Genomic DNA, 57,671 nt, shown 5'->3' with positions numbered 1-57,671 from the left:
TGCCAAAGGTCTTGCCTATTTAATCTTAACTCCCGAGGAAGTAAAATCACCAATAGCCAAGTTTTTTAAAGAAGAAGAGTTAAAAGCGGTGATTTCAGCTTTACAGGGCGAACCCGGTGACATTTTATTCTTTGTAGCGGATAAACCGGAAGTGGCTGCTCAAGCTTTGGGTAATTTACGGTTGCATTTAGCTCAAAGACTTGGGCTAATTCCCGAAAAGGAGTTTAACTTCCTCTGGGTGATAGACTTCCCCCTTTTAGAATATGATAATGAAGAGAAGCGGTTTGTAGCGATGCACCATCCTTTTACGGCACCGATGGATGAAGATTTACCACTGATGGATGAAAAACCATTACTGGTTCGGGCGAAAGCTTATGATATGGTCTTAAACGGGGTGGAAATCGGAGGCGGGAGTATCCGGATTCACCGCCGGGATATCCAGGAAAAGATGTTTAAACTAATTGGCCTTTCGGAGGAAGAGGCCAAAGAAAAATTTGGCTTTATGTTAGAAGCGTTTGAATACGGCACACCTCCCCACGGTGGTATTGCCTTTGGCTTTGACCGGCTGGTAATGCTGATGGCCGGAAGAGATTCCATCCGGGATGTTATCGCTTTCCCCAAAACCCAAAGTGCTACCGACTTAATGGTGGGTGCGCCCGATGTTGTTGAACGCCGGCAGCTTAAGGAACTGCATATTAAAGTTGATTTGCCGGTTAAAGAGCAGCAGTAATCCAAAAATTAGAGCCTTGAGAGCAGTACGATTTTGTGTTATGATTTAACCAAGAAAACGTACCCTGCTTTGTGCGTAGTCCACCGGGAAGTTCGTATCCAACACTCATACAAAGGGAGTCCGGACTCTGATTGTGGCGTGCATGCCCCGCTTAGGGGAAGCCCAAAGCAATCAGGAGGACACCCACCTGGTAGAGAAGGGGTTCGGAACTTCGTGGATTACGGCAAAGCGGGGTTTTCTTGTGTCAATTTATGCTGCGAGGGGTTGCTATGCACCGGTTTTCCCGAACGGAAATTTTAATAGGTAGCGAAGGGCTTAAAGTTTTACATAGAAGCCGGGTGATGGTTTTTGGGCTGGGAGGGGTTGGTTCTCCAGCCGCTGAGGCTTTAGCCCGAACGGGGGTAGGCTCCATGGTTTTGGTGGATTTCGACCGGGTAAGCCTTACCAATATCAACCGTCAGCTTCCAGCGCTGGAGTCAACGGTGGGGCTCTTAAAGGCGGAGGTTTTGGCTAAGAGAATCCGGGAAATTAATCCTGAAGCGGAGGTAATAACCGTAACGGAAAAGTTAACACCGGAAAATACCGAGAAATTTTTCCGGTACAATCCTGACTATGTAGTAGATGCTATCGATACGTTAAAAAATAAAATTGCGTTAATTACCTACATGTATCGAAAATGTATACCTTTTATTTCGGTCATGGGAGCCGGTAATCGGTTTGACCCGACAAGATTTAAAGTTGCCGATATTTCCAGAACCCATACCTGTCCTCTAACAAGGCGGGTTCGGCAGGCACTTAAAAAAGAAGGGATTTATCGGGGAGTAAAAGTTGTATTTTCAGAAGAACCGCCGGTGCTGGAAAGAGGTACCAGTGATGAGCCGTTGCCGGCGGAGAAAAAGCACATTCCGGGAAGCGTTATGTTTGTAACTGCTACTGCTGGATTAATTGCTGCCGGGGAGGCGGTAAAAGACCTTTTGCTAAGGCATAAGATTTTGTAATAGACCTCAACTTTTTGCTTTAATTGACAATAAAATATTTAGAGGAGTATAATTTATAAGTGGGGTTCATATATACCGGGGGGAAAGGAGCGGTATAATGGGTATTATAACCTTAACCGATGAAAATTTTGAAACCGAAGCACTTAAAAGAGAAGGACTTATAATTGTTGATTTTTGGGCCGAATGGTGTGGTCCCTGCCGGATGATTGCACCGATTTTAGAAGAGATTGCTCAGGAATATGAAGGTAAATTAACCGTTGGGAAACTCGATGTCGATAGCAATCCGGAAACACCAAGACGTTACGGGATTATGAGTATTCCGACTCTTCTTTTTATTAAAAATGGGGAAGAAGTGGGAAGATCGGTAGGGTTTAAGCATAAAAACGAATTAATGAAGATTATCATAAAAAACCTGTAATGAACGGTTAAAGTGCGCTTTGTTTTAAAAAAGCGCATTTTTTTATTTTGCGGTCGGAAGGGGAGTTTTATGGATTTGTGGGATACTGCCAAAAATAGATTGAATAAGGAAGCTCCTTTAGCCTATCGCATGAGGCCGAGGAGTTTGGACGAGTTTGTAGGCCAGGAGCATATCTTGGGTGAAGGTAAGCTGTTAAGACGGGCAATTTTAAGTGACCGGCTTGGTTCTTTAATTTTTTACGGTCCCCCCGGAACGGGTAAAACTACCTTAGCAAAAATTATTGCTTCTACCACCAAAAGCGGCTTTGAAAGTATAAATGCGGTGACTTCGGGGGTTGGGGAAATAAGAGAAGTAATAAAAAAAGCGAAGGAGCGGGAAAAATATTATGGCGAAAGAACTGTTTTGTTTATTGATGAAATCCACCGCTTTAATAAAGCCCAGCAAGATGCGTTATTACCCGAAGTGGAAGCTGGAACCATAGTGTTAATTGGGGCAACCACCGAAAATCCGTATTTTGAAGTAAACGCCCCCCTTTTATCCCGTTCCCGGATTTTTGAGTTTAAACCATTAGAGCCGGAACATATCCGGGAAATTGTGAGAAGAGCCCTTGTGGATAAGGAACGGGGGCTTGGCGAGTATAAGGTGGAAATTACTGAAGAGGCCCTTGACCATTTAGTTACCATGGCGGCGGGAGATGCCCGGGCGGCGTTAAACGGTATTGAACTTGCGGTTTTAACTACCCCTCCCGATGAGGACGGAGTGCGGAAAATTACCGTTGAAATTATCGAGCAATCGATGCAGAAAAAAGCTATCGTTTACGATAAAGAAGGGGATAATCACTACGATACGATCTCAGCCTTTATTAAAAGTTTGCGCGGTTCTGACCCGGATGCGGCGGTGTATTACTTGGCCCGGATGCTGGAAGCCGGTGAAGATCCGCGATTTATTGCCCGAAGATTAATTGTCCATGCGGCGGAAGATGTGGGGCTTGCCGATCCCATGGCTTTAAATGTGGCGGTAGCGGCTTTTCACGCTTTAGAATTTGTGGGAATGCCCGAAGCAAGATTACCGCTGGCGGAAGCTGCTATTTATATTGCCTGTGCGCCAAAATCCAATGCGGTAATAAAGGCTATTGACAGGGCACTTTCGGTGGTAAGGAAAGGGGAAAATGGCCCAATTCCCCAGCATTTAAGGGATGCCCATTATGCCGGAGCTAAAGAATTGGGAAGAGGGAAAGGTTATAAGTACCCTCACGATTACCCGGGGCACTTTGTCCTTGAAGATTATCTACCGGAGAATTTAAAAGGTCAGCGTTTCTACGAGCCTTCCGATTCGGGTAAGGAAGCCCAGATAAAACAGCGGTTGATGGAATTGTGGGGAAAAGTAAAAAACTTTACTAAATAAATCGGAATTCTTGACATCTGTTTAAGTAAGTGCTAAGATGTTTTTGAAAGTAAAGTAATTTACTCGGAATTGGTGGTGAACCATGCGACTTTCAACCCGGGGACATTATGGCCTAAAGGCAATTTATGATTTAGCTTTACATTATGGGGAAGGGCCGGTTCCTATTTCAGAGATTGCGCGACGTCAGATGATTTCTGAGCCTTATTTAGAGCAGCTTTTTTCGGTACTGCGGAAAGCCGGCCTAATTAAAAGTGTGCGGGGGGCTCAGGGAGGTTACCTTTTAAATCGCCTTCCCGAAGAAATTACCGTGGGGGAAATTGTGAGAGTCCTGGAAGGGCCCATCGCACCGGTGGAATGCGTTTCCGAAAATGTGAAAGAAGCTTGTGACCAGGCGGATGCTTGCATTTCGCGCGTGGTTTGGGCCAAAGTGCGGGATGCTTTAAATAAAGTACTGGATTCCATAACTTTAAAAGACATGATTGAAGAAGCCAAAAAAAATCAAAACCAAAATTTAATGTATTATATTTAATCTCAGTTAGGGGGATTTATCTATGGAACGAATTTACCTGGATCACGGGGCTACTACTCCTTTAGCCCGGGAAGTATTGGAGGAAATGATGCCCTATTTAACCGAGAAGTTTGGCAATCCCTCCAGCATTCATGCTTTTGGACGGGAAGCACGAAAGGCTATCGAGGATGCCCGGGAGAAAGTCGCCAAGGCGATAAACGCTTCCGATCCCGGAGAAATAGTGTTTACCGGAGGGGGAACGGAAGCGGATAACTTAGCAATTAAGGGTATTGCCCGGGCTTATAAACATAAAGGAAATCACATCATAACTTCGGCAGTAGAACATCATGCGGTTCTGGATGCGTGTTTGGCTTTACAAAAGGAAGGATTTGAAGTAACCGTTTTACCGGTAGACGAATACGGAATGGTATCGGTGGAAGATGTAAAAAAAGCTATTACTGACAAAACAATTCTGATTACCATTATGCATGCCAATAACGAAGTTGGTACCATTCAACCGATTGCCGAAATAGGAGAAATTGCCAGGGAAAAGGGGATTTACTTTCATACCGATGCTGTCCAAACGGTTGGTAAGATACCGGTGGATGTAAAAGAGTTAAAAGTTGATTTATTATCCCTTTCGGCCCACAAAATCTACGGACCCAAAGGGGTAGGGGCTTTATACGTAAGAAAAGGATTAAAGCTTGAGCCCCTCGCCAATGGCGGAGGCCAGGAGAGAAAACGGCGCCCCGGAACCGAAAACGTAGCGGGCATTGTTGGCCTTGGAAAAGCAATTGAGCTTGCTGTTGCCGAAATGCCGGAGGAATCGGCAAGATTAACAAAATTACGGGACAAGCTCATTAAGGGAGTTTTGGATAAGATTCCCTATGTCCGGTTAAACGGGCATCCTACCAAGAGACTTCCCCATAATGCTAATTTCAGCGTGGAGTTTGTGGAAGGAGAGTCAATGCTTTTAATGCTGGATATGAAAGGAATTGCCGCTTCCAGCGGTTCCGCCTGTACCTCCGGGTCCCTGGATCCATCCCATGTTTTGCTGGCCATGGGAATTCCCCATGAAGTGGCCCATGGTTCGTTGAGGCTTACCTTAGGTAAAGCCAATACCGAAGAACAAATTGATTATGTGCTGGAGGTTCTTCCGGGAATTGTAGAAAGATTGCGGGAGATGTCCCCGCTTTATAACCAAAAAATTTTGGGGGGAGAATAATTATGATGTATAGCGAAAAAGTAATGGATCATTTCACCAATCCGCGGAATGTGGGGGAGATCCCCGATGCGGATGGGGTCGGGGAAGTAGGTAATCCTTCCTGCGGCGACATTATGCGGATTTACATTAAGGTAGATGGGGATAAAATAACTGACGTCAAGTTTAAGACCTTTGGCTGCGGGGCAGCTATCGCTACCAGTTCTATGGTGACCGAGATGGTTAAAGGAAAAACTATTGAAGAAGCGATGAAAATTACCAACAAAGCTGTAGCCGATGCCTTGGATGGGCTACCTCCGCAAAAAATGCACTGTTCCAATTTAGCTGCCGATGCCTTAAAAGTTGCAATTGAAGATTATTTAAAGAAAAAAGGGCAAAAATAAGAAAGCGGTAGATTACCGCTTTCTTTTCTTGGGAAGGAGTGGACGTTATAGGTAGAAAAAAAGTACTGGTGGCCATGAGCGGAGGAGTTGACAGCTCCGTTACCGCAGCTTTGTTGCTCGAGCAGGGGTATGAAGTAGTAGGGGTTACCATGCAAATCTGGGACCCCAAAATTGAGGTTGTCGGAGAAGAATACGTGGGCTGTTGCTCAATTTATGCGGTTAATGATGCCCGTCGGGTAGCAGACCGACTGGGGATACCTTATTATGTCTTGAATTTCCGGGAATTGTTTGAACGGAAAGTAATAGACTACTTTACCGAAGAATACCTGCGGGGGCGCACTCCTAATCCCTGTATTGCCTGTAATCGCTATATTAAATTTGATGCTTTGTTAAAAAAAGCCTTAAGCCTTGGGATGGATTACATGGCCACCGGTCATTATGCCCGGGTAGTTTACAAGAAAGATATAGGTAAATACGGACTATTTCGCGGTGTAGACCGGAAAAAAGATCAGACCTATGTTTTATACAATCTTACCCAGGAAATGTTAAAAAGGTTATTACTCCCGCTCGGGGAATATACTAAGGAACAGGTGCGGGAGCTTGCCCGGAAGTACAACTTAGTAACGGCAGATAAACCGGAAAGTCAGGAAATTTGCTTTGTACCGGATAACGACTACCGCAAGTTTCTCAAAGAGCGCCGGGGAGAAGATATTAAACCGGGTAATTTTGTGGATGTAAACGGGCGAGTTTTAGGTCAGCACCAGGGTTACCCCTACTACACTATTGGCCAGCGCAAAGGGCTGGGCCTGGCTTTAGGAAAACCGTATTATGTGGTTGATATTAGACCGGAAACCAACGAAGTGGTTGTCGGGGAAGCAGCGGAGATTTTCAGCCCGGGCTTGGTTGCTTCGGATTTAAACTTCCTCTGGTTTGATGAAATACCGGAAAGGTTTGAAGCCCAAGCTCAAATTCGGTATAATGCCAAACCGCAGCCGGCGGTGGTCGAGCGTATAGGGGAAAACCAGGTAAGGGTAACCTTTAATGAACCCCAGCGGGCAATTACTCCCGGACAGGCAGTGGTATTTTACCGGGGTGATGAACTTTTAGGCGGGGGAACAATAGAAAAGCGCTTATAGCGGGCAATATTTTTAGCCCGCTTTTTTCTTTAATAGCCGGTGTTTAAAATGCTATAATAGAAAAAAATAATTTAAGGAGATAACTATGGAATTTACCAGGATTGCTTTGGTGGTTTTTTTAACCTTAATTATCCATCTGATAGATACCTTGTCGTTTGCGGCCCGGATAGCGGGAATTAAAACTAAAAAATTAGCTTTAGCGGGTTCGGTTTTTAATATTATTGTCCTGGTGTCGAGAACTTCGAATATGATTCAAGCACCCCTTTTGGGTAGCATCGTGGAAATTGCTTTGCTTAAACATGATTTGGCCGGGTTGGAAATGGTTTTTCGCTGGGTACTCCTTGGAGCAACCGCCGGAACCTTGATTGGGGCAGTATTAATACCTACCTTTATAAATTTTTTTACTATAGCTTTAAATAAATTGGATGAAGTTGGTTCCGTTCCCAGGCTAATAATTGTGACTTTGCGGCAGCGGAAAACCCAGGCTATAAAGGAAAATATTCGGGGTGTTCCTCTTCAATCGGTAAAAAATCTTGCCCGGGAGCGAATGCCGTATAAAATCCTTTTATTAAACCTTATCATAACCGGTATTTATACCACCGGTGTTTTATCGGCAATGTATGCCGGAGTTTTAAACCCGGAGTACCGCTTAACTGCCAGTCAGCTCTCCGGTATTATCAACGGTTTTGCCACGATAGTTCTGGTTTTACTGGTTGACCCGTATTCGGCAATGGTAACCGATAGGGTATTAAATGGGTCTTTACCGATGGATTCGCTGAACCGGCTTGTGCTGGCTTTATTAATAAGCAAATTTTTAGGAACTCTTTTAAGCCAGGCCCTGTTAATTCCCGCCGCCTGGATTATCCTGTATTTCACCCGGCTGATTATTTAATTTTTCCTATAACATTTTTCTATATCTTTAAGCCGGCTAAAAAAGCCGGTTTAAATTTTTTGCCAAAAGTTGCAGGATAATGTTAAGTTATGGCGAAATGTATAAGTAAGGATTATAGCACAATAAATGTAATTTATTATAAGAGGAATTGAGTCCTTTATCCGAAAGGATGAAAAACATGACTGCTCTTAAAGATCAACTTATCCGGATGGTGAAAGAACTTTCCGAAGAAAAGCTTTCAGCGCTGGAGAGATATTTAACGGCCCTTGAAAGGGGGGTAAATCTGTTAGAAAAGCTTTATTTATATGAAAAGATTATTGATTCCTTACCCGATGCTACTTTAGCGATTGATAAATATGGGCGGGTGATTGTCTGGAACCAGGCGATGGAAGAAATGACCGGGGTCAAGAAAGAAGAGATTTTGGGAAAAGGCGACTACATATATGCCGAGCCGTTTTTTGGGAAAAGAAAGCCTATTTGCGTAGACCTGGTGCTTGGCAATTATGGTGAAATTGGTATAAATGGTTATGAAAAATTAGAAAAAAAAGGTAGGGTGATTGTCGGTGAAGGGGTGGCGCCAAATGCTTATGGAGGAAAGGGAGCCTGTTACTGGACTTTGGCGGCTCCCATTGAGGATGATGAAGGCAATTTGTTAGGGGCCGTCCAGTGTGTTCGGGACGTAACCGAAAAGAAAATTATGGAAAATGAATTAAAATATTGCAGTACCAGAGATGTGTTAACTGGTCTTTATAATCGAGCATTTTTTGAAGAAGAAGTAAAACGGATGGAAAAAGGTCGGGAATACCCTATAAGTGTCTTGATTTGTGATTTAGATAACTTAAAAGCGGTAAATGATATGTTTGGTCATGATAAGGGAGACTTATTATTAAAAAGGGTTTCTGAAGTATTGAGAAATGGAGTAAGACAATCGGATGTAGTAGCTCGAATTGGTGGCGATGAATTTGGCATTCTTTTGCCCGGTACTTCAAGAGAAGCGGCTGAGGAAATTGCCGGCAGAATCCTGGAAAAGATAGGGGAGTATAATAAGCTTCACCCCGATTTACCCCTTAGTTTATCTATAGGCGTCTCAACCGCTTCACAACCGGGGGCTTCCCTCTGGGAAACTTTGCGGGAAGCGGACGATGCGATGTATCGAAATAAACTTGCCAGTGGTAATGATGCACGGGTGGCGCTGGTTAAAGCTCTAAAAACCGCTTTAATGGAAAGGGATTTTCACAATACCGAACGGATGAAAAAAGTTGCTCTTACATTTGGTGCAGCTTTAAAATTACCCCGGGAGGAGCTGGATAAGCTTGTCCTTCTGGTGGAGATGCATGATATAGGCAAACTGGGGGTTCCGGAAAATGTTTTAAATAAGCCTGAGCCCTTATCGCCTGAGGAAAGGCGGATTATTGAGCGCCATCCAGAGATTGGTTACCGAATTGCTTTGACTTCGGGGGAACTTTCAGCTATAGCCCCCCTTATTTTACAACACCATGAACGCTGGGATGGGAAAGGTTATCCCCAGGGGTTAAGGGGCGAAGAAATTGCGTACCTGAGTCGTATTATGGCAATTATTGATGCTTATGATGCGATGTTATCCCAGCGGCCTTATAGACTACCGCTTGCGCGCAAAGAAGTATTAAAGGAACTTTTAAAAGGTTCCGGCACTCAATTTGATCCGGACCTGGTTAAAGTGTTTGTAAGCTTGGTTTTAAAGGAAGAGGATGTTTTTGAAGAGCGCAATGTAAAAGGTGAAGTTAGTTGATAAGGGGGGCAAAATGTGAAAAAAATAATTAATCTTGAGGCAGGAAAATTATTTTAAATGTCGAATATTTTTGTTGAAAAGACCTACCAGAAGGTAGGTGGTTAAAAGTTTTTTAAGGCAATTAAATAGGATGAAAAAAGCCGCGAAGCTGGCTGCTGAAGCAGCCCTTTAGCGGCTTTTTTATTTAGCAAAAATAGGAGGGATCGTTGGTGTGTAGAGTAGTTACTGACTGGGAACGGGTGGTGGAATTCCACGGGCATGTCTGCCCGGGACTGGCCATTGGCTACCGGGCGGCTAAATTAGCTTTGGAACGATTTTTGGAGAAAGGCGGGAATTTGGACGATTTATACGTCATTACCGAAAATGATGCCTGTGGTGTGGATGCCATTCAGGTGTTGACCGGATGTACATTTGGCAAAGGACGGTTGATTTACAAAGATACCGGCAAAATGGCTTATACCTTTGGCAGTATATCCTGGGGCAAGGGAGAACGCCTGGTGGTACGAGGTGAGCTCTGGCAAAGAAGTTCGGACCAGGAAAAATTATTTAATAAAATTTTAGAGAAAAAAGCTACGGAAGAGGAAAGGAAGCGTTTTTCAGAGCTTCAAAATAAGCGGGCGGAAGAAATTTTAACAATGCCTTCGGACCAGTTATTTAAAATCCAGGAAGTTCCTTTTAAGGTTCGGCCGGTAAGAATTTTCAAAAGCTTAACTTGCAGTAAATGCGGAGAAAGTGTGATGGAGCCTAAAGCCCGGCTTTACCATGGGGAGATAGTTTGTAAAGACTGTTTTATTGATTATAAAGTTTGTGAATAAAGGGGGAGGGTAAAATGCAAAGGGTGCGTAATTTGGGCATTTTTATTTTGATTTTAGCTTTAAGTATAGGGTTAACTTATTTTGGTGTAGGTTCAAAAACGCAAGCGGCTACAAAAAAAGTTACGACCAAGACCATAGTGGTTACTGATTTAGCCGGGCGAAAAATTACCATAAAGCAACCGGTAAAAAGGGTTGTTGCCATAGGACCGGGAGCTTTACGTTTGGTGAGTTATGTGGATGGGGCAGCACGGATTGTTGGGGTTGAGGAAATTGAAAAAAAACCCAACGCTAAACCTTATATCCTGGCGTATCCACAACTTCAAAAATTGCCTACCATTGGCCAGGGAGGACCGGATACCCAGCCGGATCCCGAAAAGATTTTAGCAGTTAAGCCCGATGTGATTTTTGTCGTCCAGCTTTTGGATAAGGCAGGAGCAGACCGGCTCCAGCAGCAAGTTAAAATTCCAGTGGTAGTTTTAGATTACGGTCAAGCAGGGTTTTTTGACGATACAGCTTTAAAATCAATAAATTTAATTGGAAAAATTTTAGGGAAAGAAAAAAGAGCACAGGAAATTCAAAATTACGTCCAAAAAATTAAGAGTGATTTGGCAAAACGTATAGGTAATGCAAAAAGCCCGAAAGTTTATGTTGGGGCGGTAAGTTTTAAAGGAGCCCGGGGCTTTGAAAGTACTCAGGGTTCCCATCCAATTTTAAAAATGGTTAAAGCCCAAAATGTTGCCGATGGCTTGGGGAAACAGGGAGCAATTACCGTTGACCGGGAGCAAATTTTACTCTGGGATCCAGAAGTAATATTTATTGATGCGGGCGGACTTTCCTTGGTAAAAGACGATTATGTTAAAAACAAGAGTTTTTACCAAAGTTTAAGGGCATTTAAAAACAATAAAGTATATGGACTGCTTCCTTACAATTTTTATAACACGAATATTGAAACCGCCTTTGCCAATGCCTACTATGTAGGTAAAGTCCTTTACCCGGCGGCTTTTTCAGCGATTGACCCGGCTAAAAAAGCCGATGAAATTTATAAGTTCTTTTTAGGAAAGCCTTTGTATCAGGAGTTAAAGAAAAAGTTCGGAGGGTTTGGTCCGCTGAATTTTGATTAGTGGGAGAGGAAAATGAGGGGAAAAACCTATCAAAGCTATCTCTGGCAAAAAGTTTTGTTTTTACTGGTTCTTTTAGTAATTTTGAATATAGCGATCGTCTTTGCTCTTAATGCCGGCAGCATGAAACTTGGTTTTTGGGCTGTGGTTAAAGGAATTTTGGGGAAGGGTCCGGACGCCTTAAAAACGGTTATCTGGGAAATTCGCCTGCCGCGGGTAGCGGGAGCGGTTTTGGCCGGTATAGGACTTGGCCTTGCCGGAAACGTGCAGCAAGTTCTCTTAAAAAATCCTTTAGCGTCTCCCTTTACCCTCGGGATCTCCCAGGCGGCCGCTTTTGGGGCCGCCTTTTCCATCATTGTTTTAGGTGCGGGAAGTTACCAGACGGGAGCGGAAGCTAAAATATACTATGCTAATCGGTACTTGGTGAGCTTGACGGCTTTTATCTTTGCCCTCCTTACATCCCTTATAGTTTTGTGGTTGGGAAAAGTGAAAAAACTTGCCCCGGAAGCCATTGCGCTGGCGGGGGTAGCCATCGGTTCCCTTTGGGCTTCTGGAACCACTTTGCTTCAGTATTTTGCCGATGAGTTAAAGCTTGCGGCGGTGGTTTTTTGGAGTTTTGGGGATTTGGGCCGCCTGGGGCTGGAAGAAGTAAGGTTACTGGGAGTAGTGATAAGTTTAGCTTTTATTTACTTTTACTTAAACCGCTGGAATTATAATACTCTAATAACCGGTGAAGAAGGAGCAAGGAGTTTGGGCGTTGATCCCAATAAAATTCGTTTCTGGGGAATGCTGATTTCTTCTGGCATTGCAGCAGTGATAACTTCCTTTTGTGGCATCATCGGCTTTATTGGACTTTTAGCTCCCCACATGGTGCGACGGGTCATTGGCAATGACCAGCGGTTTTTACTGCCCGGAGCAGCTTTATTGGGCGGGGTTTTACTGCTATTAGCGGACACCTTTGCCCGCACGGTAATTTCCCCGGTGATTTTACCGGTGGGTGCGGTAACTTCCTTTTTGGGAGCACCTTTGTTTTTATACCTCTTACTTCGGGGAAAATAAGTTAAAAGGGGGAGGCGAATGCTTTTAGAGGTAGCTGGTGTATCTTTTAATTATCCTGGCAAAGCAGTGCTTAATAATGTAAGCTTTAAAGTTGCTGAAGGGGAAATATTAGCGATCTTGGGCAATAACGGTGCAGGTAAATCAACTTTATTAAAATGTTTAAGCCGTAACCTTAAAATTAAAAAAGGGGCTGTGTATTTGGAAGGCCAGGAGATATTTCGAACCAATCTTCGGTGGTTTGCAGGTAAAGTGGGATATATGGCTCAGCGCCAGGAGGTAAGCCGCTTGACCGTGTTTGATGCAGTTTTGGTGGGGAGGAGGCCTCATATCCGGCTCGATGCAACGCAAAAAGATCTGGAAGTGGTGGAAGAGGTTTTAAAGATTTTGGAAATGGAAGAGTTTGCTTTACGTTTTCTTGATGAGTTAAGCGGCGGTGAGTTACAAAAAGTGGCAGTGGCCAGGCTTTTAGCCCAGGAACCGAAACTTCTTCTTTTAGATGAACCGACCAGCAATTTGGATCTAAGACATCAGTATGAAATCCTGAAACTTTTAAAAAAGTTTGCCCGGGAACGGAAGATGACCGTAATAGCCATTCTCCACGACCTTAATCAAGCGTTACGCTTTGCCGATAAATTTTTACTGATAAAAGATGGCGAAATTGTGGCCTTTGGTGATGAAAAAGTATTGAGTACGGAAAACATTTACAAAGTTTATGGTATTAAAGCTTTAGTCTACAAAATTAATAATGTTCCGGTGGTAATCCCGCAGGAGTTATTGATTGATGCCGGCTAAAACGCCGGTTTTATTTGTGCCTTTTTTCCGCGAGGATTAGAGGAATTTTAAAAACCGGGACGAATTTATAAAAAATAACCAAAAAGCTGGAGATGACAGCCGTGGGTCCAAAATTAAAGGGGATTTTGTTGCTTATTGTTTTAGGATTAGGAATTTTGTCATTTATTTATAGAGATGGTGCTATTTATAAATATCTTTACTTAACTGTAAAAGCCCAGTTTTCGCCCCGGGTGCGGGTAGAAAAGGTGATACTTAAACACGACCAGGATGGCGATGGGATTTATGACTTGGATGATATAGTTCAGGGAGCCCGGAAAGATGTGGCCAATAAGCCCCGTTACCGGAGCGCTTATTATGCAGGAGGCTATCCTCCGGATAACGAGGGGGTCTGCACCGATGTCATTTGGCGGGCGTTTAAAAATGCAGGTTATAATTTAAAGGCGATGGTCGATGAAGATATTAAAAATAATCTTGAGGCTTATCCCCGGGTAGGGGGAAAACCCGATCCCAACATTGATTTTCGCCGGGTGCCCAATTTAGATGTGTTTTTTCGCCGTCATGCCCAGATTTTAACTACCAAACTTATCCCCGGAGATCCGGAGAACTTAAAAGAATGGCAGGGGGGAGACATTGTAGTGTTTAAAAATCCCCAGCATATAGCGATTATCTCCGATAAAAGAAGGCGGGATGGGGTGCCTTATATTATCCACAACGCTGGACCCTACACCCGGGAAGCCGATGAACTATTGCTGTGGCTCCCCGGTATTGTCGGGCACTACCGGTTTCCCAGGGTTAAGAGTTAGTATTACCGAGGGGAGTGGTTTATATCATCCGTTTAAAAAATATTTCCAAAGCTTACGGAGGGGGAAAGGTCCGGGCGGTGGATAATTTAAATCTTACGGTACCGCCGGGGGAGATTTTTGGATTTTTAGGCCCCAATGGGGCGGGGAAAACTACCACCATAAAAATTATGACCGGAATTCTGTCGCCGGACACCGGGGAAGTGGAGTTATGTGGGGTTGACCTTTTAAAAGAGCCCCTTCGGGCTAAGAGAAAATTCGGTTATGTGCCGGATACTTCGGAAATTTTCCCCAGGCTTTCCGGCCTTGAATTTTTAAATTTCGTGGCCGATGTGTATGAAGTCCCGGCTAAGCTCAGGGAAGAAAGGATTCGCCCCCTTTTAAAACTTTTTAGCCTGGAAGGGGCGATAAACGATAGAATTGGCAGCTACTCCCACGGGATGAAGCAAAAACTTCTGGTGATTGCTTCGCTGGTCCACGACCCTGACATCTGGATCTTGGATGAGCCGATGACCGGCCTGGATCCGGAGTCGTCTTTTAACTTAAAAAAGCTTATGCAGGATTATGCTGCCCGGGGTAAAACGGTGTTCTTCTCTACCCATATTTTAGAAGTGGCGGAAAAGCTCTGTACTACTTTAGGGATTATTAAAAAAGGGAAATTAATCTTTACCGGAACCATGGAAGATCTAAAAACCCAGAAGCAGGAAGATAAAAGCCTGGAAGAACTTTTCCTGGAGCTGGTGCGGTCATGAGAAAAACTTTGCAGTTAATAAAAGTTTTGCTGGCGGTTCGGCCTTTTTCCTATTATCGGCAAAATCCCAAAGAATTTTTAAAAGCTCTTGGCTTTATCGTCTTGATCCTTTTCTCTCTGTCGGGCCTTTTTTCCATGAACGTTGTTTTTTATAAAAATCTTTTCCAGGCTTTAAAGCCGGTGAATCTTGAATCCACCGTGCTGGCCCTGGGAGCGGTAAATACCGTTTTAATTATCTTAGCTCTGGGAGTAATAGCGATCCTCTCAGGTTATTATTACGATGGAGCGGAGTATCTTTTGGCTTTGCCGTTGAAAGGAAGAGAACTGTTAGGGGCGAAAATACTGGTAAATTATTTTTACCACCTTCCCATAGCCGTACTTTTCTTCGGCATACCTGCCGGGGTTTACGGTTATTTTGGCGGGGAGGGCTTTCTTTACTGGATTACTGCTATTTTTAATTTGTTTCTTTTACCTGTTTTACCCCTGACCTTGGTCTTTGCCTTTTTTGTGTTGATTTTTCGAAGCTTTTCTTTTGCGGGGAAGAAAGATTTTCTGATGTATTTAGGTGGTGTAATTGGCCTTGGGGCAGCGGTACTTATCCAAAAATTTTCCAATACCGTGCAACTGGCCGAGAAAAATCCGGGAGTGCTTGTCGCAAAATTTTCCGACCCCAACCTTATAAACCTGAAGCTTTATAAGATTTACCTTCCGGCCTTGCTTACGGTGAAATCTTTAACCGGAGAGGATGTTACTATAAAAGCTTTTTCCCTGGGGGCTAACATTATTTTTAGCCTTGGCCTTTTAGCTTTAGGCCTTTATACCCTGGGATGGGCTTACGAAAAGAGCTTAAAAGTGGGGGCGGAAGGGGGCGGTGGACGCCGGAGGGTAAAAGGGGAGTTAACTTTTACCCCAAAACCTGTCTTTATTTCAAACCTTTTGCGGGAAATACGGCTTATGAACCGCGAACCGGTTTATTTCTTAAACGGTCCGCTTGTTATTATTATCATACCCTTTGTTTTTGGTATTTCCTTTTATTTTCAGGGAATTGCAGGCTTAAGTGAAATTAAAAAGTTTTTAGGTAACAAAGCTCTTGAGAATTATTTTTTAGCCGGCCTTTTATCCCTTGGGGTCTTTTTGGCTGCGGCCACCAACATCACCTCTACTGCCATCTCCCGGGAGGCCAAAGAGCTTTACTACCTTAAAAGTCTTCCGGTCTCAGAAAAAACCTGGCTTTTAGGGAAGCTGGCCCACGGGTATGTATTTGGGATAATAGCTTCGTTTTTCGCAGTAGCAGGGGCGTATTTTTTGGGTGTTTCGGGATTTAAGGCATGGTTTATTTTACCGGCAGTGCTATTAAGCGCTTTACCGGTTCTGGCAGCCGGGCTTTTACTTGACTTAAAGCGGCCCTATTTAAACTGGGACCACCCGCAAAAAGCTTTTAAGCAAAACCTCAATGCCACGGTAGGAATATTTTTACCTTTTATGCAAATCGGCCTCTATTGGCTTTTTCTCTTGAAATTTAAGCTTTCCTTTTGGCCATGCACCGTGGGTTTTGCCGGACTCTCTTTTCTTATAGGACTTGGAGTGTTATTTTATACCTTAAAGGATGCTCAGAGCAGCTTTTTAAAGCTCGAAGTATAAAGATAGGGACAGTCCCCAAAATTATACTTTAAGTATAAAAATAGGGACTGTCCCCAAAATTATACCAAGAAGGGGGTTTTGTATGTTAATTGGTCTCGTGTCCGACAGCCACGATAATTTAGCCAACGTCCAAAAAGCAGTGGCCTATTTTAAAGAAAAGGGGATTACCACCGTAATCCACGCCGGCGACTGGGTGGCACCTTTTGCGGCCATAGCCCTGAAAAAAGGAATTGGCCGGGAAGGGCGGCTTATTACCGTTTTTGGTAACAACGAAGGGGAGCATTATTACTTCCGGGAAGTGGTGGATAAGCTGGGGATTGAGTACTACCATGAAGCGGGTGAAGTGGAAATTGCCGGGCGAAAAATTGCTGTTTATCACGGAACGAGTGATGTCTTAACCCGGGCACTGGTGGAATGCGGTAAATACGATTTGGTGGTAACCGGCCACACCCACCAGGCTCACATTACGCCAAAGGGCAAAACTTTGCATGTAAATCCCGGGGAACTGGCGGGAGTCTTAACCGGTAAAGCCACCCTAGCGGTAGTGGATTTGGAAAGTATGCAGGCGGAGCTTGTGTCACTGTAGGGACGGTTCTGAGAACCACCATTTTTAATAATTTATGGATAGTCCCCATCTTTACTACTTTAAGTTGATATTTATTCCAAAATTTATTTATTAATTAAAAATACATTATGTTATTAAGTAAACAGCATAAAATGCTACATAATATTACAAAATTCTATATAATATAATAAGATTTTCATGAAAAATTTTCTAAAAAAGGGAGGAAAACAAATGTTTATAAAAAATGATCAAGTTATTTACAGCTTTAAACCTGAAAACAAACCAGTAGCAGAAGTGGAAAATGGTAGTATCATTACCTTTCAAACATGTGACTGTTTTGCTAACCAAATTATAAGTAGTGAGCAATCAATTGATAGCCTGGACTGGAACAGGGTTAATCCTGCAACTGGGCCAGTTTTTATCCGGGGAGCCGAACCGGGGGATAGTTTAAAAGTCAGTATTTTAAAGATTAAATTGGCAAATTCAGGAGTAATGGCAGCTATCCCAGGTTTTGGGGTTTTAGGTAAAAGGGTTGAGAAGGCATCGATTAAAATAATACCTATTAACGAAAATGTAGCCTACTTTAATGATTTGCTATTGACTGTAAAGCCGATGATTGGCGTGATTGGGGTAGCACCAAAGGAAGGCGAATTTCCTTGTGGAACTCCTGGTAAGCATGGAGGGAATCTTGATACAAACTTAGTTTGTGAAGGGAATGAAATTATCTTACCGGTAAATGTACCAGGAGCCCTACTGGCCTTAGGTGATATCCATGCCCGCATGGGAGACGGTGAAGTTTGGGTAACAGGAATTGAAACTGCTGCTGAGGTTACTGTTAAAGTTGAGGTACTCAAAAACTTTAAAGTCTCTGAGCCTGTAATTATTAATGATGATATAGTTGCCTTTTTAGCTTCAGCGGATACTTTAGATGAAGCAGTTGAAAAAGCTACCCAGTATGGAGTAGATGTCCTTACCGATTTAGGATTGGATTTGAATGAAGCCGGGATGCTTTTAAGTGCGGTTGGGGATTTACAAATTTCTCAGGTGGTAGATCCATTAAAAACCGCAAGGCTTGTAATGCCACGGTGGATATTAACCAAATATGGACTGAAAATAGAATAGGATGGAGGTATAGTGAAGATCCAAGAATTAGAAAAATTTGGATATAAACAAGAGTTGAAAAGAGCACTAACGTTAAAAGACCTTATTATTTACGGCCTAATTTTTATGGTACCTATTGCTCTCTGGGGGATTTACGGGGTAGTTGCAGATATTTCCAATGACATGTTGCCTTTAGCCTACCTTATTGGTATGGTAGCAATGGTTTTTACTGAACCCTTACTTTAAGAAGTAGTAAATTAAGCTTTATAAAAAGAGGGTGCTTATTGGCTTTTGTTGTACAGTTAGACAAGTCAGCAAATAATGAATATCAAAATGCTGAAGCCAAATTTGGCTTTACTTTACTGGCTACCCAAAAAACTAAATAAAAAAAATGCAAAACATATAATTCTGTAGGGCGTTTATAAAACTTCCTGCAAAAGCAGGAAAATAGGTTATCATAGCGAAATACAAAAAGGGGACGGAAGAAATTCCGCATCCCCTTTAATTTTTTATAATTTTAGGGGAAGACCTTTCATTAAAAAATGGTGGTTTACAGAACCGTCCCTGGAGGGAGCATTATGCTTACGATGGTGAGGGGGCCGGTGGGGTCCGGAAAAAGCCGGTACTGCCGGGAAGAAATTGTGAAAAATTTAAAAGAAGCACCGCTGGGACCTATGGTGCTGTATATAGTGCCGGAGAGTGCTACCTTTGAAAACGAATATCTTTTAAATACCCGGGACGATATACCCGGGAGTTTTCGCCTGCAGGTGGTAAGTTTTAATCGACTTGCTTTAAATGTTGTACGGGAGTTTAAAGCTCGCCTTAAGAACTCTTCAGAATTTGTTTACCAGATTACTTTAAAAAAGATTTTACAGGAAAATAAGGAAAAACTGCAGATTTTACGAAAAGCAGCGGATAATCCCGGGTTTATTGAAGACCTTTTAAAGTTATTTAAAGAGTTTCGGCGTTACCGGGTAAAACCGGAGAATTTAGAAAAAACGTCTTCTAAAATAGAGGATTGGATGCTGCAGCAAAAATTAAAAGATGTTTACCTGTTATACAAGTTATACTTAGAAAAATTTGGGGAAGAGTATACCAGCGAGGGACTTCTGGAAAAGTTTTTGGAATATGCCCCTAAGAGCAAGTTTTTAGCGGGGGCAAAAGTGTTTATTGACGGTTTTTATACTTTTACTCCCTTAGAGTTAGAAGTTATTAAAACCCTTTTAAAAACCTGCACCGAAGTTACCGTAACTTTGCCTCTGGAATACGATACGGGGGTATTTAAAAGGCTTTATACCGAGGCTTTAAATTTAGGTGTAAAAATAAAAGAAATAAATCTTGAAAAAATTGAGCGCTATCAAGCTGCAGAACTTCTTCACCTGGCCCAGAATTATTACCCGCTTCCCCCCAATCCTTACTCCGGGTCTTCAGAAAATTTAAGTTTAATTGTTGCTGCCAACCCCTTAGAAGAAATGGAAAAAGCGGCCCGGATAATCCGCTATCTTGTCAAATTTAAGAGGTATAAACTTTCCGATATCCTGGTATTAATACCGGAGGATGGTTACTATATTTCCAATATCAAAACTGTTTTTAACGAATACGGTTTGCCGGTATATGTGGATAAAGGCCTTGCTTTTGACCACCACGGACTTTATTTACTGTTAAAAGGAGTGCTCGGGGAGTTTAACCGGGAAGCGGCTATCGATTGTCTAAAATCCGGCCTATTAAATTTAACCGCCGAGGAAGTTTTTTCTCTGGAAAATTACCTTTTAAGCCGGGGATTAGATGGTGAAAAATTAGTTTCCAAAGAGGCCTGGAAGGACACCAATTCATTATACTGGGAAAGCTGGGAGAAAGGTTTTGGGGAAATCATTTCTTTTTCTAAAAAACTACCTTTAATTAACACTTACCGGGAGTTCAGCCAGAGTTTAAAACAGCTCTTATTAAAAATTGGTGTTTCCCGGAGAATTTCCGATGAAAATGGCGAGCGGTTCTGGCAGGCTTTGATGAATTTACTAACCGAGATAGAAGAAGTTTTTGGCGATGAAAGGTTAAATCCCACTACCTTTGCGGAAGAACTTTTAGCGTATCTGGCAAAACTTTCTTTAAAAACCATTCCCAAAGGCTTGGACCAGGTGCGGGCAGGGGGCAGCAAACATTACTGGACCGGTGAAGCCAGGGCAGTAATTATTTTGGGAGCAGTGGAAGGGAAATTTCCCTCACCGCCGGCAGCGGGACTAATTTTTACCGAGGAAGAACGGGCCAGGCTTAAAAAGGTGGGATTGGAACTTTCGCCGCTAATCCGCCAGCGGCTTAAAGAGGATAATTTTCACGTATTTTTAGCGCTGACCCGGGCCCGGGAAAGGGTTTATGTTTCTTATCCCCGGGTAAGTCTTACCGGTGAAAGTTTTACCCCGGCGCTTTTAGTAGACTGGCTAAAGAAAGCTTTTCCCAATTTAAAATCGGAGGAAGGATCTTACGGTAATGAAACCACCCCTCAGGCCTTAACAAGACTTCTTTCCAGAGAAATGGTAAAGGTTAAAAAGAACGGGGAGCTACCTTTTATTGCTCAAGGAGCTTTTAATGCTTTACTGCTAAGTAAGCCGGAGCTAATAACAAAAATAGCCCGGGCTTTTGCCACCGATCCTGGCAAAATAAAGTTAAGTGCCGGTTTTAAGGAATTTCTCCCTTCTAAAACCCTTTCGGTTTCGCGTTTGGAAACTTATTATAGCTGCCCATTAAAATATTTTTTAAAATACCTCATTAAAGCAGAAGAGCGAGAAATTTTTACTCCGGAAGCAACCGAAATTGGTGCTCTTCTTCACGGGGCAGTAGCGGAGATAATAAAAACGGTAAGGGAAAAAGGGCAGAAGCTTTCAACCCTTTTAGCAGAAGATTTAAAAACCTTAGTTTATCAAGCTTTTACCAAAGCCCGGCAAGAATACGGAGAAAAATTCCTGGCCACATACCGGGGAAGGTACTTTTTAAACCGTCTGTATCTTATGTTATTTAAAGCTATTGAAGCTCTTGCTTATTTCGAAGCCTTTACTAAATTTACTCCCTTTGGAGAAGAAATAGCTTTTGGGGAAAAGGAAAGGTTAAAATCCCCGGTTTTTGAGGTCAACGGAGAGAAATATACGTTAGCCGGGAAAATTGACCGGATAGATGTTTATGAGAACGATGGAAAAACCTATCTTAGAATAATTGATTATAAAACCGGCTCGATATCAATAAGCCTTGATGAAGTAGTGGGTGGGATTAACCTTCAGCTTTTAACTTATCTTTTAGTGGCCAGTGAAAATAAGGAACTTTTTGGAGAAAATTTGGTGCCTGCGGGAGCGTTTTATTTTCGCTTTCAAAACCCCATGTTAGATGAGAAGGCAGAGGGTCTCTCCATGGAGGAGTTAAAGGAAGAAGTTTATAAAAATTTTCGCCTGAGTGGTTATGCCTTAAAGGATGAGGAAAGTTTAAAACATTTAGATAGCTTTTATGCCCAGAACAACAAGTTTAAAACGGTAAATTTACGAACTTATAAAGACGGCAGGATTGATAATGCTTTAACCCCGGCGGAACTGGAAGCCCTATTTACCAAAATTAAAAGTCTTATTACCGAAGCTATTTTTAAAATTAGCGCCGGAGAATTTTCGGCAATACCCTATCAATTAAAAGATGCTACCGGCTGCAGGTATTGTTCTTATCTTGAAGTGTGCCGCTTGGAAGAACAGGAAAAACAATACCGGGTAATACCCAGGAAAAAAGATCCCGAAGTGTTGCTGGCGCTTTCAGGGGGAGGTATGGTGGATGAAAAACTGGACAGCTGAACAAATGCGGGCTATTAATTCCAGGGGTAATGCTCTGTTAGTATCGGCTGCTGCGGGAGCCGGGAAAACTTCGGTTTTGGTGGAGCGGGTATTATCCCGGGTATTGACGGATACACCTCCGGTAGACATAGACCGGCTTTTGGTGGTTACCTTTACCGAAGCGGCAGCGGGAGAGATGAAAGAGCGAATTGGGACGGAGCTTTTAAAACGTTTAAATGAAGATCCGGAAAACTTGCGAATTTTAGAACAGTTAGAACTGTTGCCGGTGGCCGATATTTCTACCCTCCATTCCTTTTGTCATAAAATTATCCGGAAATACGGACGGGTGTTTGGGTATGAAACCAAGTTTGCGATTTTAGATGGACCAGGGGAAACGTATCTAAAAAATAAAGTTTTAGACGAAATTTTGGAGGAGAGATACGAAAGAGGGGACCGGGAACTTTTTGCCCTGTTGGAATATTTAAACGATGAAAAAAATGACCGTAACTTAAAGGAGCTAATCCTTAACCTTTACCATTTCTCCCGGTCCAATCCCGAGCCTGAAAAGTGGCTTTTGGACTCATTAAATTTACTTAACGGGGACTGGGAAAGGTTTGAAGATACTTTCTGGTACCGGGAAATAAAAAGTAGTACCGAAATGTGGTTGGAGTATATCATCGAGCTTTTAGGACGGGCTAAAAGTGTAGCGGAAAAGTATGGTCAGGACAGGGCTTTTTCCCTCTTAGAAGAGGATATGGAAAAGGTGCGGGGACTGTATGCGAAACTAAATGAAGGATACGAGGCGGCAAAGCAATACCTAACCCAGGTGAAATTTGGAACCTTTTCCTGGGGAAGGGGAGCTGGGGGCAAGGACGAAGCAAAAGACTTACGGGATAAGGCAAAGGAGCAATTCGAAACCGTAAAAAAACGTTATTTTTCCTGGGAAGCAGGTAGTTTTCGGGAAGAGTTAAGAACTTTAACATCCTATCTTGACCCTTTGGTAAAATTAGTCCGGGAATTTTCCCGGAAATATCAAGAGGAAAAAAGGAAACTTGGCTTTGCGGACTTTTTCGATTTAGAGCACTGGGCTCTTGATATTTTAAAAAGTGGAGTTTTCCGGGAGCTCCGGGAAAAATACGCGGAAGTATTGGTAGATGAGTACCAGGATATAAATGGCCTTCAGGAAGAGATTTTAACTTATGTCTCCAGAGATGGACAAAATCTTTTCATGGTAGGTGATGTAAAGCAAAGCATTTACCGTTTTCGCTGGGCCCGGCCGGAGATTTTTCTAAAGAAATATGAAGATTTTACTGACGAAAAGAAAGTAGAGTTAAGCCAGAACTTCAGAAGCCGCGAGGAAATTATCGAAACTGTAAACTTTATTTTTAAGCAAATCATGAAAAAAAGGGTAGCGGAGCTTTCTTATGATGAAAAAGCTTTTCTTAAAAAGGGGGCAGACTATCTTCCCAATGCTAACTGTTTTGCGGAATTGCATTTAATTGAAGGAAAACCCGAAGAGGAAAATGACTCAAACGGTGAACCCGAGGAAGATCTAACTGCGGTCCACCGGGAAGCCCGGCTGGTAGCGGCAAAAATTTTAAAACTCAAAGAAGAAGGTTTTCAAGTTTTTGACCGCGAAACCAAAAAATTTCGGCCGTTGCAGTACCGGGATATTGTCATTCTTTCCCGTTCCCTCAGCAGCTCCACCAATATCTGGCAGGAAGAATTGACCAGGGCGGGGATACCTGTTTACGTTGAAGGAGCGGGTAACTTTTTAAATTCCAAGGAAATTTTGCTGATGACCAGCTTTTTAAAAGTAATCGATAACCCCTGCCAGGATATTCCTTTGGCGGCGGTGTTATGCTCACCCGTTGCCGGTTTAACCTATGAAGAACTCTGGCAGGTCCGGAAGGAATACCCCGAAGGCCTTCTCTATGATGCTCTTAAAAATAAATCTTCGGGAGGGGATGAGCTTTCGGTAAAAAGCTCAAAGTTTTTAGAACTTTTAGTTGAATTCCAGAAACTATCCCGGCAAATTAGTTTGGCAGAGCTCGTGAATGAAATATACCGTAAAACTAATTTACCGGAGATTTTTGGAGCTTATCCCGGCGGAGAAGTGCGGCAGGCGAACTTAAAATTGTTACATGACCTGGCCGCTGATTTTGCTGAAATTAACGGTGGTGGTATTTATAACTTTCTTACTTTTTTAAGCCAGGCGGCAGAATCCGAGGATTTTTCACCGGCCAAATTAATTGGCGAGGCGGATGATGTGGTCCGGGTAATGTCCGTTCATAAAAGCAAAGGGCTGGAGTTTCCGGTGGTGTTTGTGGTTGGCCTGGGGAAGCGATTTAAGTTTGATTACAGCAACACTGTTTTTCTCCACAGCGACCTTGGTTTCGGGCCTAAATTTTTTGACCCGGAGAAAAGAATCCGGCGCCATTCCATAGCTTCGCAAATCTTGAGTGAGCGAATGCGGCGGGAAACTTTAGCGGAAGAAATGCGGATTTTGTATGTTGCCCTGACCCGGGCCAGAGAAAAGCTTATCATGGTGGGTACGGTGAAAAACTTAGCAAAGAAAATAGCCGGCTGGCAAAGCCAGACCGAGGCTTTGAAAGATACTCTGTCCGATGGCCAGATTGCCAGAGCTGGAAACTTTTTGGACTGGATTGGGCCAGTAGTTTTTAGGGAGGGCAGCGATTTACCTGACTGTCTTAAAGTAGAAGTTCATCCTCAGCAGGAAAAAATTGAGGGAGAGCAATGGGAACTTCCAGAAATGCTAAGGGTTAAGCTCCTGACAAAAACACCTTTTACCGAAGAAACCGATTATACCGGGCAATTTAGAGCAGGCTTAGAGTTTAATTATCCCGGGTTAAAAATTTCTAAGTTTCCTGCGAAGATGAGCGTTTCCGATTTAAAAGAAGTTTTTAGCACCGATGACATTATTTTTTTGGAAGAGGAGGATGAAATATTTTTACCCGGAGCATACTTTGAAGACGGAGCTATATTAGGGATTGTTTACCACGAGTTTTTGCGGCGGATTGATTTTCGAGGTGATTTGTCCGCTGCTGGACTTAAAGCCCAGGGGGAAAGGCTGGTAGCGGAGGGGGTTCTGCCTCCCGAAAGCTTAGAAATGCTTGATTTTACGAAAATTACCCGGATTTTTGCCACACCCTTGGGCCAGAGAATCCTTAGAGCCCGGGAAATTTACCGGGAATTTCCCTTTACCCTGGGAATCAAGGCCGGTGAAATTTATCCGGAGGCTACCGGTTTTTCGGAAAAAATCCTGGTGCGAGGGATAATTGACCTTTTGGCTCTTGAAGAAGATGGGTTTTTTATCGTTGACTGGAAAACCGACCGGAGCACCGGAGATATTTTAAACGAGCGGCTAAAAGAGTACGCAGGTCAGCTTAACCTCTACGCCCGGGCGGTGGAGGAGATTACCGGCAAAAAGGTAAAAGAAAAGTATTTATATTTTATTAATTTAGAGAAGGAAGTTCGGGTGTAACTGTTCGGGTGTAATGTTGGCGTACTTCTGCGTGCCATTAGACGGAGAGGGGTGGGAGATGTGTTCATTAAAACCGAAGATTTAACCAAGGTTTACAAAACCGGGGCAGTGGAAATTCGGGCTTTAGATCGCGTAAGTTTAACTTTTGAAAAAGGAAAAATTTACGCTGTTTTAGGGCCGTCGGGTTCGGGAAAATCCACTTTATTTAACTTAATCGGCGGGATTGACCGGCCCGATGGGGGAAAGATATGGGTGGACGGTGAGGAAATCAGCTCTTATTCTCCGGAAAAACTTACCCGCTACCGGAGAGAGAAGGTAGGCTTTGTTTTTCAGTTCTACAACCTCATCAATACTCTAACCGTCTACGAAAATGTCCAGGCGGCGGCGGACCTTTCTGCTTCCCCAGCCGACATAAAAACGGTTTTAGAGCTGGTCGGTATGCTTGACCATAAAGACAAATACCCTTTAGAGCTGTCCGGGGGTGAAGCGCAAAGAGTAGCGATTGCCCGGGCGGTAATAAAAAGACCTCCCCTGATTCTCTGCGATGAGCCCACCGGAGCCCTGGACTACCAGAACGCCAAAAAAGTGTTAGAGCTTTTGGAAAAAGTCAATAAAGAAACCGGAGCTACGGTAATGATAATTACCCACAACCAGGCCATTGCCCGAATGTGTCAGGGGGTGGTGACCTTGAGAAGCGGCCAGGTGACGGGATTTAGCGAAAATCCTGCACCGATTGCCGCCCGGGAGGTCGAGTGGTAATGGTAATCGGGAAAATTCCTGGGAGGATAATTCGCAAAAATAAAGCCCAGTATGTGGGGACGATATTTTTAATTTTTATTGCTGTGGTGACTTACCTGTCTTTGCAGCTGTCCATGGAAAATATCACCGAAAACTACCATGATTTTAAAGAAAAATACTATCAGGAATCAGCTCATTTTTCTACCTTAAAGCCGGTGGATGTAAGTTATTTTGAGAAAAAGTATAATCTTTTAATCGAAGAACGTTTCCAAAAAGATGTGGAGTGGCAGGGGAAAACCCTGCGGGTTTTTAGTAAAAGCCAGAAGGTTAACCTGCCTTATTTATCCCGGGAAGAAGCGGGAGATGTGATTTATATTGATCCGTTATTTTTAAAGGCTAATGGGTTAAAAATAGGTGATACCATAACTTTTGGTGGAAAGAAATATAGAATTGCTGGAAGCTTGGCTCTGCCCGATTATATTTACATTATTAAAAACGATTCCGACCTTTTAAACGACCCCAACGAGTTTGGCATTGCGGTTTTGCCCGCAGAAGAAGTAAAAGCTTTAGGGCCGATGCCGTACCACTACTACATGGTGCGGGGTAAGATTACCGATGAGTTTGTCTCGGAACTTAGTGCCAATACTTCTCTCCTCTCGCTGCAGAAGATTACCGAAAACCCCCGGGTTTATTATGTGGACGCCAAACTCAAAGGGGCCAAAATCATGGCTACCCAGTTTCCAACCCTTCTTTTAGTCGTGGCTTCGGTTCTTCTCTTTACGGTTTTACGGCGGCAAATCGGTAACATGCAGCAGGAAATCGGAGCCCTTTTTGCCCTGGGTTATACCTCCGGGGAGGTGCTCCGGGCGCTTTTGGGCTTTCCCTTTTACCTCTGGTTGTTTGGGGCTGTTCTGGGGTGTGCTGCCGGGATAGGCCTGGCCATCCCTTTAGCCCAGTTTTATGCCGCGTATTTTAATATCCCCATAATAAGCTTTAAATTTCTACCTCAGGTAATAATTACCGGACTTTTGCTGCCGGCAGTGTTTATTTTCCCGGTGACTTACCTTGCCCTCAGGGGGATGATGAACCGTCCGGTCTTAGAGCTAATCAAAGGCCTGGAAAAAGGCCGCTTTAAAAAGCCCCTCCTGAAAATTGGCGAGGAGACCAATTTCCTTACCCGAATGGCTCTAAAACAGGGAGCGATCAATGCAGCGCGGGGGATAATTTTAGTCGTGGGAATTGCCTTTGCTACCTTTCTTTTAACTTACGGTCTGGCTGCAAAAGATTCGATCGGAAAGCTTATGACGGAAAGTTTTTCAGAAGTTTTCAAATTTCAGTACCAGTATTTAGTGACTTCCCCGCTGGATGAGCTTAGTGGTAGAGTCGAACTTTTTACAGTGGTTCCAGCAAAAATATCCGGCACCAAAATAAATACCCAAATTTACGGCATTAAGCCGGGTTCCAAGATGGTCGAAGTTAAAGATAAAGGCGGGATAGTCAAGCTTGGAGGGAACGGGATTGTGGTCTCCAAACCCTTAGCAGATAAGGCAGGCCTTGAGCCCGGGCAGCAGGTGACATTAGAAACAATAGATAAGAAAAAACTTACTTTAGACATCGTGGCCGTTGCAGATCTAAGTTTGGGCAATACCATTTTTATCTACCAAAACGATTTAAATAAGCTTTTAGGCCTCCCGCTTGATTATTATAATGGCATTTGGAGTAACGAAAAATTAAATATTCCCGAAGATAAGCTCATTGCTTTCTTTGATAAACAGTATCTAAATAAAGCCTTAGAAAACACCGCAAAGCCTTTAGAAATATCGGTGAGCATCATGGGCCTGGTGGCAGTATTATTTGTTCTGGCGGTAATCTTTGTTTTAACTTCACTGATTATCCAGGAGAACCGGCGCACTATAAGCTTGTTAAAAATTCTTGGCTGGAGTAATAAAGAAGTGAATTTTATGATTTTAGGCAGTAACGACCTTTTGTTTTTAGCCGGTTTTGTCCTGGGGATTCCGTTATTTTACAGGCTTTTCGATTACTTAATGGCTGCGGCTACCAAAGATATCGACTTTTCCTTTAACATGACCGTATCTGCTAAAACCTGGGGACTGGTGTTTGGGGTTCTTCTTTTGACCTGGCTTTTTGCCAAATTCTTAAACCAGCGGAAAATCGCCACCATTCCCCCTGGGGAAATCTTAAAAGAGCAGGTGGAATAAATGGTGGAAAGTCGTAAAACGACAGACTATCGGCACAGTTATACGTACGTTGTGTCGGCTCCCGCCGACAAAATTTTTCTTTAGGTGGTGGGAAGATGGACCTTTTTTCAAGCTTAATGCCGGCTATCTTTGGCTGGCCCCTGGTTTTAGTGGGGGCAGCGATGCTTTTGGCCGGGATGATTTTAAAGAAGATTGTTTATTTAATCTTAAGTCTGGTTTTTATGCTGCCTTTTTCGTTTTATTTTTTATACTGGGCAGAAGGGATAGCAAAGCTTTACGGCGGTGGGATCCTACTTTTCTTGCTGGGTGGTCTCGTTTTATTTAAACTGGGCCAAAAGATTCTCTCGACACTCTTTTTTCTGGGAGTATACGGAATTTTAGCTTATATAGCTTATTTGGTGTTAACCCAGCCTAAATAAATAACCCGGGGGAAACCCCGGGATTTTCATTCATTAATAAAAGTTAATATTTCATTAATGAAATTATTGAAATCAGAAATATTATTTTTAGCAATTTCCAAAATTTTTTCATCTTCGATACTTTGATAACCGTGGACAATTTTATTTCTAAAAGCTATCATTTTTAAATAAGTTAAAAGATTTTCCTCTTTTAGTACCCCGTTTTGAGCTAAGATGGTAAAAGCATCGCGTCCATCAACGGGTGCTTTATTGAAAGCTTTTGAACTTATATGAAAGGCTATATCGATCATTGCTTCAATGGATGTCTGCAATGAGTATTTTATACCTTTTATTTGCCATTTATCTTTTAATATTTCGGAAAAAGTTTTATTCTGCAAAAGTTCATTTAATGGAGTAACTTCTTCCTTGATATAAGCAATTTTTCTTAAAATTCTATCCCTATCGATATATTTATTTGCGGTCATTTTTGACAACCTCCAGAAGAGCCTGTTTGTAGTAATTGTACCACATGCGGTGACGCAAACTTACCTTTTCGATAAAATCCCCCAAAAGATCATTGTTTTTAACATATATAAGCTTACCACTTGTTAAGACATTCATGGCAAATATATAATCTTTAGTATTTAAAAGAGATATATCAAAGCTTCGCCCAACTAAACGAGTTAAATGTAGACCAATTTTTTCGGCTAAAGTCCAGCTTTCCAGATCTTCCACATCTATATCGGGAGATAAAAGTAAAGCAATATCAATATCACTATCCGGCCGGACCCGGTCAAGGGCTGAGCCAAATAGATAAGCTGCTTCAATTTGAGGGTAGGTTTTTAAAACCGGCAGGATTTTATCGAGTAAATCTTGAATATTTAATTTTATAAGTTCCGGCAATAAAACCATCTCCTTTTGCTTTGTTTTTATTCTAATGTTAAATTGCAAATTAAGTCAACAATCTTTAGTAAAAATTACCAGCAGGAAGGTTTGAAGGTTTTAGTTTTCCGGAGATAAAAATTAAAGAAGAGGATGGGTTCAATGACCAATCGTAACTTTGAAAAATTTATGGATCAGGGTATTTCTTCATTAAAAAAAGGTAATATTTTAGAAGCCCAGGGGTATTTTGAAAAAGCTCTTAAAGTAGATGACAATGTTTGGGTTCGCAATAACCTTGCTTATGTTTACTATGCAACTAAAAACTCTTTCAAGGCTTATAAAATTTTAGAACCACTTCTTAAAAATAAAAATAACATCTTTAAGTATACTCCAAATACTTTTACTTTTGCCCTGGCTTCCTTAATCCAGTCATCTATGGGTAATGAATTCTTAGCCCGCAGGCATTTACAGGAGGCTGAAAAAACCTTCGATCGGGAGTTAATAGTCTTTTATCCTCAGCCTGCTCCCCAGGCGGTATTGGAATATACCGCTTTGGTTTTGGAAGCTGCCGGCAGCCTCATGGACCACCGCAAAGTTTACGAGCTTTATAAAAAATGGCAGAACTGGCATGTTAAATGGGAAAGCCATTATCTGGGGGCGGCGGCTTGTTTTAATCTTGGGAAATATGGGGAAGCGGCGAAAATCTGGGAAAGTATTAAAGGGCATTCCGAGTTTTTTGCGGGGCTGGCGAAAGTATCCCGGTTGATAGAGAAAAAAGAAATTCCCCCATTTAAAATAGAGTATCAGTTAAGTATTCTGGCGGAAATGGAGGAAATGCTGAAAAAAGCCCAGGAAGATGTTGATTATTTAAAACAAATCCTGCAACTTGGGACGGTAAAGGCTTTCTTATTGTTAGTAATTATTGAAAGGTTAAACAAATATTTAGCGCAAAAAAGCATGGAAGATTTTGTCCGCTACGGCGGGGAGTGGGGTGAAGAGCTTGCTAAAACGGTTTTAAAATCCTCCCTTTATTCCATGGAAGTTAAAACTGCCGCGGCATTTGCCTTAAAAGAAAAAGGGGTGTTTGGCGAGGAGGACACGATTCCCATAGTTTTTAACAATCAAGAAATCCCAACCAAACTTCGGAGGACGGACATTATTTTAATCGACCGCGAAGACTTAAATGAAATAGTCTTTAAGGCGCTGAAACTGCGCAAGCATGGGAAATTGGAAGAAGGTCTTAAAATTCTTGAAGACCTTTGGGAAAAGGGAACTTTTTATCCTTTAGCCGCAATATATCTGGCTGAATTCTATCGCGATAAAAAAGAATACGATAAAGCTTTAAACTTTTTTGAGTATATTGAAAAATTTGTTCCCGATAATCCCCTGTTTCTTTATTTCTTTACGCTGCTTTTACTGGAAATTGGGGATGTGGCCCGGGCTAAAAGGTATTTACAAAAACTTAAAAGATTAAATGTGCAGAATCAGGAATTACAGGAAAAGATCAAACATTTAGAAATAGTTATTTATCTAAGAGAAGCCTTGTTTTCTAAAGGGGTTTTTCACTATGAAAAAGAACTGCGGAAAGAGATTGAAGAAAAGGCTATAACTTTAAATCCAACGATTTCCCGGGGCCTAAAAAATATGCCGGTCTACTGGATTGACTTTATTTCCCAGCATTATAACTTACCGCCTGCCCGCTATCGTAAAGACCGGGAACAGCAAATAGCTACTTTTCTGACAAGTCACCAAAATTTGCAAAGGGTAATAAATAACTTATCGGAAAAAGAAAAGGAACTTTTAAAATATCTTTTAAATAACGGAGGCTGGGGCAAACTTACGGCAGTTTCCCGGAAGTTTGGTTCGCCTAAAGATGATAGTTATTACTGGGCTAAAGAAGAGCCGACTTCCACCGTGGGCAAACTTTGGGCAAAAGCTCTGGTGTTTATCGGCAGAGCTACGGTTTCCGGACGGAAGGAAAAAGTTGCAGTTATCCCGGTGGAATTACGGGAGCCTTTGATACTAATGCTAAAATAAACGGTGTAGGGACAATTTGCCCACAGTAATAAAGAAAAGTGCTTGATTTTCAAGGTGTGCAGAATTTTAACTGACAAATTACGAACGGAGCTGGAGGTCTAAAATGGTGACAAGAAAAATAGCGGTTGTGGCAATTTTAATATTAAACATTGTTTTACTTTCCCAGTTAGCTTTAGGAGCGAATAGTTATCAGGTATTTGAAAAGAAACTTAAAATTGATAACAAAAATTTTACCGTTAAAGGTGTGATAGTCGATTTAAACACGAAAAAACTAAAAATGCAAACGGTATTGGCCAAAAACCAAATTGGTCAGGTTGAAAGCCTGGAGTCGATGGTTAAAAGAAAAAAAGGAGTTATTGGTATAAATGGCACCTTCTTTTCTGCTTATGATGTTTATAAAGAACCCTACGGAAATTTAATGATTGACGGTCGATTAATTAGAAAAGGTAATGGAGAACGCTGTTCGGTAGGTATTTTGCCTGGTAATGAAGTAATATTTGGATACGTAAAATGGGATATAAGTGTGATTTTTTCAACTTATGATGAAGAAGGGACGGAGCTACCGTATATTTACCCGGTCCATACTTTGAATCCGGTACGTATACCCGGCTGGCGGGGATATACATTGTTTACCCCGGAAGGAGGAAAAGAAGTTTTGTATTCTGATGGATATAATATTGTCGTTGAAAAGCAAAAGGTTATTAAAATTGTTTACGGTAAAACTTCTATTCCCCCACAAGGATTTGTCTTAAATACCGGCGATTTATGCCCTCCGGAGAATTTAGTAAACAGTAACGTAACTCTAAAGATAGAGCCGGAAAACCCCGAGAACGTTCTTTGGAGCAAAGCAAGTGCCATATTGGAAGCAGGACCTTATTTAGTGAAAGAAGGAAAAATAATTGCCGACCCGGTTAAAGAAAATTTTACCCATTATAAAATCAAAGATGGTTCCTTTGCCAGAAGCGGTATAGGTGTAACCAAAAATAAGAAACTTTTACTGGTAACAGTTAATAGTGCAACTATAAAAGAATGGGCCATAATAATGCAAAAACTGGGAGCTTATTATGCCATGAATCTTGATGGGGGAGCTTCCAGCGGCCTTTATGTAAACGGCAAGTACCTAACCAAACCCGGGAGGCTTTTGTCAAATGCCCTGGTGATTTCGTTGAATTAAGCCGAAGAAAAAATTATCCATAGGAAAAGATGGTGAAGGGATTTTGGAGCGAATAATAAGGGTAAAAGGATAAAAAGTCGTCGCTGCCCGTGTATTTTTGCAGTATCGGAGGACGACGATTTTGAGATTTCCGCACCCTGGAAGCCTTATTTTTTAAGGCTTCCATGATGGGGTTTGAACCATTGGAAACATATACAGCAAAATTATCGAAGTAAAAGCTAAGATAAGTTTTAATAGAACCATTGGGGGCTGGTGTTTGGCGTGTTTTTACTCACCTGACTTTTTGCCAAATTCTTAAACCAGCGCAAAATTGCGTCTATCCCTCCGGGGGAAATATTAAAAGAGCAGGTGGAGTAAATGGTGGTAAGTCGTAAAACGACTGACTACCGGCCACAGTTATACGTACGTTGTGTCGGCTCCTGCCGACAAAATTTTTTTTAAGTGGTGGGGAGATGGACATCTTTTCAAGCTTAATGGCGGCTATCTTTGGCTGGCCCCTGGTTTTAGTGGGGGCAGCGCTGCTTTTGGCCGGGATGATTTTAAAGAAGATTGTCTATTTAATCTTAAGCCTGGTTTTGATGCTGCCTTTTTCGTTTTATTTTTTATACTGGGCAGAAGGGATAGCAAAGCTTTACGGCGGTGGGATCCTACTTTTCTTGCTGGTTGGTCTCGTTTTATTTAAACTGGGCCAAAAGATTCTCTCGACACTGTTTTTTCTGGGAGTATACGGAACGGCAATAAAACCATCTCCTTTTGCTTTGTTTTTATTCTAATGTTAAATTGCAAATAAAGTCAACAACCTTTAGTTTACCATCATCATTACCGGTGCTACTGGTTTTATTTGTCAGGTATTGACCAAACCTTTTGTTACTGCCGGATATGAGGTTATGGCCCTTTCCCGGAATACGGATAAGGGTAGAAAAATTTGTGGCGAGATTCGCCTCGAAGATGTGGTTTGGGCTATCGTTTTTTATCCAAACTGTCAATTTTTATCTTGAAAACTGTCAGTAACATGGAAGGAATCTGCTGCTGCTTCTCACAGACCATAAAGATAAAAGGTTGTTGCATAAGGCCAAAGATACAATTTCTAAAATGCAACCTGTGCGTTTTAATAGAACCAGGGTGGAATGGAAACATATATTTTTTTCCAAGAATGTTATACGAACTGCCAAACGTTTTAAATAAAAACCAGTATAGGAGGGTAACTTAAAAAATTTTTTGGCGGCAGTTAAATCCTTATTTTTTCTTTAAGGATTGTAGAACTGTTTTGGTTTGATTTTCTTGACAGTAGCCCTATAAATCTGATTAAATTAAAAGTGTAGTTTAATCGAACCATTATGGGATGGAAATAGAGGAGGGTGATTATTTACCCTTATAGTTTTTTAATTGAACCAAAATTGGGGTTTTTTAGGTATTGACAAATTTTTATTTCTAATGTAAATATTTAGTTAAATAGGTTTCTTATTTTATTTTTTTGTTCTTAATATAACCAAGAGGTGGGTGCTTATTAAAGTAAAATGAGAACTAAAAAGTTTACCAAAGGTTCTTTTAATCGAAAAATAACTTTTAAAATTTTAAAAAATCCAAAAGACTCGAGGACCGTGATTGCTGGGGAAAAAGGTACTATTTTATTAGCGGGGTAATGCTTCGCTATTTTTTCCATCGGTATTTCTTAGGGCTTTTACGAAAAGAGTAAAATATTTTGGAAAAAAATTTTTTTTGGTTGACTAATTTTAATATTTTTCCTGGGTATATAAAAATGGCTGAAAAAACAATCTTTTTAAAAGGTGAAAATATGTTGGATGATATAAATGAGATTGAACTTGGGGGGCTTGAGGTAAATTACTACATAATTTGTCCACGAAAACTCTGGCTATATGCTCGCAATATCCGTCAGGAAAGGGCCCATGACCGGGTAGAGCTTGGTCGATTCATTCACGAAGAGTCCTATCGGCGTTTTAAGAAAGAATTGGAAATAGGTTCTGTAAAAATTGATCTTTTAGAAGACGGGGCGGTTTGTGAGGTGAAATTATCATCAAAAATGGAAGAAGCTCATTTATGGCAGCTGTACTACTACCTTTATTATTTAAAACGAAAAGGATTTTCCGCAGTTAAAGGTATCCTGTTATTTCCTAAAGAAAAGAAGCGAAAGGAAGTGATTTTAACCGAAGAAGTGGAAAAAAAGTTATCCCAAATAATTGCCGAAATAATTAAGTTAAAAAAGGAAATGTATCCACCGGAAAAAATCAGAAAATTAAGTCTTTGCAAAAAATGTGCTTATTTTGAATTTTGTTACGCCTGAAAGGAGGTGTGAGTGTGGGCTATTTTACCTTTACCGGTAATCCTTTTGTGGATGCAGGTTTACTGGCTGTCTTGGCATGGAATGATAAAAAATCGCCGGAAGCTCTAAAACTCGCTGACTTGGATGAAATTATCTCAATTACCGTAAAACTCTATAATAGCGAACGCTGGCGGAAAAATCTGTATTCGGTTTTTCCCAACAATCCTTTTACTAACCCATCGGTTAAAGAAAAAGAAAATAAGTATTTGGAATTTATGACCGATTTAAAACAAAATATTAAACCTCTCAATACCGGAAATGGCTGTGCGGGCTGTGGTGTTCGTGAACCCTATAAAAAATTTACCAAAACGGATGTACCTCTTACTGGTACCAGGGATTTGAGGAATCATTTTCCAGCGGCGGAGGCCGGAGAAAATTACTGTGCCTTATGTGCTATGCTTGTTCAGTTTATGCCCCTGGTTCTTTTTTCCTGCGGAGGGCGGTTTATGCTGGTGCATTCCGCCAGTGAGGAGTTAAATTATATCTATGTGCGCCAATGTATTAATGAAGTAAAACGCCAAATTGCCCTGGGGGATCTAGCAGGTATATATGATAAAGGATTTAAAAATCCCATAAATGCTGTATTTTTTCTCGCAGAAGAGATTGTGCGGGACCTTACAGACCTATTTGATGAACCGATAGCCGTTAGAATTTATAATTTTACCAATTACAACCAATCTCCCGACCTTTCCATCTACGACCTTCCTGCCCAGGTTTTCTATTTTATCGTTCGGGCCAAAAGAAAAGGCTTCTGGCGGGAATGGCAGGAATTAAAAGCCAAAGGCTATACCGGCAAGAGAGCCGAAAATGCTACCGAAGAGGAAAAGAAAAATTTAAACAACGAAGTCCTTAACAAACTTTTAAACGAGAAAAGCATTGTTTCCTACTTTGTCAATCCTCAGACTCGCACTATCACCGGCAATTTTGAATTTCTATCTCTATATTTAAAGGAGGTGAGAGGCTACATGGAAAAACGCATTGAAACAATTAAGCGCGTGGGGGACGAGCTTGCTAGGTATATCAAAGAAACAGATGATACAAGAAGACTTTTCCTTTTAGAAAAAGCCAATAGTTACGATGAATTTCGCAATCAATTAAGGATAATTTACAGGAAACGCTTTGAAAAAGGGGTTTCAACGCCATTATTTACCTTAGATGAATATATGGAAGACCTTTTTCCCGAAGGGCCGCAAAACTGGAAAGAAACCCGGGATCTACTGCTTTTTAGAATCTACGAAACTTTATCGGGATGGCTTACCGATAAACCTTTAGAATTTACTGAGGAGGAGGAAAAAGTATGAGAAAGCACTGCCTTGGATTTGTTTTAATTGATGCTCCTCATTCGGCCTTAAACAATGCCGGGAGCGATGTAGGAGCAAGAACGGAAAACACCATAGCGGTTAAAACCATTCGAAAAGGCCGGGATATTTATCCCTATGTATCGGCCCAAGCTTGGCGCTACTGGTGGCGGGATGTTTTAGCAGACAAATTTAACTGGCCAATGTCCCCGATTGCCCGTGAATCAAAAACGGCTTTTACCGAAAACAATCCCTTTAAGTATTATGACGATGATGTTTTTGGTTACATGCGGGCTGAGAAAAAGGATACATTCACACGGTTATCACCTCTTAAATGTTCCCCGTTGGTATCGGTAGTGCCCTTTAAGCCTGTAGATGATTTTGGGGTAATGGCCCGGCACGAAGGTGATCCTGTTCCCTATGAGCATCAGTTCTATTCCACGGTTTTAAAAGGTATTTTTGCCTTAGATTTAGATAGCGTTGGTCGCTTTACCACGGTAAATAAAACCGGCTTTAAAAATATTAGCCCCGAACTTTTGGAAAAGGCTAATGAATACAACGCTACGGTCATTAACGGGGAAGCGGTGTTGGTGGCCGAAGAGCGGGCTAAACGGGCGAAAGAAGTTTTATTAGCTTTAGCCTATCTTTTCGGGGGAGCCAAACAAACTCTGCATTTAACCGATGTATCACCGAAATTTGTAGCTCTCCTTATCTTAGACGGCGGCAACCACCTTTTAATGAACTTATCAGGCGAAAAAGACGGCAAGCCCATCATCAACCTTGATTATTTAGAAGAGGTGCTTTTAGATTATCAGGAAAGCATAATTTCTAATGTATATTTAGGCAAAGCTAACGGCTTTATGGATGAAGTGGATTTAACGGAGTTTAAAAACCGGATGGCGGCCAAAGGCTTTAACAGAATCGAGGTAGGAACTGTAAAACAAATGATCGAACGCTTTGCCGGGGAAGTGGAAAATTATTATCTGGGGAGATAGGCATGAAAGCCTTGAAAATTAGGATAAAGGGATTAACCGCTTCTTTTCGCTACCCTCTATTTATCAGCGGCTACCAACCTACCCTGACGGTACCGCCCCTTTCTACCGTATTAGGCTTAATTTCTGCAGCCGCAGGGGAAATTATCCGGCGAGTTGATTTTGGCCTTGGTTATAATTTTACCTATCAAGCCCGGGCGGTAGACCTGGAAACTGCTTATGAAATAGGCGAAAAACTTTCTTTCAAAACTAATGTTTGGCGGCGGGAATTTCTCTATGAACCGGAACTTACCTTATATCTTACGGATCTAAACATGCAGTCGATCTTTAAAAAACCTGTTTATCAGCTGCTTTTAGGGCGAAGCCAAGATTTAGCCTGGGTAGCGGGTATCGATGAAATCGAACTTGCTAAAGTAGACAAAACTATCTTGAAAGGCTGCTTGGTACCGGCTGGAGTCCAAGGAGCTGTTGGGCCGCTTGTTTCCCTGCCGGTAATCTTTGATGGTGGATATCCTCGCAAAAGGCTTAAAACCGAGAAGTTTATAATTATTGACCGGGAGTGTCAGGTAAGGGATGAAAAAAATCTTTATTTAGATCCTGCGGAGGGCTGTGGGGTGTTTTTATATGAGCCAGAATATTTTTGCTAAGCCAGATGAAAGTTTAAAAGAGCATACCGAAAAAGTGCTTAAAGTTTTTAAGAGTTTTAGGAAAATTTACCAAAATGCCCCGGCGTATGCCGGGGATCCCCTTTTTTTCCAAAAGCTTTTCTGGGCGGTGTTTCTTCATGATTTTGGTAAAGGAGCGACGGGGTTTCAAGAACAATTAAACCCCAAAGGAAAGCGCTGGGGCTATCGCCATGAACTGCTTTCTACCTACTTTGTAAATCTTCTGCCGTATAATGACAATGATTTAGAAGATATCCATTTGTGGATTGTTACCCATCATAAAGACCTAAGAGAGCTTCAGGAAAAATACTTCGATGAGGAAACTTATAATGACCGTCTAAAAGAAATTAAACCGGTAGAAAAGGAACTAATTACTTTTCTTGAAGAAGGTAAAAGGAAATTCCAGGAAATGTTTGGTGATGAATTTAACTTAAAAGACAATTTGGCAGATAATGAATTACTTTTTAAAACATTAAAAAAAATGATTAAGAATGTACGCATGGAGAAAAAATTAGAAGCTAAAGAAAAAATCCGTGGAATATTAGGACGTGGGTTTTTAATGGCTGCCGACCATCTGGCGTCGGCAGGAAAAGATTATATTGAAAATTTTCCCGCACCATCAAGGGTATATAAATTTCACAACCTATACTCTACCCAAAAGTTTTGTCGGGAATTTAAAGGAAGTTTAATGCTTACTGCCCCAACCGGATCCGGTAAAACCGAAGCTGCTTTATTTTGGGGTGAAGCCAACCAAAAGCCCGGGGAAGGCGACCGGGTATTTTATATTTTACCTTATACTGCCAGCATCAATGCCATGTATGATCGATTAAAAGAAAAATTTGGGGAAGAAAAAGTAGGCTTTCTGCACGGAAAAGCTCAGTATTATCTTTATAAAAAATTAGGGGAAGATGACTTAACGAGAATTCGCGACCTGAAAGATTTAAACCGGAAAATATTAAAACCTTTAAAAATTATGACACCTTTTCAGTTAATTAAAGCTTTTTTCGGGGTAAAAGGCTTTGAAATGAATTTAGCAGAGCTTTTAGAAGCAAAAGTAATTGTTGATGAAATTCATGCTTACGACCCCAGGACTACAGCATTACTTTTGACTTCTTTAAAATTCCTCCAGGACCACTTTAATGTACGCACCTTGGTAATGTCTGCAACAATCCCCACTTTTTTAAAAAATCTTATTCAGGAAAAGTTAGCAATATCGCAGGAAGTAACATTGACCTCTGATGAACTAAACCGATTTACCCGCCACAGAGTAGAAGTTTTACCTTACGATATCTTTAATTCTATGCAAAAGATTAAAGAGTACTTAAATAAAGGTAAAAAAGTCCTGGTGATTTTAAATACTGTAAAGCGCGCCCAGGAAGTGTATCAACTCTTTGCCGATATGCCTTTCCGGAAAAAATTACTGCACGGGCGGTTTATGCAGCGGCACCGGGAAGCTATTGAACGGGAACTATCGGACCTTGATTTACTGGTAGCCACCCAGGTGGTAGAGGTATCCCTCGATATAGATTATGACGTCCTGTTTACCGAGCCGGCACCTTTGGATGCTCTCCTGCAGCGTTTTGGTCGTGTAAATCGAAAGGGCCAAAAAGGAATTTCTAAAGTATATGTATTATCTACAGGAAGTTCGGAGGACCAATATATTTACTACCCTGACCTTGTAAATAAAAGCATTGAAGTATTAAAAGAAGTGGATATTCTTTATGAGGCAAAGATTCAGGAGATGATTGATAAAGTTTACGGTCAAGGATTTACAAAAAAACAAGAAGAATTATTTAAAGAAGTTGAAAAAAGCATGAAATCCCTACTTGATAGCCTATATCCTTACGTTGTCTTTGAAGAAAATGAAGATAGGTTCTACAAACTTTTCAATTCCGTAGAAGCGGTGCCCGAGCGGTATCTTGGGGAGTATCAGGAGTTAGTCGAGCAAGATAAATATTTTGAGGCAATGGGCTATTTAGTAAATATAAGCTTAAATCAATTTTTTAAGCTACAAAAACAGGGACATATTTATCGCAAGGATAATTTACTGGTGGTAGGCAGTCGCTACGATGATGAGCTGGGGTTAATCCTCGATGAACCGGAAAGCATCTTGGAAGGTTTTATTTAGGAGGAGAATATGGGAAGAACGATTTATATTTTTAACAGCGGAAGGTTAAAAAGAAAAGATAACACCCTTTACTTTGAAACCGAAGAAAACAAGAAACCGCTACCGGTGGAAAATATTGAAAGCATTTATTTTTTTGGTGAGGTTGACTTAAATACTAAAGCGGTAAATTTTCTTGCTCAAAATAATATTACTCTTCACTTTTTTAACTATTATGGCTTTTATACCGGAAGCTTTATGCCAAGAGATTATTTAAATTCCGGCTTTCTTCTTGTAAAACAGGTAGAGCATTATCTTGATTTGGAAAAACGAATGACCATTGCCCGGGAAATAGTAGAAACGGCTTCTGATAATATTTTAAGGAATCTAAATTACTATAAAAATCGAGGGTATAGAGTAGAAAGCGAAATTAGCGGTATAGAAAGTTTAAAAAAGGAAATAAAAAGGGCCAAAGACCCAGAAGAACTAATGGCAATTGAAGGTAATATCCGGCAGTACTACTACCGGGCATTTCCGTTAATTACGGGGTATGAAATGGAAAAAAGAGTTAAAAGACCACCGGATAATATCTTAAATACTTTAATTTCTTTCGGGAATACGGTTTTTTATACTACAGTGCTTGCCCAAATTTACCATACCCAGTTAAACCCAACAATCAGCTATTTACACGAACCGGGGCAACGTCGGTTTTCTTTAGCCTTAGATTTAAGTGAAATTTTTAAGCCGATAATTGTAGATCGGGTGATTTTTACCGTATTAAATCGAAATATTATCACCGAAGATGATTTTGAAATCGAAGAAGGTTATTGTTTTTTAAAGGAAAAGGGCAAAAAAGCTTTTTTACAGGAGTATGAAGAAAAACTTCGCTCGACCATAGAGCACCGCAATTTAAAAAGACATGTATCATATCAAACCTTAATAAAATTAGAAGCTTATCGATTGATAAAACATTTAATTGGGGATGAAAACTACCGGGGATTCAGAGCGTGGTGGTAAGATGTATGTTATTATCGTTTACGATATTGGGGAAAAAAGAGTAGCCAAGGTGTGTAAGTTTTTAAGAAAATACCTTAACTGGGTGCAAAATTCTGTGTTTGAAGGGAACTTAACCGAAAGTCAGTTTGAAAAAGTAAAATATGGGCTAAAAAAATTAATTTGTGAAGAGGAAGATGCAGTGCTGTACTACGTTTTTTCAACTCCCAAGTGGGTGGAAAGGGGAATTTTAGGTAAGGAGAAAAATCCGATAAGTGATTTTTTGTAAAAAAGAGCAGGAAAATTCGGAATAAAAGCGAATAATAAGTGGCAAAGGAATAAAAAAGTCGTCGCTGCCCGGGGTTTTTTGCACTATCGGAGGTCGACGATGATTTTAAGGTTTTCACCTCCCTGAAGGCCTTATTTTTTAAGGCTTTCAGGATGGGTTTTAATAGAACCATTGTGGGATGGAAATGGTGGTAGTAAGTTGATAACTACTCAATATCAAAGTGGTTTTAATAGAACCATTGTGGGATGGAAATGCTCCTGTTGAGAAATAAATTGTTCCTGACCCTGCGTTTTAATAGAACCATTGTGGGATGGAAATTTGCGATATAAATTCTTCCATAAACTCCTGCCAAAGGGTTTTAATAGAACCATTGTGGGATGGAAATAGTGTTGGTTGAAGGGTCATATTCTTCATTAGTAGTAGTTTTAATAGAACCATTGTGGGATGGAAATGCCAATTCGTTCTATCGCCTGCTTGGCGATTGCTGCGTTTTAATAGAACCATTGTGGGATGGAAATAGGTTTTCGGAGGCTGGCCGCGCGGTCGTCCGGGAGGCGTTTTAATAGAACCATTGTGGGATGGAAATTTTATGCCGTTGTGGCCACGGCAACCAGTGAAGCATTAGTTTTAATAGAACCATTGTGGGATGGAAATGCATATAACGACCAATACGATTACATTCCTGGGCGAGATGGTTTTAATAGAACCATTGTGGGATGGAAATACGACAACAGTGCCAACAGTCCACTTCATCCACGTTGTTTTAATAGAACCATTGTGGGATGGAAATTTTCTTTTTGTGTTTCTGTTATCTGTAAAAATCCTTCGTTTTAATAGAACCATTGTGGGATGGAAATTCTTTTAAAATAATGTTTACTGCTGTTGTTTTTGCCAGAGTTTTAATAGAACCATTGTGGGATGGAAATTTTGTTTTTCTGCCCACGCTTTTTGTCCCGGTGTTCGTTTTAATAGAACCATTGTGGGATGGAAATAATCCAGAATTCAGTAAGTCTTTCGGTATCAATATAATCGTTTTAATAGAACCATTGTGGGATGGAAATGTAAACCGTTTAAATCGGTATCGGCAAAGCCCACGTTATGTTTTAATAGAACCATTGTGGGATGGAAATTGATTTATTTTGTTACCGGAAGGGATTGAATCCCTTCGTTTTAATAGAACCATTGTGGGATGGAAATTTGTTATAATAATCAATCATTGTTTTGTAAATTAATGTTTTAATAGAACCATTGTGGGATGGAAATTCTGCGAATTTGCCTGGGACGGCGAGGGAATATGCCCGTTTTAATAGAACCATTGTGGGATGGAAATGTAGATACAGGAGCCCTGCGCAATTCCATCACGGTTGGTTTTAATAGAACCATTGTGGGATGGAAATCTTGCGGCGCATTTCCATCAGACTGGAGTTCACCCAAGGTTTTAATAGAACCATTGTGGGATGGAAATTATGACGACGCAGCGACATATTCAGGGACATTGCAAGGTTTTAATAGAACCATTGTGGGATGGAAATTGGACTATTTTTAGGTGGAGCTTTGGGATTTATGCTTGGTTTTAATAGAACCATTGTGGGATGGAAATTGGCGCTATACCTATCTCAATCATTAAAGGTTCCTCGTTTTAATAGAACCATTGTGGGATGGAAATTAAATTCCGGATTGAAAATCTTGAACAAGCAAGCTGGGGTTTTAATAGAACCATTGTGGGATGGAAATTCCATTTCTACTATTCTTCGGGTATTAAACTTCTTTGTTTTAATAGAACCATTGTGGGATGGAAATTTTTAGAGTGGGAGGATGAAAAAATGCTGGTAACTGTGTTTTAATAGAACCATTGTGGGATGGAAATTGAAAATTTATTACGGTAAAGGCGCTATGTATGCGGAAGTTTTAATAGAACCATTGTGGGATGGAAATTTTTTTGTCATAAGCCGCCTGTTCTTTTGTTTTCTCATGAGTTTTAATAGAACCATTGTGGGATGGAAATTAAAATACTCGCAGTTGCACTTATCCACTACGAAGCGTTTTAATAGAACCATTGTGGGATGGAAATATTTTCGTCAGATATCTTTCTCTTTTTTTGTCGTAAGGTTTTAATAGAACCATTGTGGGATGGAAATAAAACTTCAACATTTTCTGGACTTCGGAAACCTCAGTTTTAATAGAACCATTGTGGGATGGAAATCGAACAATTTGCGGTTGTTCTCGTATAACGTTAGCCTGGTTTTAATAGAACCATTGTGGGATGGAAATTTCCTCCTTACAAAAACTACATGATACTTCTCTAAGTTTTAATAGAACCATTGTGGGATGGAAATATGCTAGAAAGAATTGTAATTCAAAAATATTACTTTTGTTTTAATAGAACCATTGTGGGATGGAAATAATTCTTTGGCCTCTTTGTAGGTTATATATTTAACCGTTTTAATAGAACCATTGTGGGATGGAAATGTTCATAGCCTCACCACCTCAAAATCAACTACCCATACCAGTTTTAATAGAACCATTGTGGGATGGAAATCTCTGGGTAGTGCGGGATGCACTACCTGGGGCGGTTTTTGTTTTAATAGAACCATTGTGGGATGGAAATTTTTGCCCCATACAACTACATCGAAGAAATCCGCTTCGGTTTTAATAGAACCATTGTGGGATGGAAATTAAACTTAAATTTCGGCTTTATTTCGAATTGCGTTTGTTTTAATAGAACCATTGTGGGATGGAAATTAAACTTAAATTTCGGCTTTATTTCGAATTGCGTTTGTTTTAATAGAACCATTGTGGGATGGAAATTACATTACAGGGGTTGTGGCAGCTTGGTTTGAGAAGGTTTTAATAGAACCATTGTGGGATGGAAATGAAACTGTGGATGGCGGTAATAGCGGCAATAGTAGCCGTTTTAATAGAACCATTGTGGGATGGAAATATAAGAAGGTCAGAGGCAGGCTGACGTTGCAGGACATGTTTTAATAGAACCATTGTGGGATGGAAATTTGATAGGTCTTGACTGCATTTTCTGTATTAGGGCCAGTTTTAATAGAACCATTGTGGGATGGAAATTGAATTCATACGTGAGGTAACAGATCGGCTGGCGCGAATTGTTTTAATAGAACCATTGTGGGATGGAAATCGCGACACTTCTCCTGAAAGCCGGTATTCACCCCAAAAGTTTTAATAGAACCATTGTGGGATGGAAATGTAATAATGGTTTTAGTTGGCGTCTTTATGATTTAGCGGTTTTAATAGAACCATTGTGGGATGGAAATTCGCTTCTGCAACATTATCTTGAACAAGACGGCTTCTTGTTTTAATAGAACCATTGTGGGATGGAAATATACAATGAACCCCTGGGATTGGGTCAGGTATTGGTTGAGTTTTAATAGAACCATTGTGGGATGGAAATTCGCTTCTGCAACATTATCTTGAACAAGACGGCTTCTTGTTTTAATAGAACCATTGTGGGATGGAAATGTACTACTATCTTCCACCCCTCCGTTTTTGCCACCTGTTTTAATAGAACCATTGTGGGATGGAAATAATCTTATGATGCACTATATCCCCGGGTTTGCCGCATGTTTTAATAGAACCATTGTGGGATGGAAATGCGAAAAGGGTTGAACTTATTCAGACAGTTAGAACCGGGTTTTAATAGAACCATTGTGGGATGGAAATAGGGGAAGTAGCAATGAAACCCTGGGCTGAGAAGTTTTGTTTTAATAGAACCATTGTGGGATGGAAATTTCATAAAATAACTTAAAACTTTTAGCAATTGCTTCGTTTTAATAGAACCATTGTGGGATGGAAATCGTAAAGACGACCAGCAGTACCCGCGACGGGCTTATTGTTTTAATAGAACCATTGTGGGATGGAAATCAAGAATGGGGTAGGCATTGGAACGGCGGTGATTATGTTTTAATAGAACCATTGTGGGATGGAAATGTTTATTGTTTAACCCAAGCGGTTATTCTAGATGATAGTTTTAATAGAACCATTGTGGGATGGAAATATGGGGCCGAGGAACGTATTAGCTGCGTCGGAGTTAGTTTTAATAGAACCATTGTGGGATGGAAATGCAGCTCAGCTACCTCCTGGGCAATTCGCATAAACCTGTTTTAATAGAACCATTGTGGGATGGAAATCTTCTGCCCCTGCTTGTCCTCGTATGAACGGCTTCGGTTTTAATAGAACCATTGTGGGATGGAAATGTAAAACTGGACTTAGCTTTCCAAAAACAACATCAAGATAGTTTTAATAGAACCATTGTGGGATGGAAATTTTCGTACCCAGATGCAGGAGGTACTTCAACAATAACGTTTTAATAGAACCATTGTGGGATGGAAATATACTCATAGAAGGCATGGAAAAACGCTTCCCCAACGTTTTAATAGAACCATTGTGGGATGGAAATGCAGGAAGACAAAAGATTGAGCAGGTTAGGAATACCCGTTTTAATAGAACCATTGTGGGATGGAAATTCAGTATGCGCCAGCTGAGGGTTTGCCGAACCAGCTCGTTTTAATAGAACCATTGTGGGATGGAAATGCCGTGTCGGTATTAGAAATTAGCTTCTGCCCTTACCGTTTTAATAGAACCATTGTGGGATGGAAATTAAAAACGGGAACTCCTGCAAGTAAGCCTCAAACTTAAGTTTTAATAGAACCATTGTGGGATGGAAATTCGTAAAATTTTCTCATTTTTCATTCCCCCTTTAGTTAGTTTTAATAGAACCATTGTGGGATGGAAATGAGTAATTAAAACTGCTTCTCCGGTTAATCCGGATGGTTTTAATAGAACCATTGTGGGATGGAAATAACTTAAGAAAGCTGTGAAAGTGGTTGGGAATGTAGCGTTTTAATAGAACCATTGTGGGATGGAAATGCCTTTGCAGTGACCTTTGAATAGCAATTGTCCCTTCGTTTTAATAGAACCATTGTGGGATGGAAATAAGCTTTCTAAGATAGAAAAAGAATTGGGTCATGTAGAGTTTTAATAGAACCATTGTGGGATGGAAATAATAAAGGTGAAACTGTAAATTACTATTTGGGATGGGTTTTAATAGAACCATTGTGGGATGGAAATGCCTTTTACTTTGCGAATATTTTAAAAAAGGTGTTGAGTTTTAATAGAATCATTGTGGGATGGAAATGCCTAACGGCCGCCCTTGACAACGGCCGGCCGGTGGTTTTAATAGAACCATTGTGGGATGGAAATGAGTTGAAAGAGAACGACGAGAAGAGTGCTTGAGTGGTTTTAATAGAACCATTGTGGGATGGAAATTTTGCAGTAAATGTTACTATTGTCAAAATAAACGCAAAGTTTTAATAGAACCATTGTGGGATGGAAATCACTTTCACCTGAATGAGAGAGGCCATTTCGTGGTTAAGTTTTAATAGAACCATTGTGGGATGGAAATACTGAGTTATCCAGTTTTGCAAACTGGATTAAGTCTTTGTTTTAATAGAACCATTGTGGGATGGAAATCTCGATGATACGAATAACCCGCCTACTCCATCTAAAGTTTTAATAGAACCATTGTGGGATGGAAATTTGCTGAAATTTTAGAAGCGTTCTCCAGGTAGTCCCGTTTTAATAGAACCATTGTGGGATGGAAATGTCAGCAAATGGAAGGTGCTGAAATTGCGTCTGAACGTTTTAATAGAACCATTGTGGGATGGAAATGCATCTTTTAATGCGCCATAGAAAATAGGTGCAACGTTTTAATAGAACCATTGTGGGATGGAAATTGAAGAGCAGGAGCGGGCCGGGTAGGGTTGCCTTGTCAAGTTTTAATAGAACCATTGTGGGATGGAAATGCGAATAAGCTATATCGAAAGGTACGGAGCTTGCGGGTTTTAATAGAACCATTGTGGGATGGAAATTTTCTCGTCAACTTCGTATTTCTTCTTCTCAACGAAGTTTTAATAGAACCATTGTGGGATGGAAATGATGGTAAGGAGCACCAAGCAATAAAGCCAGGTCCTCGGTTTTAATAGAACCATTGTGGGATGGAAATTAAAACATACTCTAATCTTGTCCAATCAATTAATTTTGTTTTAATAGAACCATTGTGGGATGGAAATTTGTCAAGGGCAAGCCGGAAAGCCGAGCGACGGGAGGGTTTTAATAGAACCATTGTGGGATGGAAATCTTCCTACAATTTGGGCAAAACTTAGCGCCCTCAGGTAGTTTTAATAGAACCATTGTGGGATGGAAATAACGCTTACTAATTTTTGGTGCTTCCGGTTCAGCATAGTTTTAATAGAACCATTGTGGGATGGAAATTATTAAATATCCTCATAGTATCGTAACGGTTAGCAAGTTTTAATAGAACCATTGTGGGATGGAAATCCATATTACCGAAGGAAACCTCGAACAGGTTTTCGCTGTTTTAATAGAACCATTGTGGGATGGAAATCTCCGCAGTTTTGGGATGCTTTGGGTAATTACCTTATCGTTTTAATAGAACCATTGTGGGATGGAAATATTGGTTTATCCGGATGTTTCGTGATTATGGTATACGGTTTTAATAGAACCATTGTGGGATGGAAACATAGGGCAGGCATTTTAGTACCATTCAGGACATACAGGGTCTTGAAATTTTTACGAAAAAGATGGTGAAACGATGGCTGTCAAATGCCGTATGTTTACTCGCCGTTATGTAATTTACGAACTTGACCGAGCCCTTTGGTAAGTTTAAAGGAAAATAATTTAAAAAAATTATGCGGGAGATTTTAAAATATAAGGGTGATGTTTTTATGAATTTTAAAATTGTGGTGGAGACTTTGCCGGTCGTAATTTTAACCATGGGAAAGGGAGAAAGGGTTTTTACGCAGGCTGGTGGCATGGGTGGACCGAGGCCATGTAGCAATGTTTGAGCCTACTGTTACCTTTGAGATTGAAATGGTAAAAGGGTTTAGTAATATCCTGTTTGGCGGAGAAGGATTGTTTCTTGCTACTTTGAAGGGGCCGGGCAAGGTATGGCTCCAATCTCTGCCAATAGAAAATCTGGCAGCAAGGCTTATCCCTTATCTTCCTGCTTCGAAAGGAGATTAAGGGGAGGTTGAAAAAGCGTTTAAAAGCTGAAAAATTATTCGAACCGATTTAGGTTTGAGAAAAATTGTTGGGCCGGTTCCTGCTGGCTTGAATTATTTGTGTTAAGTTGGGGAGTTATTTTAGGCTGCTTTAAGAGGAAAAGGGAAAAACTCAGAGAATAGTAAAATACCAGTAAAGAACTCCGAAAAAGTTACTCTGAAGTAATTACTTATTAGCAAACGAAATTACCAAAAAGGGAAAAGCGGCCGGAACCGCCCTTAGGCAGGTAAATCAGAAACTGCAAAGAAAATATATTAAGGGATAAACTTAGCTGTGTACCAAATTTAATCGAACAATTTTTGGATTGGAGGAAAATTATGCGCATAGAAGTACTTTTAAAACCGCGGGAGAAAGCGGTCTTTTTACCGTTTAATTACCAGTATCAGATTACCTCAGCAATTTATGAAACTATAGCTAAATCATCACCGGATTTTGCTAAAAAACTTCATGATGAAGGTTTTGGGGAGCGGCGATTTAAGTTTTTTACCTTTTCGCAAATTTTGGCCAAAAGGAAGAAAATAACTTCTGAAGGTTTTTGGGTGATAGGGGAGTTTTCCTTGAAAATAAGTTCACCTCTCTATGAGTTTTTACTTCATCTTTTAAACGGATTATTTAAAGACCACAAATTTAAAATTGGCCGGGAAGAGTTTACGGTAAAAGGCGCTTATATCAGAGAAAATCCCGAAATAAAGCCTGGCCAGATTTTTGTTTGCTTATCTCCCATAGTGGTTAGCACTATTAAAGAAGGTTATGCCACGCCCTATTATATTAGGTATACCGAAGAGCCGGAATTTTTTTCGGAAAAAATCCGGCAAAATCTTTTGCGGAAATTTGAAACATATTACGGCCGTCTTCCGGCGGATGACCGTTTGATTTTCTTTTTTGACGAGGAATATTTAAAAAAAAATAAAGGAACAAAGCTTATCCACTACCGGGACCAAAAAATCTTGGGATATCTGGCTCCTTTTACGGTGGAAGGCTCTTCTGAGCTTATTGCTTTTGGTTATGATACCGGTTTTGGGGAGAAAAACAGCATGGGCTTTGGGTGTGTGGAGGTAAAATAAAAAAGAGTGAAGAGTTTTAGGTGTTAAAGTTGCGGCCTCAAAGAGAAAATTTTTGGGGTCTTTTTTTATGGAAAATTTTTTTGGCAGCTCATATTAAATTGTAAAAGCAGGAGATATTAGTGGTACTTTATTTTGCGGATAGCGGAGTCGTAAAATGGGATTAAGTGTCGAAATATGCGAATTATGTCAAAAAGTATTTGCCGCAAATAACAAGGAATTGTAAAACAAATGCAGAAGAATATTATTCGACGTATTAACAGGTCATTCCAGAAATACGGTAAGAAAATACCTCAGAGCAGGTGACATTTCTGAAAGGAAGCCCCATCCCCAAAAGGTCACAACTCGCCCGACTTCCGAATAAAAAGACTCTAACCGAATTTGACCTTACCTCCCAGCCCGGTATCGATGGAAAAGGACAGGTTAAAAACCGGTCTCTACGGTAACCCACATATCAAAGCTTAATTAAAAAAAGCAAGGTTGGTCAATTTAAAACCGTTGAAAATGGGTCAATTTAAATCTGCTATTGACAAAAAACATACAGCGTAGAACGAGTGAACAGCCGATTAGACGTTTCTTTCGGCTTTAAAATGCACACAATCCGAGGGATGGAAGGAAGAAGGAGGAATGTTATCAGTGCAGTATAACCGAATAAAAGTTAAAAGAAAGGTAATTTTGATTTTAGTCACCTTGCTAATTTTGTTAATTGTTACTCTAAATATTAAAATCTTATACTTTTTCCAGGAAGGAAATCCAATTATCGCCATCTGGGGAGGCAGTACTGGGTGCCTCTGTATTTCGAGCGCCCGATAACTGCAATAATGGATCCTGCCCCCTGGTGGTCGAGGAAGATACTCCCATTGAAATGGTCTCCCGGATTGCCATGAACCGGAATAGGCTCAAGCTTTACGATTATATTATTGTGACCAGAAACCAGCTGTTTAAAGGGATTGTATTGGTCCGGACTCTCCTTGATACTATGACCAGAATCCGGCTAGAAATGGCCAAAGGGGCCAACCCGACCGGATTGCCGGGGAATTATAATGGTAACGGTGCAGGAAATCAATGCTCTGGATTTAAAAGTTTTCCAGGGCATTTTTTATTGGTTCTTGATGGTTTTCTAAGTTGTGTTGGATGGAATTTTGGAAAAAATTTTTTCTTAAAAGCCTGGACCCAATAGCTTATTAGTTTTTTCTGAAACCAAGGATGATTATAACCGGCTGCTTCTCTAATCCTTAAGGAACACCTTATTAAATAATTATCCCGGGTTAGAAGTTATAAGCGAAAATCATAATTACAGTCGGGAAGTGAAGTTGCCTTATGAATACCGGCAAGAAGTACTAAAAGTTTTAGATGGAAGTAATCGTTTGATTCCGCGGAAAAATGTGAAATACTACAGTTTAGTTTTGCGGAAAAATGGTTAAGCAAAACCTCTAATTGACCAGAACAAAAGTTCGATAGTAAACTCTTAATAGAGGAGCGTGATATTAATGCAGATAATTAGCGCCAGTCGACGAACCGACATTCCGGCTTTTTACGGCGAATGGTTTATGAATAGAATAAGGGAAGGGTATTTTATTTTTAAAAATCCTTATAATGCTAAACAAATGAGCAAAGTTTCTCTTCGTCCCGAGGATGTTACTGCAATTGTTTTCTGGACTAAAAATCCTGCTCCTTTTATGAAGTACCTTGATGAGCTGCAGGATAGAGGTTATCGCTTTTATTTTCAATATACTTTAAACGGCTACGGCCCGGAAATGGAGCCCTTTTTACCGTCCCTGGAAAAGCGGATAGAAACCTTTAAAAAGCTATCGGAAAAAATCGGTAAAGAGAAAGTTATCTGGCGTTATGACCCGATAATCTTCAGTAATGTTCACGATGGTAATTTTTACCGGGAGAAATTTTCGTATATTTTAAATGAATTAAAAGATTTTACCACCCGGGTGGTGATAAGTTTTGTCGATGAATACCGCAAAGCTACCGTGAATTTTAAGAAGCTGAAAGAAGAAGAAATAGAGATTTATCAGCCTCCGGAAGTGATAATAAAGAGTTTTGCCGCTTTTATGGCAAAAGAAGCGAGAGAAGCAGGCTTAAAAATTCAGAGCTGCGCTGAAAATATGGCTTTTCTACCTGAAGTAGGTATTATGCCTGGTAAATGTATTGATGCGGATTATATTGAAAAAGTATTTTCCCTTACTTTACCCGAAAAACTCCACTTAAAAGATAAAAGCCAGCGCCAGGAATGTGGCTGTGTGGTCAGTAAAGATGTAGGCATTTACGATACCTGCCTTCACGGGTGTAAATACTGTTATGCTGGAAATTATGAAGCGGGAAGGAAAAATTACGAAAAACATGACCCAAACTCTCCTTTATTAATTGGGAAGTATGATGATGAAAATGAGCAGCTATCACTTTTTTAAAAATTATGAAAGCCGGGTAAAGGGGGGTAAACTTGTAGAGTTTAAATATAAGCCGGAGGGGTGTCTTTAAGCCCATATTCATTTAAAGCCTGAGCAAGTTAATATATAAAAGCCCTGCCAAACTGGCAGGGCTTAATCTGTAGTTACACTTTAAATTGATTAATAGCATTTTCTAGTTCGTTGGCAATTAAGTTTAAATTTTGAGCAACTGCTGCCAGCTCTTCAGAGGATGCTGAAAGCTCTTGGGATGTAGCTGCAACTTCTTCGGAGGCAGCAGAGTTTTCTTCGGTTACGGCACTTATTTGTTGGATCTTTTCAGCTATTTCGTCCACAGCCTGTAAAATATCTCCAAAAGCCATTACAGAGGCTTCTACGGCTTTAACTTGCTCTTTAATGAAATTATCAACATTTTCTGAGGTTTTAATTACCTCGTTGGCATCATTTTGTACGGAGAAAATTATTTTAGTAATTTCGTCGGTCGAACTTTTGGATTTTTCGGCGAGCTTTCTTACTTCTTCGGCAACTACTGCAAATCCCTTTCCAGCTTCGCCAGCCCGGGCTGCTTCAATAGCTGCATTTAAAGCTAGCAAATTGGTCTGGTCAGAAATTTCGGTTATTGTGTTGGCCACACTGCTTATATTCATTATTGAGGAAGCCAGAATTTTAACCTTCTCAACAACCAGCTCGAACGATGATTTTATTTGCTGGATTGATTTTACAAGATTATCCATTTCTTCTTTTCCTGAATTTGCCTTTGTTGCTGTATCTTCTGTTAGCGCTGCGATATTTGCTAAATCTTGAGATTGGGTAGAAGCTCCAGCAGAGACCTGTTGCATTGCTTTAGCAACTTCCTGGGAAGAGGTTGCCATACTTTCGGAAGTACTTGAGAGACCTTCGGATTCTTTGACAAGGATATTTGATTTTTCTTTTACATGATTTATTATTTGACTTATTGACTGTATCATTGTGTTTATGCTGCTGGCAAGAACTCCAATTTCATCTTTGCTTTTATAATCGATGCTTATCCGGAGATTGCCGCTTGCTACTTGTTCTACTTTTTCAGTTAAATCAGATAAAGGTTTTGAAATTTTTCTTTGGCTCAAAATCCAGATTAATACCAGGATAAGGAGGTTAATGCCGAAAAGGACAATTTGAATTGTTTTTAGTGTTATTACTTTACCTCTGGAATATTCTTCGGCGGCTGTTACTGCTTTGTTTGTTAAGTCAAAAAATGCTTCGCTTTCCTGTAAAAGAGTTTCCGGTTGAGCTTTACCCTGTCTTACCTTGTTGATTGATTCTTTTAAATTTTGCCATGCTTTTTCTACTTCTTTCATGTTGGCAATAAATTTTTGATCTGTTACTTTTGGTAATTGCAGGTCTTTATCGCCATTAATTAGACCGTTTATTACCTTATCTATTTTGGAAATTAGTTCGTTGGATGGTTTGCCTGATATTTCTAACTTAATAAGTCGCTGAACACCTCCTCTTACTACGCCAGCATAGTTCACTATTCTGCTGTCATTTACCATTCCATTTAAATATGAATAGACCGCAAATAAGTTGATTAAAGAAAAAATGAGAAGTACTGAGAGGATAATTTTAAGACTTGTGCTGATTTTCATGTTTTTTCCTCCTCATAGATGATTTTATAAGTAAACGATTTTTTTGTTTACAACCTCAGAAGTTGCATACATTTTACATTTCCTTACTTTAAATAACGTATAAGTCCCTTTATCCCGTTCCAGCTTGCGCGTAATTTTTTCAGCCTTATCCCAGACTATTTCCAGCCTGTCAACCCAGCTTCATCTTAAAGGAGTAGCGTTACAGCAGGTAAAACATAGACTTTCGTGGTTTTTGGCATTATCTATGTAACGGCTTAACGCAATCGGGACAAAGTTTTCGTTTTTTGCGCGATACATACTCAAACTCTTTTCCGCATTTTTTACAAATAGACTTTTGCTTTTTTTAGGTTTGTTAGATATTTTCTATCCCTCCTTTCCTTTCAATGTTTTATGGTGTAAATGCGAATAAAATAACCCTTCTGCCGCAAGGCAAAAGGGTCCCCTCTTCCTTAAACCTTCGGCAGCTGGCTGGCATAGTAGCGTAAAACTACCTTAGCCCCTGTAGCTTTGCGTCGCCGGCTTTCGCCGGGTTTGCCTTTATCGGGAAATGAGTGTTGAAATTTATAAGTAATTTTAAAGATATTTCTTACAAAATTCTTACAAAGGTGATTTTCAACATAAAAAGTGACTCGTAGTTTATATGGAAAAAATTTTTTGGAGGGAGAGAAGTATTATAGTGGAAGGAAAAGGACAGATGAGTTTGAATTAAACCAATGAAAAGAGATGAAGTATAAATGAAAATTCTTATTTCTCCGCTGGGAATGTCATCAGGATTATTATTTTCGGCGCTTTATCATGTAAAGCCGGATTTTTTATTTTGTCTAACCTCTGAGAAAGGAAAAGAAAGACTTCCAGATATAATGGAAAAAGCAGACTATTTAGGAGGGTATTTGGTTTTTCTTGTTGATGATCCTTTTACAGCTTTTTAGCGAACGGAATAGGTCTGGAGAAGCTTAAAAGATTTGCTGGCTTCCGATGTTGATGTAGTTGTAAATATCACTGAGGGTACGACAGTCCTTCAGTATCTGATGGCGCCGTTTGTTCGTACCTGCAGGACCACTTACTTGAATCCTGATTTGCCAAAAAAGAAGGTTTTGTTTTAAAGAGGGGAGAAGTTTATGGTATTATTCCTGCAAGGGGCTGGACAGTAGGTTTTGTAGTGGAAACTTCTGCACGAAGTGAAAGGCAGAAAGAAGCAGCGGTAGAGTATTTGAATGCGAATTTAGAGGAGATTTTTTATTAAGAAAATTGTGGTAAAAAAATAATTCGGAAGGTAAGCTCCTTTAAATATAAAAAATTGTTTATTTGAAGGAGATAGACTTTTACTGGCTTGGAAAATCCAATTAGGTGAAGCAAATATTAAACATAGAATTGGCAAAGTTTTATATGAATGGAAATGTTTAAGAATGTTACTTTTGAAATGAGAGAGACAGTTTATCCGTTAGCTGTCTGGCTTACGGGAGATGGCATGATACTTAAGGATTTTTTGCTGAGCGTAACTGCAAAAACGTTCCAGAAGTTGTTTTTCATAGCTCTGAAGATAGGAAAGTTTTTTGGAAAAATCGGTGGTATCAAGGTCGTATAACAAAGGCAAACCCCCTGCTTAAGCCTTTATGGTAGAAAAAGAAAATATTATTAAGTTATAAAATTAAACAAAATTTGACAAAATCCTTCTTTTGTTTATTCCTGATTAGCAGGAAAAAAACCGGAGAAAGAGAAATAATATAATGAACCTAATTTTACGGGAGGGCTGCCGGTGGGTAAATACGTTTACTGTGAAGATGATACGGTTTGGAAGTATGTGGCGGGGCTTCAGGATCCGGAACTTTACCGGGTTCCAAAGAAGCTCGGGATTGGTGAGTATGAAAGTAAGGGTGGGTATGAAATTCTGCGGCTAAAGGTTGAAGATGTTCCGCTCATTCGGCAGTACCTGGAGCAAAAAGAGTTTGCCAAACTAAAGGATGAATTTAACCGGCTTTATTTAGAAAATACGGAAGTGGATGAGAAAGGGGAACGATGGCCGGTAGAAGGGTATCATGAAATTGTTGAGAAATTTACCCGACTTTACAATTATTATTTCCTGTCCATGTTAGAAGAAATTGCCAATTATATTGAAAACAAGGCATTGTCCGGGAAAAAGGTGTTTGAGTTTAGAGGGGAATTTTAAGAAAATTGTTCAAGCCTGCTCGGGCAGGCTTTTTTGTATGTAAAAAAATAACCGGAGAAAACTCCGGGGGCAAAAATGAAGGTTGTGTGCTTATTGTATTTTTATACCACTAATTTAGTAAATATTCAATACTTTTTTTAATTTTTTTATGTACTAAATTTAAAAAATATGGAAATATTTGTTGGTGTAGAGAAAAGTTAAAGGTGGAAATTAAAAATTAGACAGTTTATGTTAAGAAAAATTTAATTCTAGCATAATATAAACTCAATAAAAAACTAATATAATAAGTCATATGAAAAAGTAATTGAGCTGGAACTAAAAGTTAGAGGAGTTGTGAGAAGTTAAAATAATGGTGAGATTAATGCAGCATTGGAGGATAAGAGATGCTGTCTGAGGTTAAAATTAAAGTTCGGGATTTGAATTTATATTACGGTAACTTTCAAGCGTTAAAAAACATAAGTTTGGATATTTATAAAAATGAAGTTACAGCCCTAATTGGTCCTTCGGGATGCGGAAAATCGACTTTTTTACGAACGTTAAACCGTATGAATGATTTAATTCCCGGGGTAAAAATTGAGGGTTCAATTTTATTTGATGGTGTTGATATTTATAAGGAAAATTTTGATGTGGTGGAACTTAGGAAAAGAGTAGGAATGGTTTTTCAATCGCCCAATCCTTTTCCTAAGTCGGTTTACGAAAACGTAGCTTATGCGCCAAGAATTCATGGGTTAAAAGATAAGAGGAAATTAGATGAAATTGTTGAAAAAAGCCTTCGCGGAGCAGCATTGTGGGATGAGGTGAAAGATAGGCTTCATAAACCTGCTACCGGGTTATCAGGGGGCCAGCAGCAAAGGCTTTGTATTGCCCGGGCATTGGCTATTGAACCGGAAGTGCTTTTAATGGATGAACCAACTTCGGCCCTGGATCCAATTTCTACTATGCGAATTGAAGAGCTTATCCAGGAATTAAAGAAAAAATACACGATAGTAATTGTTACCCACAACATGCAGCAGGCGGCTCGAATTTCAGACAAAACTGCCTTTTTCCTGAATGGTGAATTAATTGAAATGGATAGGACCGAGGTTATCTTTACTAAACCCCGGGATCGCCGGACGGAAGATTACATTACCGGTCGTTTTGGTTAAAAAATTGTCGAAAAACGCTGGTAGTTGAGTTTGCCGGCGTTTTTTATTTTTTTACCCTTTTTTAGGGAGAAAATTGCGAGGAAATTGCCCTTGAAAAAGGGTAAAGGAATTTGATATATTAAGAAAGCGTCCCGCGGGACAAGGGAGCAAAAACCCCTTGACAGGGGACGCGAAGATATGATAAATTAAGAGACGTCGCCGACGGCAGGAAACGCCGAAAGCGACAGGTACCTTGGCAAGGGAATAACGGCAAGCGGACCGTACTCGGGAAGGGTACGGAAGCAAAAAAGCTTGGATTGACCCTTTCATAGGACCTAACCTGTGCGAAACAGGTTTAGATACCGGGGTCCCCAAAAAATCGGAAGATTTTTTGGGGTAGCACTTCGGGGTCCCCGCAAAAAGCGAAGCTTTTTGTGGGGGTGACTTTATGGAGGGTTTGATCCTGGCTCAGGACGAACGCTGGCGGCGTGCCTAACACATGCAAGTCGTGCGATCTTGGAGGTTAGCTTGCTGACCTCCAGGATAGCGGCGGACGGGTGAGTAACGCGTGGGTGACCTACCTGTAAGACCGGGATAACCCTGGGAAACCGGGGCTAATACCGGATACGCTATC

Annotated in this window: 46 protein-coding genes, 1 rRNA gene, 1 other RNA gene, 1 CRISPR repeat array and 1 riboswitch (1 of these 50 running past the window's edge); of the genes, 44 read left to right on the top strand and 4 right to left on the bottom strand. The window is 40.6% G+C overall.

What is annotated here, in order from left to right; genetic code table 11:
* The 26 genes from aspS to ciss_RS01125 form a co-directional block, all read left to right on the top strand.
* Nucleotides 1-730, top strand: the 3' portion of a protein-coding gene (aspS, locus tag ciss_RS01250) for an aspartate--tRNA ligase (RefSeq protein ID WP_075864509.1). The gene continues 1,049 nt to the left of window position 1, outside the view; the window shows 730 of its 1,779 coding nt (coding positions 1,050-1,779); its start codon lies beyond the left edge, outside the window; the stop codon is at nucleotides 728-730.
* Between the two features lie 58 nt (nucleotides 731-788).
* Nucleotides 789-969: non-coding RNA, 6S RNA (gene ssrS / locus ciss_RS01245), on the top strand.
* Between the two features lie 30 nt (nucleotides 970-999).
* Nucleotides 1,000-1,728 (top strand): tRNA threonylcarbamoyladenosine dehydratase, encoded by a 729-nt coding sequence (locus tag ciss_RS01240; protein ID WP_075864536.1) that lies wholly within the window; start codon nucleotides 1,000-1,002, stop codon nucleotides 1,726-1,728.
* Between the two features lie 97 nt (nucleotides 1,729-1,825).
* On the top strand, nucleotides 1,826-2,146 hold the full coding sequence (trxA, locus tag ciss_RS01235; RefSeq protein WP_075864508.1) for a thioredoxin: 321 nt from the start codon (nucleotides 1,826-1,828) through the stop codon (nucleotides 2,144-2,146).
* Between the two features lie 69 nt (nucleotides 2,147-2,215).
* Nucleotides 2,216-3,550, top strand: a complete 1,335-nt coding sequence (locus ciss_RS01230) for an AAA family ATPase (RefSeq protein WP_075864507.1) — start codon at nucleotides 2,216-2,218, stop codon at nucleotides 3,548-3,550.
* An 82-nt stretch (nucleotides 3,551-3,632) separates the two neighbouring features.
* Nucleotides 3,633-4,079, top strand: coding sequence for an RrF2 family transcriptional regulator (locus ciss_RS01225; protein WP_075864506.1), 447 nt, complete (start codon nucleotides 3,633-3,635; stop codon nucleotides 4,077-4,079).
* A 22-nt stretch (nucleotides 4,080-4,101) separates the two neighbouring features.
* Nucleotides 4,102-5,283, top strand: a complete 1,182-nt coding sequence (gene nifS, locus ciss_RS01220) for a cysteine desulfurase NifS (protein WP_075864505.1) — start codon at nucleotides 4,102-4,104, stop codon at nucleotides 5,281-5,283.
* A 2-nt stretch (nucleotides 5,284-5,285) separates the two neighbouring features.
* Complete coding sequence (nifU, locus tag ciss_RS01215; RefSeq protein ID WP_011345084.1) at nucleotides 5,286-5,663, top strand: Fe-S cluster assembly scaffold protein NifU; 378 nt, start codon at nucleotides 5,286-5,288, stop codon at nucleotides 5,661-5,663.
* A 38-nt stretch (nucleotides 5,664-5,701) separates the two neighbouring features.
* Nucleotides 5,702-6,799: a tRNA 2-thiouridine(34) synthase MnmA gene (mnmA, locus tag ciss_RS01210; RefSeq protein ID WP_075864504.1), complete on the top strand. Its 1,098-nt coding sequence runs from the start codon at nucleotides 5,702-5,704 to the stop codon at nucleotides 6,797-6,799.
* A gap of 85 nt (nucleotides 6,800-6,884) precedes the next feature.
* Complete coding sequence (locus ciss_RS01205) at nucleotides 6,885-7,691, top strand: lipid II flippase Amj family protein (protein WP_075864503.1); 807 nt, start codon at nucleotides 6,885-6,887, stop codon at nucleotides 7,689-7,691.
* Between the two features lie 178 nt (nucleotides 7,692-7,869).
* A complete protein-coding gene (locus ciss_RS01200) occupies nucleotides 7,870-9,459 on the top strand; it encodes a diguanylate cyclase (protein WP_075864502.1) in 1,590 nt (529 codons plus the stop codon).
* 209 nt (nucleotides 9,460-9,668) lie between these two features.
* Nucleotides 9,669-10,274: an FmdE family protein gene (locus ciss_RS01195; protein ID WP_075864501.1), complete on the top strand. Its 606-nt coding sequence runs from the start codon at nucleotides 9,669-9,671 to the stop codon at nucleotides 10,272-10,274.
* Nucleotides 10,275-10,288: 14 nt separating this feature from the next.
* Entirely contained in the window at nucleotides 10,289-11,395 is a 1,107-nt protein-coding gene (locus ciss_RS01190; RefSeq protein ID WP_075864500.1) for an iron ABC transporter substrate-binding protein, read from the top strand.
* A gap of 12 nt (nucleotides 11,396-11,407) precedes the next feature.
* Entirely contained in the window at nucleotides 11,408-12,451 is a 1,044-nt protein-coding gene (locus tag ciss_RS01185) for a FecCD family ABC transporter permease (RefSeq protein WP_075864499.1), read from the top strand.
* Nucleotides 12,452-12,469: 18 nt separating this feature from the next.
* Nucleotides 12,470-13,243, top strand: a complete 774-nt coding sequence (locus ciss_RS01180; RefSeq protein ID WP_075864498.1) for an ABC transporter ATP-binding protein — start codon at nucleotides 12,470-12,472, stop codon at nucleotides 13,241-13,243.
* Nucleotides 13,244-13,344: 101 nt separating this feature from the next.
* On the top strand, nucleotides 13,345-14,046 hold the full coding sequence (locus ciss_RS01175; RefSeq protein ID WP_235837217.1) for a DUF1287 domain-containing protein: 702 nt from the start codon (nucleotides 13,345-13,347) through the stop codon (nucleotides 14,044-14,046).
* A 14-nt stretch (nucleotides 14,047-14,060) separates the two neighbouring features.
* The gene (locus ciss_RS01170; RefSeq protein ID WP_088775846.1) at nucleotides 14,061-14,795 is read left to right on the top strand and encodes an ABC transporter ATP-binding protein; all 735 of its coding nucleotides are present in this window, start codon (nucleotides 14,061-14,063) and stop codon (nucleotides 14,793-14,795) included.
* Nucleotides 14,792-16,435: a hypothetical protein gene (locus ciss_RS01165; protein WP_075864496.1), complete on the top strand. Its 1,644-nt coding sequence runs from the start codon at nucleotides 14,792-14,794 to the stop codon at nucleotides 16,433-16,435. The genes ciss_RS01170 and ciss_RS01165 overlap by 4 nt, the downstream gene beginning before the upstream one ends.
* 82 nt (nucleotides 16,436-16,517) lie before the next feature.
* Nucleotides 16,518-17,021 carry a metallophosphoesterase gene (locus ciss_RS01160; protein ID WP_075864495.1) on the top strand — a complete coding sequence of 168 codons (504 nt, stop codon included), beginning with the start codon at nucleotides 16,518-16,520 and terminating at the stop codon, nucleotides 17,019-17,021.
* Nucleotides 17,022-17,231: 210 nt separating this feature from the next.
* On the top strand, nucleotides 17,232-18,122 hold the full coding sequence (locus ciss_RS01155; RefSeq protein ID WP_075864494.1) for an acetamidase/formamidase family protein: 891 nt from the start codon (nucleotides 17,232-17,234) through the stop codon (nucleotides 18,120-18,122).
* 12 nt (nucleotides 18,123-18,134) lie between these two features.
* Nucleotides 18,135-18,347 (top strand): hypothetical protein, encoded by a 213-nt coding sequence (locus ciss_RS01150; protein ID WP_235837216.1) that lies wholly within the window; start codon nucleotides 18,135-18,137, stop codon nucleotides 18,345-18,347.
* A 332-nt stretch (nucleotides 18,348-18,679) separates the two neighbouring features.
* Nucleotides 18,680-21,922, top strand: a complete 3,243-nt coding sequence (locus ciss_RS01145) for a PD-(D/E)XK nuclease family protein (RefSeq protein WP_075864493.1) — start codon at nucleotides 18,680-18,682, stop codon at nucleotides 21,920-21,922.
* Entirely contained in the window at nucleotides 21,903-25,406 is a 3,504-nt protein-coding gene (addA, locus tag ciss_RS01140) for a helicase-exonuclease AddAB subunit AddA (RefSeq protein WP_075864492.1), read from the top strand. Before ciss_RS01145 ends, addA begins: the two co-directional genes overlap by 20 nt.
* A gap of 60 nt (nucleotides 25,407-25,466) precedes the next feature.
* A complete protein-coding gene (locus ciss_RS01135) occupies nucleotides 25,467-26,165 on the top strand; it encodes an ABC transporter ATP-binding protein (protein WP_075864491.1) in 699 nt (232 codons plus the stop codon).
* Nucleotides 26,165-28,363: an ABC transporter permease gene (locus ciss_RS01130; RefSeq protein WP_075864490.1), complete on the top strand. Its 2,199-nt coding sequence runs from the start codon at nucleotides 26,165-26,167 to the stop codon at nucleotides 28,361-28,363. Before ciss_RS01135 ends, ciss_RS01130 begins: the two co-directional genes overlap by 1 nt.
* 95 nt (nucleotides 28,364-28,458) lie before the next feature.
* Nucleotides 28,459-28,782 (top strand): hypothetical protein, encoded by a 324-nt coding sequence (locus ciss_RS01125; RefSeq protein WP_075864489.1) that lies wholly within the window; start codon nucleotides 28,459-28,461, stop codon nucleotides 28,780-28,782.
* Between the two features lie 26 nt (nucleotides 28,783-28,808).
* Here ciss_RS01125 and hepT read toward each other — a convergent pair whose 3' ends face one another.
* Nucleotides 28,809-29,246, bottom strand: a complete 438-nt coding sequence (gene hepT / locus ciss_RS01120) for a type VII toxin-antitoxin system HepT family RNase toxin (RefSeq protein WP_075864488.1) — start codon at nucleotides 29,244-29,246, stop codon at nucleotides 28,809-28,811.
* On the bottom strand, nucleotides 29,233-29,664 hold the full coding sequence (mntA, locus tag ciss_RS01115) for a type VII toxin-antitoxin system MntA family adenylyltransferase antitoxin (RefSeq protein ID WP_075864487.1): 432 nt from the start codon (nucleotides 29,662-29,664) through the stop codon (nucleotides 29,233-29,235). Before mntA ends, hepT begins: the two co-directional genes overlap by 14 nt.
* Before the next feature lie 141 nt (nucleotides 29,665-29,805).
* Here mntA and ciss_RS01110 point away from each other — a divergent pair, with 141 nt between their 5' ends.
* The 14 genes from ciss_RS01110 (at nucleotide 29,806) to ciss_RS01045 (ending at nucleotide 52,124) form a co-directional block, all read left to right on the top strand.
* A complete protein-coding gene (locus ciss_RS01110; RefSeq protein ID WP_075864486.1) occupies nucleotides 29,806-31,680 on the top strand; it encodes a hypothetical protein in 1,875 nt (624 codons plus the stop codon).
* 103 nt (nucleotides 31,681-31,783) lie between these two features.
* The gene (locus tag ciss_RS01105) at nucleotides 31,784-32,854 is read left to right on the top strand and encodes a phosphodiester glycosidase family protein (RefSeq protein WP_075864485.1); all 1,071 of its coding nucleotides are present in this window, start codon (nucleotides 31,784-31,786) and stop codon (nucleotides 32,852-32,854) included.
* Nucleotides 32,855-33,306: 452 nt separating this feature from the next.
* A complete protein-coding gene (locus ciss_RS01100; protein WP_075864484.1) occupies nucleotides 33,307-33,627 on the top strand; it encodes a hypothetical protein in 321 nt (106 codons plus the stop codon).
* Nucleotides 33,628-33,666: 39 nt separating this feature from the next.
* Complete coding sequence (locus tag ciss_RS13765) at nucleotides 33,667-33,852, top strand: NAD-dependent epimerase/dehydratase family protein (protein WP_143298447.1); 186 nt, start codon at nucleotides 33,667-33,669, stop codon at nucleotides 33,850-33,852.
* A 761-nt stretch (nucleotides 33,853-34,613) separates the two neighbouring features.
* Nucleotides 34,614-35,156 (top strand): CRISPR-associated protein Cas4, encoded by a 543-nt coding sequence (gene cas4, locus ciss_RS01095; RefSeq protein WP_143298446.1) that lies wholly within the window; start codon nucleotides 34,614-34,616, stop codon nucleotides 35,154-35,156.
* 14 nt (nucleotides 35,157-35,170) lie between these two features.
* Nucleotides 35,171-36,496 (top strand): type I-B CRISPR-associated protein Cas8b1/Cst1, encoded by a 1,326-nt coding sequence (cas8a1, locus tag ciss_RS01090; protein WP_077177379.1) that lies wholly within the window; start codon nucleotides 35,171-35,173, stop codon nucleotides 36,494-36,496.
* Entirely contained in the window at nucleotides 36,493-37,488 is a 996-nt protein-coding gene (cas7i, locus tag ciss_RS01085; RefSeq protein ID WP_075864482.1) for a type I-B CRISPR-associated protein Cas7/Cst2/DevR, read from the top strand. Before cas8a1 ends, cas7i begins: the two co-directional genes overlap by 4 nt.
* A gap of 2 nt (nucleotides 37,489-37,490) precedes the next feature.
* The gene (gene cas5b / locus ciss_RS01080) at nucleotides 37,491-38,132 is read left to right on the top strand and encodes a type I-B CRISPR-associated protein Cas5b (protein WP_075864481.1); all 642 of its coding nucleotides are present in this window, start codon (nucleotides 37,491-37,493) and stop codon (nucleotides 38,130-38,132) included.
* Nucleotides 38,110-40,278, top strand: a complete 2,169-nt coding sequence (locus tag ciss_RS01075; protein WP_075864480.1) for a CRISPR-associated helicase/endonuclease Cas3 — start codon at nucleotides 38,110-38,112, stop codon at nucleotides 40,276-40,278. The genes cas5b and ciss_RS01075 overlap by 23 nt, the downstream gene beginning before the upstream one ends.
* 9 nt (nucleotides 40,279-40,287) lie before the next feature.
* Nucleotides 40,288-41,271 carry a type I-B CRISPR-associated endonuclease Cas1b gene (gene cas1b / locus ciss_RS01070; protein WP_075864479.1) on the top strand — a complete coding sequence of 328 codons (984 nt, stop codon included), beginning with the start codon at nucleotides 40,288-40,290 and terminating at the stop codon, nucleotides 41,269-41,271.
* Nucleotide 41,272: 1 nt separating this feature from the next.
* Nucleotides 41,273-41,536, top strand: coding sequence for a CRISPR-associated endonuclease Cas2 (gene cas2 / locus ciss_RS01065; RefSeq protein WP_028052971.1), 264 nt, complete (start codon nucleotides 41,273-41,275; stop codon nucleotides 41,534-41,536).
* Between the two features lie 156 nt (nucleotides 41,537-41,692).
* Nucleotides 41,693-48,101: a CRISPR direct-repeat array (repeat unit 30 nt; unit sequence GTTTTAATAGAACCATTGTGGGATGGAAAT).
* 296 nt (nucleotides 48,102-48,397) lie between these two features.
* Nucleotides 48,398-48,604 (top strand): AIM24 family protein, encoded by a 207-nt coding sequence (locus ciss_RS13080; RefSeq protein WP_201787756.1) that lies wholly within the window; start codon nucleotides 48,398-48,400, stop codon nucleotides 48,602-48,604.
* 356 nt (nucleotides 48,605-48,960) lie between these two features.
* Complete coding sequence (gene cas6 / locus ciss_RS01055; protein WP_075864478.1) at nucleotides 48,961-49,707, top strand: CRISPR-associated endoribonuclease Cas6; 747 nt, start codon at nucleotides 48,961-48,963, stop codon at nucleotides 49,705-49,707.
* A gap of 1,487 nt (nucleotides 49,708-51,194) precedes the next feature.
* Nucleotides 51,195-52,124 (top strand): DUF1848 domain-containing protein, encoded by a 930-nt coding sequence (locus tag ciss_RS01045; protein WP_075864476.1) that lies wholly within the window; start codon nucleotides 51,195-51,197, stop codon nucleotides 52,122-52,124.
* A gap of 143 nt (nucleotides 52,125-52,267) precedes the next feature.
* Here ciss_RS01045 and ciss_RS01040 read toward each other — a convergent pair whose 3' ends face one another.
* Nucleotides 52,268-53,746: a methyl-accepting chemotaxis protein gene (locus ciss_RS01040; RefSeq protein WP_075864475.1), complete on the bottom strand. Its 1,479-nt coding sequence runs from the start codon at nucleotides 53,744-53,746 to the stop codon at nucleotides 52,268-52,270.
* Nucleotides 53,747-54,202: 456 nt separating this feature from the next.
* Nucleotides 54,203-54,292: riboswitch (cyclic di-GMP riboswitch) on the bottom strand.
* 188 nt (nucleotides 54,293-54,480) lie between these two features.
* Here ciss_RS01040 and ciss_RS01035 point away from each other — a divergent pair.
* Complete coding sequence (locus tag ciss_RS01035; protein ID WP_075864474.1) at nucleotides 54,481-54,675, top strand: hypothetical protein; 195 nt, start codon at nucleotides 54,481-54,483, stop codon at nucleotides 54,673-54,675.
* 512 nt (nucleotides 54,676-55,187) lie between these two features.
* On the opposite strand, the gene ciss_RS13200 is transcribed toward ciss_RS01035, so the two are convergent.
* On the bottom strand, nucleotides 55,188-55,334 hold the full coding sequence (locus ciss_RS13200; RefSeq protein WP_166503956.1) for a hypothetical protein: 147 nt from the start codon (nucleotides 55,332-55,334) through the stop codon (nucleotides 55,188-55,190).
* Between the two features lie 168 nt (nucleotides 55,335-55,502).
* Here ciss_RS13200 and ciss_RS01030 point away from each other — a divergent pair, with 168 nt between their 5' ends.
* From ciss_RS01030 to ciss_RS01020, 3 genes are all read left to right on the top strand, one after another.
* Nucleotides 55,503-55,913 (top strand): hypothetical protein, encoded by a 411-nt coding sequence (locus ciss_RS01030; protein WP_075864473.1) that lies wholly within the window; start codon nucleotides 55,503-55,505, stop codon nucleotides 55,911-55,913.
* 383 nt (nucleotides 55,914-56,296) lie between these two features.
* The gene (gene pstB / locus ciss_RS01025; RefSeq protein WP_088775844.1) at nucleotides 56,297-57,058 is read left to right on the top strand and encodes a phosphate ABC transporter ATP-binding protein PstB; all 762 of its coding nucleotides are present in this window, start codon (nucleotides 56,297-56,299) and stop codon (nucleotides 57,056-57,058) included.
* 424 nt (nucleotides 57,059-57,482) lie between these two features.
* Nucleotides 57,483-57,671, top strand: a 16S ribosomal RNA gene (locus ciss_RS01020); the annotation flags it as partial.

Origin of the sequence: Carboxydothermus islandicus (genome assembly GCF_001950325.1) — a bacterium.
In the GTDB taxonomy this organism is placed as follows: domain Bacteria; phylum Bacillota; class Z-2901; order Carboxydothermales; family Carboxydothermaceae; genus Carboxydothermus; species Carboxydothermus islandicus.
This window is presented reverse-complemented; position numbering and strand designations above follow the sequence as displayed.

Coding starts and splice junctions, on each gene's coding strand:
- cas5b (WP_075864481.1), top strand. CDS start 37,491: ATGAAAGCCTTGAAAATTAGGATAAAGGGATTAACCGCTTCTTTTCGC.
- ciss_RS01035 (WP_075864474.1), top strand. CDS start 54,481: ATGAAAATTCTTATTTCTCCGCTGGGAATGTCATCAGGATTATTATTT.
- ciss_RS01230 (WP_075864507.1), top strand. CDS start 2,216: ATGGATTTGTGGGATACTGCCAAAAATAGATTGAATAAGGAAGCTCCT.
- cas4 (WP_143298446.1), top strand. CDS start 34,614: ATGGCTGAAAAAACAATCTTTTTAAAAGGTGAAAATATGTTGGATGAT.
- ciss_RS01130 (WP_075864490.1), top strand. CDS start 26,165: ATGGTAATCGGGAAAATTCCTGGGAGGATAATTCGCAAAAATAAAGCC.
- ciss_RS01075 (WP_075864480.1), top strand. CDS start 38,110: ATGAGCCAGAATATTTTTGCTAAGCCAGATGAAAGTTTAAAAGAGCAT.
- ciss_RS01165 (WP_075864496.1), top strand. CDS start 14,792: ATGAGAAAAACTTTGCAGTTAATAAAAGTTTTGCTGGCGGTTCGGCCT.
- trxA (WP_075864508.1), top strand. CDS start 1,826: ATGGGTATTATAACCTTAACCGATGAAAATTTTGAAACCGAAGCACTT.
- ciss_RS01225 (WP_075864506.1), top strand. CDS start 3,633: ATGCGACTTTCAACCCGGGGACATTATGGCCTAAAGGCAATTTATGAT.
- ciss_RS01185 (WP_075864499.1), top strand. CDS start 11,408: ATGAGGGGAAAAACCTATCAAAGCTATCTCTGGCAAAAAGTTTTGTTT.
- cas1b (WP_075864479.1), top strand. CDS start 40,288: ATGGGAAGAACGATTTATATTTTTAACAGCGGAAGGTTAAAAAGAAAA.
- ciss_RS01240 (WP_075864536.1), top strand. CDS start 1,000: ATGCACCGGTTTTCCCGAACGGAAATTTTAATAGGTAGCGAAGGGCTT.
- ciss_RS01205 (WP_075864503.1), top strand. CDS start 6,885: ATGGAATTTACCAGGATTGCTTTGGTGGTTTTTTTAACCTTAATTATC.
- ciss_RS01145 (WP_075864493.1), top strand. CDS start 18,680: ATGCTTACGATGGTGAGGGGGCCGGTGGGGTCCGGAAAAAGCCGGTAC.
- ciss_RS01200 (WP_075864502.1), top strand. CDS start 7,870: ATGACTGCTCTTAAAGATCAACTTATCCGGATGGTGAAAGAACTTTCC.
- nifU (WP_011345084.1), top strand. CDS start 5,286: ATGATGTATAGCGAAAAAGTAATGGATCATTTCACCAATCCGCGGAAT.
- pstB (WP_088775844.1), top strand. CDS start 56,297: ATGCTGTCTGAGGTTAAAATTAAAGTTCGGGATTTGAATTTATATTAC.
- ciss_RS01155 (WP_075864494.1), top strand. CDS start 17,232: ATGTTTATAAAAAATGATCAAGTTATTTACAGCTTTAAACCTGAAAAC.
- cas2 (WP_028052971.1), top strand. CDS start 41,273: ATGTATGTTATTATCGTTTACGATATTGGGGAAAAAAGAGTAGCCAAG.
- ciss_RS01105 (WP_075864485.1), top strand. CDS start 31,784: ATGGTGACAAGAAAAATAGCGGTTGTGGCAATTTTAATATTAAACATT.
- ciss_RS01160 (WP_075864495.1), top strand. CDS start 16,518: ATGTTAATTGGTCTCGTGTCCGACAGCCACGATAATTTAGCCAACGTC.
- addA (WP_075864492.1), top strand. CDS start 21,903: ATGAAAAACTGGACAGCTGAACAAATGCGGGCTATTAATTCCAGGGGT.
- ciss_RS01125 (WP_075864489.1), top strand. CDS start 28,459: ATGGACCTTTTTTCAAGCTTAATGCCGGCTATCTTTGGCTGGCCCCTG.
- cas7i (WP_075864482.1), top strand. CDS start 36,493: ATGAGAAAGCACTGCCTTGGATTTGTTTTAATTGATGCTCCTCATTCG.
- hepT (WP_075864488.1), bottom strand. CDS start 29,246: ATGACCGCAAATAAATATATCGATAGGGATAGAATTTTAAGAAAAATT.
- nifS (WP_075864505.1), top strand. CDS start 4,102: ATGGAACGAATTTACCTGGATCACGGGGCTACTACTCCTTTAGCCCGG.
- ciss_RS01110 (WP_075864486.1), top strand. CDS start 29,806: ATGACCAATCGTAACTTTGAAAAATTTATGGATCAGGGTATTTCTTCA.
- ciss_RS01180 (WP_075864498.1), top strand. CDS start 12,470: ATGCTTTTAGAGGTAGCTGGTGTATCTTTTAATTATCCTGGCAAAGCA.
- cas6 (WP_075864478.1), top strand. CDS start 48,961: ATGCGCATAGAAGTACTTTTAAAACCGCGGGAGAAAGCGGTCTTTTTA.
- ciss_RS01040 (WP_075864475.1), bottom strand. CDS start 53,746: ATGAAAATCAGCACAAGTCTTAAAATTATCCTCTCAGTACTTCTCATT.
- ciss_RS01100 (WP_075864484.1), top strand. CDS start 33,307: ATGGACATCTTTTCAAGCTTAATGGCGGCTATCTTTGGCTGGCCCCTG.
- ciss_RS01045 (WP_075864476.1), top strand. CDS start 51,195: ATGCAGATAATTAGCGCCAGTCGACGAACCGACATTCCGGCTTTTTAC.
- ciss_RS01190 (WP_075864500.1), top strand. CDS start 10,289: ATGCAAAGGGTGCGTAATTTGGGCATTTTTATTTTGATTTTAGCTTTA.